This is a genomic window from Streptomyces sp. NPDC101237 (assembly GCF_044767465.1).
GTDB classification, from domain to species: Bacteria; Actinomycetota; Actinomycetes; order Streptomycetales; family Streptomycetaceae; genus Streptomyces; species Streptomyces gramineus.
In genome coordinates this window covers 1-57671 of record NZ_JBIWNY010000016.1, presented here as the reverse complement: position 1 = coordinate 57671, position 57671 = coordinate 1, and the positions used below count along the sequence as shown (strand labels likewise).

Genomic DNA, 57671 nt, shown 5'->3' with positions numbered 1-57671 from the left:
CGGACCGCGCTCACCGGTGACATCTCGGAGGCCGCCGTCTCACGCACCGTCCACCACGTCCCCAGCAGGCATCGCACCGGCCCGGCACACTGGCCCCGCGGCCTTCCGGGACCGTGCACCTTCCATGTCCTCGCCGAACTCCGTTACCCGGCCGGGGAGATGTCGCCCCGACGCGCCGCCGGACGCCGTCCCGTACCGGTGCCCGTCGTCCGGGCCTTCACGGCGTACACCTACCCACGAGCCCTGAACGCCCGGCCCCAGGGGTCGTACGAGTCGACGGCCAGGGCCGCGCTGCGGGCCTTTCGCACCGCGGCCCGCAAACGACTGCGGGCGACGCCGCCCGACGCCCTGCTCAGCGTCGCCGAAGAACTCGACCATCCGCCGACCCGCCACCGGCACCGCGATCTCCGGGAGTCGTGAGAACGCCCTCCAAGGGGTATTCGCTCCGGCGCGCGCACCACATTCTTTCACCGCTCGAAAATCCGTTGGAAAGGGCCGAGTCGGCGCTGCTACCTTCCTTCACGTGGCGAAACTCAATCAGATCATCGCGGTCGAGAAGGGCATCAAGTCCAAGGCACATCAGGACCTGACGGCGGCTCATCACGGACTGCAGAAGCCCGCGTTGCTGGCCGGTATCTCGCGGACCTATCAGCCGAAGGACGAAGAGGGCGAGCAGCTGCCGCCCGAGTCCACGCGGGTCCAGGTCAAGGCCGAGGACGTGCTCCGGGAGACCTCGGCCACGCTGACGCGGCTCTTCGACGTGACCGCCACCAAGGACTGGGCCAACTGCGCGGCCACGGCCGACGTGAGCCTGGACGGACGGGTGCTGGTCGCCGGCGTGCCCGTCTCCTACCTGCTGTTCCTGGAGAAGCAGCTCGTCGACCTCAACACCTTCGTACGGAAGCTGCCCGTGCTCGACGCCTCCGAGTCGTGGGTGCAGGACCCCTCCACCGACGCCTGGAAGACCGAGCCGGTGCGGACCCTGCGGACCAAGAAGGTCCCCCGCAACCACGTGAAGGCCGAGGCGACCGAGAAACACCCGGCGCAGGTCGAGGTCTACTACGAGGACATTCCGGTGGGGTATTGGACCACCGTGAAGTTCTCCGGTGCCCTGCCCGCCCGGCGTGTCAACGAACTCCTCGACCGGGTCGAGAAGTTGCAGCAGGCCGTCAAATTCGCCCGCGAAGAGGCGAACGGCGCCGACGTCGTCGACCAGCGGGTCGGTGACGCCGTCTTCGGCTATCTCTTCGGATAGCCGATTCCAGACTCCCGGCCCTGTGCGGCCGGGGTGCGCGAGGAGCGCAAAGCTGAAGCTGAGCCTTGTCGTGACGAGCGGTCGTACCCCACAGAACACGGGGCGGACCGCGTTGAATCTCAGACTCTCGCTCCAGACTCAGCATTCGCCGCCGATCGCCGGATCGACCGGGCTCGGGCCCCAGCACGTCGAAATGCAGGTTCAAGTCCTGCCCGCGCAGCTCGATGCGTGGTGGTCCAAAGGAAGGACGCGGCGACCTCACGACTGACCCGGGTTCTCCAGTGTGCCGGCGTGTGACGATGGGCGGCTCTCCAGGGCCCGGGGGCAGGCTACGCCCCCGGGCCCGCTCCCGTTCCGCTCCCGTTCCGTGCCCGTTCACGCTCCCGTTCCCCGTGACGTCGCGTTCATGAGGAACACGGCTCCCCGTCCCACTCGTCACACCTGCGACACACGAACGGACCTTTCCGTACGGGAACACCGCCTACCCTGGGAACACCGAACCCGACAGCCCGGCCACCGTCGTCCGAAGGCACACCCCGCCCTCGCCCGGACAGGAGCCCCGTGTCCCCTCGTGTCGCCCCGCCGCCCTGGCTCGCACACGCCCTGCGCGCACAGCGCGGGCCCGTGCCCTGGAGCGCCGTGACGAGAGGCGCGCTGGCCGCCGGGCCGCTCCTGCTGGTCTCCGTCGTCCTCCACCACACCTCCCTCGGCGTGATCGCCGCCATCGCCGCGATGCTCGCCGGGATCAACGACCGGCCCGGCAGCCGGCGGGCCGCCGTGCGCCGGCTCGGGGCGCCCGCGGCCGCCGGCGCCGCCGGACTGCTCGCCGGAACCTACGGCGGCGCACACCTCACCGCCCTGCCCCTGACCCTTCTGCTCACCGTGCTCGGCCTGGTCGCGGGCGCCACCAGCGCCGTCGGGCCGGTCGCCTCCGGGGCCGGGACGCAGTTCCTGGTCGCCGCCGCCGTCGGTGCCGGCATGCCGGTGCCCGAAGCGGGCTGGCAGCGCGCCCTCGCCTTCCTCGCCGGAGCCGGCTGGCTGCTGGTGCTGCGCGTGGCCCTGCCCACCCCGGGCGCCCTCGGCGGCGACTACCGCTTCGACGGCGAACGGGACGCCGTCGCCGCCGTGTACGACGCCGTCGCCGACCTGCTCGCCGCCGTCGGCACCGCGACCGCCCTGGAACGGCGAGGAGCGCTCACCGCCGCACTCGACCACGCCCAGGACGCGCTCACCGGACCCCGGCTGCGGCGCCACGCCAGTTCCGCCGCCGAGCGCCGGCTGCACGCGCAGTACGCCGCCGCACTGCCCCTCGCCGAGGCGGCCACCGCGCTGGCCTGGGCGGAGGAACGGATCTCCGGGCGGGCCGCCGAGGGCCCGCGCCGGCTGGCCGCCGCGGTCCGCGGCGGCCGCGGCGGCGGACCGCTGCCCGCGCCGTCCCGGTCGGCGCCCGCCCTGCGCGCCCTGGACGACGCCCTGCTGCGCGCCGCCGAGGCCTTCGACCGGGCCGGCGACGGCGGGCACCTGCCGCCCGTCCGGCGCCGCGGCCCCCAGGAGGTCCTGCGGGCCGCGCTCGGCAGCGGCGGCCGGGAGTACGGGCTGCGCGTCGCCCTGTGCTTCGGGGCCGCCGCCGGCCTCGCCCAGGCCCTGCACCACGCCCGCTGGTACGGCGAGCACCAGCACTGGTACTGGCTGCCCGCCACCGCCGTCTTCCTCGTCAAGCCCGACCTCGGACCGCTCGCCTCCCGGGTGCTGTGCCGGGCCGCCGGCACCGTCCTCGGCGCCCTCGTCTTCGCGGTCCTCGCCGCCGTACTGCCCCGGCCCGGAGGACTGGTCGCGCTGGTCGCCGTCTGCGGAGCGGTCCTGCCGGTGGCCACCCGGCACTTCGCCGCCCAGACCGCCGTCGCCACCGTCCTCGTGCTCGCCCTGGTCATGGCCGGCGGCGAACCGCAGGCCTCCGCCGGCCGCATCGGCGAGACCCTGCTCGCCTGCGCGATCGTGCTGGTCGTGGGACATCTGCCGATGGCCGGGAAGCGGGGCGGCGGGGTGCGGGCCCGGCTCGCGGCCGCCGGACGGGCCGCGCACGCCTACCTCGGCCACGTCCTGAGCGAGTCCGCCGACCGCGGCGAACGCTGGGCCCTGCGCCGCGAGGCCTACCGCACCCTCGCCGAGGCCCGCACCGCCATCGCCCTCGCCGCCGCCGAACTCCCCGCCCTCGCCCGGCACTCCGAGGGCACCGACGAGGTGGCCGCGGTACTCGAACGGCTCGTGGACACGACCACCGCGTGCGCCGTGCACCTCGACGAGACCGGACGCCTCACCACCCTGCACACCCGGCGACTGGAGGACCTGGCGGCCGAACTGGAACACGGCGGGCGGCGGCTCGGGCTCACGGTGCCGCGGATGCCGGCCGCGGCGTAGGCGGCGGCCGGGCCGGGCGTTCTCCGTCCCCGAAGCGCGCCCACACCGGAGCGTGGTCCGACCCCGGCGCCCCGCGGCGCACCGCCGGATCCTCGCCCACCGACGGCAGGTCCGGCGGACCGGCCGGGGTCGGGGTCCCGGCCGGTGTGCGACAGGGGCAGGACGGGACGCGCGGTCCGCCTCGCCCGGCCCGAGGACCGGGTGCTACGTCGAGGCGGTGAGCGTCTCTCGCCGACGGCCGCCGCCGAGCCCGCGGAACGGCACCGTCGGGCCGCGCGGAAAAATCTTCGGCGGCGGCGATGAGTTCTGCGTCCCGCGGCGGTCAGCACCCGGAACCGACCGTCGTACAGGAGGGCCCATGTCGCTTCCGGAGATCGTCTCGCGCGAGCGGTGGCGCGCCGCGCGCGAGGAGTTACTGCTCAAGGAAGAGGCGCTCACCCGCGCGCGGGACGCGCTCAACGCCGAACGGCGCCGGCTCCCGATGGTCGAGGTCGACCCCGAGTACGTCCTCGAAGGCGGCGACGGCAAGGCCACCCTGCTCGACCTCTTCGACGGACGCGCCCAACTGATCGTCCACCACTTCATGTTCGCCCCGGAGTGGGAGGCCGGCTGTCCCAACTGCGCCGCGTTCCTGGACCAGATCGGCCACCTCGCTCATCTGCGGGCGCGCGGCACCTCGTTCGCGGTGGTCTCCCGGGCCCCGTTCACCAGGATCCTGCCGTTCAAGGCCCGGATGGGCTGGACGCTGGCCTGGTACTCCTCGTGCCACAGCGACTTCAACCGTGACTTCGGGGCCACCCTGATGGTCGACGACGAGCCGGTCGAACGGCCCGGAATCAGCTGCTTCCTGCGCGAACACGACCGCGTCTTCCACACCTACTCGGCCCACGGCCGCGCTCTCGACGGACTCGGCTCGACCGACTCGCTGCTCGACCTCACGGCGCTCGGCCGGCTGCCGGCGGGCAGCGACCGGGTGCGCTATCACGACGAGTACGAAGACTGACACGAACGGTCACGAAGGTGGCCGAATGTCAACGGACTCTCACCCTCCGCGCCGGTGGCGTGTCGGTTGAGTCTCAGTACCGTCACCGGGCGAGCCGTCCGCGTTCTCCGCAGCGTTAACTCCAACAAGTACGACGCACTGGTTGGAGGTGCAGGATGGTGAACGGGCGAACCGTGCTCGAACGCTTTCCCGCAGGCGGGCCGCGGGGATCATGGCCGGCGGAGGAGTTCGCGCACGCGCGACGGCTCGAAGGCATGCCCGCGGAGGTCGTGATGGACCTGGCGACGGACACGTTCCTGGTCATCGTGCGCGGCGGCGGCGGAGCCCGGGGCTAACCCGCCTCGCGGGCGGGCACCTTGGCCGTGAACTGGTCCGCCTGGAGCGCGTACAGCTCCGCGTAGACACCGCCGCTCGCCAGGAGTTCGTCCGGGGTCCCGGACTCCACCACCCGGCCCTGGTCGAGGACGTGCACCAGATCGGCGTGGCGCACCGACGCCAGGCGGTGGGTGATCAGGACGACGGTCTGGCCGCCGCCCGCCAGCGCGCGGATCTTCTCGAAGACCTCCAGCTCGGCCCGGGCGTCCAGGGCGGCCGTCGGCTCGTCCACGATCAGGATGTGCCCGCGCCGGTAGGCGGCCCGCGCGATGCCGAGGCGCTGCCACTGCCCGCCGGACAGCTCGTGCCCGCCGCTGAAGTTGCGGGCCAGCAGGGTGTCCAGGCCGCGCGGCAGGTCCTCGACCACCTCCTGGGCGCCCGCCTCCGAGACCGACCGGGTCAGCCGCTCCTCGGTGAGCGGCGCCGACGAGCGGCCGACGGCCACGTTGACCTTGGCGGTGAAGGGCCAGCGCTTGAAGTCCTGGGCCACCATCGCGATGCGCTCGGCCAGCCGGTGCCGGTCGGCGCGGGCCGCGTCGACCCCGTCCCACAGGATCCGGCCCCGGTCCGGCTGGTACAGCCCGGCCAGCAGCTTGACCAGGGTGGTCTTGCCGGAGCCGTTCTCGCCGACCAGGGCGACGATCCGGCCGAGCGGGAGCGTGAGGGAGACGTCGTCCAGGGCGGGACGGGCGGCGTCACCGGGGTAGGTGAACGTGACCTTCTCGAAGCGGATCTCCCGCGGGTCGTCCGGGAGCGTGTCGCCGCCGGTCGGGATGGCCCGCTCGGCGGCCTCGACGTACAGCCGCTCCAGGTCGCCGACGAACAGCGCCTCCTCGTGCAGCGTGTTGACCTCCAGCACCAGCGTGTTCAGGCTCGCCGAGCCGGTCCGGATGGCGATCACCGCGGTACCGGCCACCGACAGGGCCATCGCCCCGCTCAGCAGCAGTCCGCCCAGCGTCGCGTACGTGGCGACCGTCGCCAGCCCCGTCCAGGCGGCCGCGATCAGGCCGGTGCGGGCCGCGAGCCGGGCCAGCCGGGCCTGCTCCGCCTCCGCCGTCTCCGACATCGCCCGGAAGTGCCGCAGCAGGAACGGACCGACCCCGTGCACCCGGATCTCCGGCGCCGCCTCCGGCTCGGTGAGCAGCGAGCTGATCAGATGTCCGGCGCGGGCGTGCTGCACCCAGGTGTGGAACGACTCGTAGCGGCGCCGTGCGTTGGTCAGCGCGCCCCACGCGCTCGGGATGGTCATCGTGATCAGCAGCGGCAGCAGCGCCGGGTGCAGCACGGTCAGCACGCCGGCCGCGGCGATCAGCGAGATCATCGCGTTCACCACGCGCGTGCCGTACATGATCATGCGGCGGGCGGAGGAGGCGCCGTACTGCGCGGTGTCCAGCAGCTTGTGGAAGGCGTGGTCCTCGATCGCGGCGAGCTCGACGGCCGCCGCGCGCTCCAGGTACATCTCGGTCGCCACCCGCTCGACCTTGGGTTCCAGGCGGCCGGTGGCGTAGGTGGACGCGGCGCGCAGCACGGCGGCCAGGAACAGCACGGCGGCCATGGTCACCAGGGCCGGGGCGGCGCCGTCCAGCCGTTCCTCGATGGTTCCGCCGCCGATCAGCCGGCCCAGCACGCTGTTGACGGCCAGCAGGCTGACCGCCTGGGTCACGCCGATGGCCACCTGCGCGGCCAGCACCACGCGCGCGGCGCCGGGGTCCGCCTGGCGGGCCAGCCGCAGGCTGGACGTGAGCATGCCCGGCAGGCGGGCCAGCATCGCCCGCAGGTCCAGCTCCAGGAAGGCGTCCCGGTGCTGGTTCCAGCCCATGTCGTAGCGGAGCGGCCCCCCGAACAGCAGCCGCTCCGACTCCGACACCTCGGACGCCGCCGTGTCCCGCCTCTTCGTCACCGCGTTCCTCCCCAGGGCCGTGGACGAACGGCCACTATCGCGGCCCCGGCGGGCGCCGGGCAGGGCGTACGGCGGGGCTCGCGGGGCACGGGGGAGTGCGGCGGGGGTGCGGAGGCGGGGACGGTGTCCGCGACGGCGGCCGGCTCCCGGACCGCCTCCCGAGACGGGCGGTCCCGGCGGCCGCGGTGCCCGCCCCGGCGGCGGTCGTGGCGCGCGGCGGCCGGTTCCTCTTGCGGCGTCCCGCGCGGCTGGTCCTACGGCGGCGCGGCCGACGGCCGCGGGCTTCGCGTCGCCGTCGGCCGTGACCGTGCGGTGGTCAGGCGCTCAGGGGGCGGGACCACTCCGGGGTCGTCCCCGTCACCCGGCACAGGGCGAGGTAGAGCGGTATCGGCGGGGTGTACGGCACGGTGCCCTCGGAGCGGTGGATCAGCCGGGCGGCGCCGGGAAGCGGGGCGCCCGGACTGTAGTGGGCCGGGGCGGGCCAGCTGAGCGCGTAGTCGGAGTCGGACGGGACGATCCACCACCAGCGCGTACCGTCGGCGTACACGCACCCCACCCGCGGCAGCCGGGGGATCACCAGCGGCCCGAGGCGGGCCGGTACGGCCACGGCGTCGCAGCCCAGCGGGGTCGTCATGCCCTCCGGCACCGGGTGCCGGCGGTCACCGTCCGGGGCGGCCGACGGCCGGCCGCGCTGCAGCCGGACCAGGGTGTCCAGGCCCAGCGACCGGCCGGAACCGGGGATGCCGTTCACGGCCGCCTCCGCCCGGGCACCGGGCGCAGCACCGCCTCCGACTGCCCCTCCTCCCCGGAACCGGGCGAGGGACGGTGGACCGGGCTGTGCGCGGGCCCGTGCGACGGTCCCCGGGACGGGCCGCGCGAGGGGCCCGGGTCGGGGCGGGCGCCCCATCCCAGATCGTCGCGGGGCTCGGCGGAGTCCGGGACGGCGGTCCGGTGCGGCAGTTCCGCCCAGACCAGCAGCCCGGAACCGTGCTCCTGAGCTCCCCAGGCCTTGCACAGCGCCTCGACGAGGAGCAACCCCCTCCCGTGCTCCTCCTCCGGACGCTGTGGGGACGGGTGGGGCTCGTCCGGTGCACAGCCCTCGTCCTGCACGGCGATGCGCACCGTGCCGTCCTGGTCCCGCACCTCGCACACGACGCGACTGGTCGCGGTGTGCACGATCGCGTTGGTGACCAGCTCGGAGATGACGAGCAGGGCGGTGTCACAGGTGTCCGCGCAGACCGACCAGCCGGTCAGCCGGGCACGCACCAGGCGTCTCGCCTGGGCGGGCGAACCCGGATGAGCGGCCAGCTCGAACCGGAACCGGCGCTCGGCACCGCCCCCACCAGGGGCGACAACCGCGGCAGCGCCGAGACCGGGACGGTCCGCGGCGGCGTCTGTTCCTAAGGGCGGGGACGGAATCACGCTTGCCACTATCGCCCCGCCGTGAACACTTGGCAAGGGTCACTCTGAAAAATGCAGAGTGCTGTGTGACGCGGTGGGACGCCGTGGCACACTGCTCGCAACAGCATGTCGAGCGGCGCCAGTTGGGATCAGTGAGGATCCGGCGGACCGATCCGGCCAATGTGATCGATGCGACTGAAGCGGGAAGTTTCCGGCCTTTGCCGTCAATTCGGTCATACCGTCCGGCCTGGTGACACCGTCGGACCCTCGGACGAGTCTTCGAACGGCGCCGCTGGGCTGTCAGCACGCCGCTGACACCTGGAACCGGGTGACACCTGTATGTGGCGTCGGCCATACCGCCGGCGGCACAAGTGACGGCCCGGCCGGGCAACTTCGTGGAGGTGGAGCGTGAGCGAGCCGCGGTCCGCGCCGACCGTGGGCCAGGTGGTCCTCGGGCGGCGCCTCCTTGACCTGCGTGAACGCGCCGGACTCAAGCGCGAGGAGGCCGCCCGCGTGCTCCGCGTGGCCCCCGCCACCGTCCGCCGCATGGAGATGGCCGAGGTCGCCCTCAAGATCCCGTACCTCCAACTGCTCCTGAAGGCCTACGGGGTCGGCGACGAGGAGGCCGACCTCTTCGTCCGGCTCGCCGAGGACGCCAACCGGCCCGGCTGGTGGCAGCGGTTCCACGACATCCTCCCCGGCTGGTTCTCCATGTACGTCAGCCTGGAGGGCGCGGCCAGCCTGATCCGCTCCTACGAACCGCACTTCGTGCCCGGCCTCCTGCAGACCGAGGCGTACGCGCGCGGGGTGCTGAAGTCGGGCGCGGTCGGCCAGACCCAGCCCGAGGAGATCGAGCGCCATGTCGCCCTGCGCATGCAGCGCCAGGGTCTGCTCACCCGTGACGACGCCCCCCGCTTCTGGGCGGTGATGGACGAGACCGTCCTGCGCCGCCCGGTCGGCGGTCCGGAGGTGATGCGCGCCCAGATCGACCGGCTGCTCGAGGTCACGAAGCTGCCCAACGTGACGCTCCAGGTCGCCCCGTTCGAGAGCGGGCCGCACCCGGGGACGTACGGGCCCTTCGTGCTGTTCCGATTCGCCATGCCCGAACTGCCGGACATGGTCTACAGCGAGTACATGACCGGCGCCGTCTACCTCGACGCGCGCGCCGAGGTGGCGAGCCACCTGGAGGTCATGGACCGCATGGCGGCGCATGCCGCTACGGCACAACGCACGAAGGAGATCCTCCGGGATCTCCGCAAGGAGCTGTGAATGGATCGCATCAAACCCCAGTCCGGGCCACGGAACCGCACCGAGCGGATCTACAACGGCATGCCCGCCCGGGACCTGGGCAGTGAGGGCTGGCACAAGCCGTGGAGCGGCGGCAACGGCGGCAACTGCCTGGAAGCGATGAAACTGGCCGACGGCCGGATCGCCGTCCGCCAGTCGACCGACCCCGACGGACCGGCGCTGATCTACACCACGGACGAGATGACGGCCTTCATCGAGGGCGCCAAGGCAGGGGAGGCCGACTTCCTGCTCTCCTGAAGCTGTTCCCTTTGTCTTGTTCAACTTCTCTGTAATGGTGCTGAATTGATCGTCCACCCTGTCCGACGCTTACGGAGAGCCTCGTGATCGACACCAGCAAGCCGCACCCGGCACGCATGTACGACTGGTATCTCGGCGGCAAGGACAACTACCCGGTCGACGAGGAGATGGGCCGGCAGATGCTGGCCCTCGACCCCCGTGTGCCGGTGATGGCCCGCGTCAACCGGGCCTTCATGCACCGCGCCACCCGGTGGCTCGCCGAGCGGGGCGTGCGGCAGTTCCTGGACATCGGCACGGGCATACCGACCGAGCCCAACCTGCACCAGGTCGCCCAGGGCGTCGCCCCCGACGCCCGGGTCGTGTACTGCGACAACGACCCGATCGTGCTGGCCCACGCGTCCGCCCTGCTGCGCAGCACGCCCGAGGGCGCGACCGAGTACCTCCAGGCCGACGTGCGCGACCCGGCGGCGATCGTCGCCGGTGCCCGCAAGATCCTGGACCTCGACCGCCCGGTCGCGCTGTCGCTGGTCGCCCTGCTCCACTTCGTCCCCGACGAGGACGGCGCGCACGAACTGGTCGGCAGGCTGCTCGCCGAACTGCCCTCGGGAAGCTACCTGACGATGACGCACGCCACCGCCGACTTCACTCCGCAGGAGTCGGCGGCGGCCACCGCGAAACTCAAGGCGGCCGGCGTCACCCTGGCACTGCGCTCCGAGGAGGAGTTCGGCCGCTTCTTCGACGGCCTGGAACTGGTCGACCCCGGCCTCGCCGTGGTCCACCACTGGCATCCTGAACTGGGCGAACCGGTGCCCGGCCAGGACGACGGGGTGATTCCCGGCTACGCGGCGGTGGCCCGCAAGCCGTGACCCCGCGCCCGTCCCGGCTCCGGCGAGCCGGGACGGCACCCCACCTCCGCAGGCGCCCCTACACGGTCATCGGCCGGTCGTACGGCGAGATCGGCGACGGCAGCCGCGAACTCCCCGTCAGGTAGCGGTCGACGGCCGCCGCCACCGCCCGGCCCTCCGCGATCGCCCAGACGATGAGCGACTGCCCGCGCGCCGCGTCCCCGGCCACGAACACGCCGGGCACGTTCGTCGTGAACTCCGCGTCCCGGGCGATCGTCCCGCGCGGCTCCATCACCACGCCCAACTGGTCGACGAGCCCGTCCTCCGCGGTGGGCCCCGAGAAACCGAGCGCGAGCAGCACCATGTCGGCGGGCAGCTCCCGGCCGGTGCCCTCCAGCGGCCGACGCGCCGCGTCCACCTCCGTCAGGTGCAGCGCCCGCACCCGCCCGTTCCCGTCGCCGGTGAAGCGCAGCGTCGACGCCGCGAACAGCCGGGCGTCCGCGTGCGCGTGGGGCGCCGTCTCCAGGTCCCGCGCCTCCTCGTGCGCCGCCGACAAGCGGTAGATCTTCGGATACGTCGGCCACGGCTCGATGTCCTCGTCCCGCTCCGCGCCCGGCTGCGCGTAGATGTCCAGCTGTGTCACCGACGCGGCCCGCTCCCGCACCGCCGTCCCCAGGCAGTCCGCCCCCGTGTCGCCCCCGCCCACGATCACCACATGCCGGCCGGCCGCCGACAGCGGCGACCGCTCCAGATCCCCCTCGCCCACCCGGTTGGACAGCGGCAGATACTCCATCGCCTGATGGATCCCCGCCAGCTCCCGCCCCGGCACCGGAAGTTCCCGCCACGCCGTCGCACCGGTCGCGATCACCACCGCGTCGTACCGCGTCCGCAGCTCCGCCGCCCCGATGTCCCGTCCCACCGTCACCGACGTGCGGAACTTCGTGCCCTCGGCCCGCATCTGCCCGAGCCGCCGTTCCAGATGGTGCTTCTCCATCTTGAACGCGGGGATGCCGTACCGCATCAGTCCGCCCAGCCGGTCGTCCTTCTCGTACACGGCGACGGTGTGACCCGCCCGGGTCAGCTGCTGCGCCGCCGCGAGACCGGCCGGACCGGACCCGATCACCGCTACCGTCCGGCCGGACAGCCGCTCCGGCGGCCGCGGCGAGGCGAGCCCGTCCACCCAGGCCCGGTCGGCGATGGCACACTCGACGTTCTTGATCGTGACGGCCGGCTGATTGATGGCGAGCACGCACCCCGCCTCGCACGGTGCCGGGCACAGCCGCCCGGTGAACTCGGGGAAGTTGTTCGTCGCGTGCAGCCGGTCGGCCGCCGCCCGCCAGTCCTCCCGGGACACCAGGTCGTTCCACTCGGGGATGAGGTTCCCCAGTGGACACGCGTCGTGGCAGAACGGCACCCCGCAGTCCATGCAGCGGTCCGCCTGCCTGGTGATGATCGGCAGCAGCGCGCCGGGGACGTACACCTCGTCCCAGTCCCGGACCCGCTCCTCAACCGGCCGCCGGGGCCACTCCTCCCGCGGCGTGGTCATGAAACCCTTGGGATCGGCCATGGTCGACTTCCTCGCGTGCGATGGCCCAGGCCATGCGTCATGGGGCGGCACCCTTGCGGCCACGATACGTCCGCTGGCGCGGACCCGCAGAGCGGCTGACAGCGCTCTCCGCGGACCCCTCCTCGGCCCGGGATCCGGAGCGGTCCCGGCGGCCGCTGGTTCTCCCCCTGACCGCTCCCGGACCCGGGCCGGTACCCACGCTCAGGGCAGGGCGAGTACGTATACGGGCGAGTAGGTATACGACAGCCGCCGCGGCCGACGCGAGCGTGCGCGCGTGGTTCCACCGCGTCCACTCGCGCACGTACAACGGCTAGTAGCAGGCGGCCTCCGGGGTGTCCGGCTCCGGCGCGGCCAGCGCCTCGTTCCGGGGCACGTTCGCCACCACGGTGCGGTCCCCAGGGCTCCTAGCAGGACCAGCACCTCGTACGGTCCGTCGATCACGACCACCACACTCACTCTCGCCACTCGCCTCGGACACCTTCCCCCCCCTCAACTCCGCGCCGACGCCCGCCCCGCTCCCGGCGTCAGCCGGTCAGGCGGATCTCCACCCCTGCCTCCCAGTCCCGCAGCACCCCCTCCACCGTCCGCGCGATCCGCCGCCGCGCCTCGTACCGGGGCACCCCGGCCATCAGCAGCTGGTCGTACGGAGTGTCCACATGGCGTACTGCCGCCACCACCGCCGAGACCACCGCCCCCTCCGTGAGCGCCCGTCCGTCCGCGGTCCGCCCCACCCGCCCGCTGCCCCGCACCGACGCGTGCGCCGCGATCGCCCGGGCCCGCTCCGCCGGACAGCCCGGGAACAGCCGCAGGATCTCCGCCGCGAAGGCCGCCGTGAACCGCACGTCCTCCCGGGCCCGCCGCTTCGCGTCCCGCGCCCGGCGCCGCCGCCGCGCCTCGCCGTCGGCCAGGCACCGAGCCTCCGCCCGGGCCAGGGCGTCCTCCTCGACGAGGACGCCCTGCCGCTCGTACCGGCTCCTGCGCCGGTGGAACCGAACCACCACCACCGACAGCGCGCTCTCCTCCCGGGAGCGCCGGGTCAGCGCGGTGTCCCCGCGCGGCAGGAACACCAGGTGCGCGAGATCGGCACACACCAGACACCGCGGCGCCCCGTCCTCCAGCACCAGCATCGACAGCGGCCCCCGCCGGCAGGCCGCGCAGCGCTTGTGCCGGAGAGGCTGCACCACCAGAAGTCCGCCGTGGTGAGGGGGAGTTGCCAGACGTGTCATACGCGGTTCATTCCCCCTCCGGGCGCGGGGTCCCACGTCCGTGCGGCGACGGGCGCCGGAGGTCCTGGCGAACCCCCGCGCCGTGCCCCGGCCCCGGCAGGTCCACCGCCCCGGCCACGCGGCATCATGATCGGGTGCGACTCGAAGCGATCACCTGGGACCGGCTCGCCGACCGCCTCGCCGAGCGGCTGGCCGGGCTGAAGCCCGCCGACGGAGGGGCCTGGCCGCGTGTCGCCCTCGACGGGGCCCCGGCCGCCCGGCCCGGGGACCTCGCGGAGCGCGTCGCGGAGGCGTTGCGCCTGCGGGGCCGGCCCTCGCTCGTCGTCGGCACGGAAGGCTTCCTGCGCCCCGCCTCACTGCGCCTGGAGCACGGCCGCCGCGACGCCGAGTCCTACTACGGCGGCTGGTTCGACACCAACGCCCTGTGGCGGGAGGTCTTCGGCCCCCTCGATCCCGGCGGCACCGGACGGGTCCTGCCCGACCTGTGGGACCCGGCGACCGACCGCGCCACCCGCAACCCGTACGTGCAACTCCCGCCCGGCGGGGTCCTGCTGCTGCACGGACCGCTGCTCCTGCGGCACTGGTTCCCCTTCGACCTGACCGTCCACCTCCTGCTCTCTTCCGGCGCCCTGCGCCGCCGCACCCCCGAGCCCGACCACTGGACCCTGCCCGCCTTCGAGCGCTACGAAGCCGAGAGCGATCCCGCCGGCACGGCCGACGTCCTGGTCCGCGCCGACGACGCGAGGCATCCGGCGTGGAACGGCTGAACAGCCGGCGAGCCGCGGTCCCTCAGAGCCAGCCGTTGCGCCGGAAGCCCCGGTAGAGCACCAGACAGGCCGCCGATATGACACCGATGACGAGCGGATAGCCGAACCGCCAGTGCAGCTCCGGCATGTGATCGAAGTTCATGCCGTACACCCCGCACACCATCGTCGGCACCGCGATCACCGCCGCCCAGGCCGTGATCTTCCGCATGTCCTCGTTCTGGGAGACCGTGACCTGCGCCAGATGCGCCTGCAGAATGGAGTTGAGCAGTTCGTCGAAGGACGCGATCTGCTCCTTGGCCCGCATCAGGTGGTCGAGCACGTCCCGGAAGTAGGCCTGTATCTCCGGTGCGATCAGCCGCACGGGCCGGGTGGTCAGCTCCTCCATGGGCCTGGCCAGCGGAACCACGGCCCGCTTCAGCTCCAGGAGTTCACGCTTCATCTGGTAGATCCGCCCGGGGTCGGCCCGCGCGCCGTTCTCCGCGAACACGTCGGCCTCGACCTGGTCGATGTCGGCCTGCACCGCGTCCGTGACGTTCAGATAGTCGTCGACCACGTGGTCCGCGATCGCGTGCAGCACCGCCGCCGGTCCCTTGGCGAGCTGGTGCGGCGTCGCCTCCAGCTCCTCGCGCAGCGGCCCGAGCGAGCCGTGCCGTCCGTGCCGCACCGTGATCACGAAGTCCGCGCCGACGAACAGCATGATCTCGCCGGTGTTCACCACCTCGCTGGTCGCCGTCAGCTTCTCGTGCTCGACGTAGCAGACCGTCTTGAACACGGCGAACAACGTCTCGCCGTAGCGCTCCACCTTGGGGCGCTGATGGGCCTCGACCGCGTCCTCCACGGCCAGCGGGTGCAGATCGAACAGCTCGGCGATGCCCACGAACTCGCTGTCCGTCGGCTCGTGCAGGCCCAGCCAGACGAATCCCTCGCCCTTCTTGCGCACCCGCTCCACCGCCGAGTAGAGATCACTGCACTCGGGGACCCGGACCCCGCCCTCGTACGTCACGCAGTTGACCACCGAGGAACCCAGCGGGGAGCGCGCGTGATGGTTCAGGTCGACGCGGGGCCGCCGCCGGGCAAGCCGCGCCACCCGGCGCAGGCCGCCGGCCCTGCCCAGGCCCGTGACCTTCCGCAGATTCCCTGCCATCGTCATCCGGATCTCCTTGCGTGGATCCCTTCGTGCAGCGCTTTCGCGCCCTGGCGGGCAAGTCTGCCAGCCTCGCGTGAAACACGGGTAAGGCTGGGGGAGCGTCCGGTTCCGGTTGGTTCCCGCCTGTGCACAACCCGCCTCCGAAGGCCTGTTCCCGCCCCTCGCCCACGAGTTCCCCGCGTCCGGCGGCCGTACGCCGCGGCACCGAGCGCCCGCCGCGCCACCGAGCGCCCGCCGCGGCACCGGGCGTCAGCCGCCGCGGCACCGGGCGTCAGCCGCCGCGGCGCCGGGCGTCGGCCCCCGCGCCCAATTCGGACAACGGGGATGATCGCTTCATGACACAGTCCGACGGATACCTCCTCGACAACCGCCAGAGCGAGGCCGCCCAGCGCTTCGGCGCCTTCGCCGCCCTTTTCGACCCCACCACCTTCCGGCACCTGGAGGCACTCGGTCTCGCACCGGGCTGGAGCTGCTGGGAGGTCGGGGCCGGCGGCACGTCGGTGGTGTCCTGGCTGGCCGAGAAGGTCGGACCGGCCGGCCGGGTCGTCGCCACCGACATCGACACCTCCCTGCTGGCCACGGCCGCCCACCCACCGGTCGAGGTCCGCACCCACGACGTCGGCACGGAGCAGCCGCCGGGGGAGGGCTTCGACCTCGTGCACGCCCGGCTCGTCCTGGTCCATGTCCCGGACCGGGAACACGCCCTGCGCTCCATGATCAAGGCTCTGCGCCCCGGCGGCCTGCTGCTGATCGAGGACGCCGACCCCGCTCTCCAGCCTCTGACCTGCCCCTACGAGTACGGCCCCGAGCAGCGGCTCGCCAACCGGCTGCGCCAGGGCTTCCGCGGGCTCCTCGCCGACCGCGGCGCCGACCTGTCGTACGGACGCAAGCTCCCGCAACTGCTCCGCGAGGCCGGGCTCCGGCAGGTGGAGGCCGACGCCTACTTCCCCGTCGCCTCGCCCGCCTGCACCGCCCTGGAGTCCGCGACCGTCCGGCAGATCCGGGACCGGCTCGTCGCCGCGGGCCTGGCCACCGACGAGGAGATCGACCAGCACCTCGCCAACGTGGCGGCGGGCACCATGGACCTCGTCACCGCCCCGATGATCTCGGCGTGGGGCCGCAAGGAATAGCCCCGGAACAGCGCGCGGGCCCACCCCTTTGTTCAGTGGTGCAGTGCAGGAGCCTTCTTCAGCGGTGCAGTGCGGGAGCTCTTCAGCGGTGCCGTGAAGGAGCGGACCCGCCCGGGAGGCCGTGAGCCTCCCGCTCCGTCAGCGGTCCGTGTCAGTGGTGACGGGCGGTCTGGCGCCCACGCGTTCCACCGCCCTCGCGCCCGCCCGGCAGCCCAGCGCCGCCGCCCGCCCGGGATCCGCGCCCGCGACCAGCGCGGCGAGGAACGCTCCCGTGAAGGCGTCACCGGCGCCCGTGGTGTCCCGGGGCGTCGCCGGTTCGGCCGGCACCCGCTCGGGCACACCGCCCGCCTCGGCAAGCAGCGCGCCGTCCGCCCCCGCCTTGACCACCACCAGCGGCACACGGCGGCTCAACGCGGCCGCCGCGTCGGCCGGATCGGCCAGTCCCGTCAGCAGACGGGCCTCGTCCCGGCTCGGCAGCAGCACGTCCACCCCCTCGACGAGCGTCAGGAAACGGTCCACCCCCAGCGTCGCGAGGAACCCGGCCGACGCCGGGTCCAGGCTCACCGGCACACCACGCGCGCGGGCCGACGCCAGGGCCACCGCCGCCAGCGCCCGGCTCCGCTCGGAGAACAGCAGATAGCCCGACAGGTGCAGCCGCGCGACCCCGTCCAGCAGCCCCTCCGACCAGTCGGCGGGCTCCAGCCGCAGCGACGCCCCGCTGTCCGTGAGGAAGGTGCGCTCAGCCGAGTCGCCGCCGTCCACCAGGCAGACGACCGTCCCCGTCGCGGCCTCGGGATCCACCACCAGCCGTGGCCGCACCCCGGCCGCGACCAGTTCCCGCCGGTGCCACTCGGCCGCGTCCGCACCGACCCGCCCCAGCAGCCGCACGTCCCCGCAGCCCGAACGGGCCGCCCAGCAGGCCACGTTCGCACCGGCCCCGCCGGGCACGGTCCGGATCACGGCAGCGGTGTCCGTGCCGGTGGCCAGCGGCCCCCGGTGCCGTGCGACGACGTCGGTGACGACATCCCCGACGACCAGCAGCGCGCCCTCCCCGGCAGGCGTCACCCCTCGGTCCACGCCGAGGCGATCCGCGCCGCGAGCCGTACGTTGCCGCGGACGGCCGCCAGGTTGGCCTCCAGTGAGGCGCCGTCCGTGTGCCGGACCAGATGGTCGAGCAGGAACGGCGTCACCCCCTGCCCGCTGATCCCCTCCTGGGCGCAGGCGCGCAGCGCGTCCGCGAGCACCCGCGCGTGCAGCTCCGGGGCGAGCTGCTCGGCCTCGGGGACCGGACGGGCGACGACCAGGGCCGTGTCCGCCGCGTCGAGCGCGTCCTGCGCCCGCATGACCGCGGCGACCTGCGCCGGAGTCTCCAGCGTCCATTCCACCGGATAACCGGAGTCGGACAGGTAGAAGCCCGGGAAGCGGTCCGTGCCGTACCCGGCCACCGCCACCCCCAGGGTCTCCAGACGCTGCAGGGTCGCCGGCACGTCCAGGATCGACTTCACGCCCGCGCACACCACCGTGATCCTGGTGCGCGCCAGCAGACCCAGGTCGGCGGACTCGTCCTGGGTCACCGTCCACTCCCGGTGCACCCCGCCGAGACCGCCGGTCGCGAACACCCGGATGCCGGCCAGCGCCGCCAGTTGCGCCGTCGCCGACACGGTGGTCGCGCCGCTCGCGCCCGTCGCCACGGCGAGCGGCAGATCGCGATGGCCCAGCTTGCGGATCCCGTCCCCGTTGGCGACCCGCTCCAACTGGTCCTTGACCAGGCCCACATGGGGGCGCCCGTCCAGCACCGCGATGGTCGCCGGCACGGCGCCCTCGTGCCGTACCGCCTCCTCCAGCTCCAGCGCCACCTGGAGATTGCGCGGGCGCGGCAACCCGTGCGCGATGATCGTGGACTCCAGCGCCACCACAGCCCGGCCCGCCCCGAGCGCCTCACGGACCTCTTCCGACATCACCAGCACCACGCGCCTGCCTCCTGTCCGTCGGTCTTCCCTCATCTCTGGCGGGCGGCACGCCCGGATAAACGCTTGCGACCCGTGCCGGACGCCACCAGCCTGAGCCGCATGACGCATCGCACGGCACGTCTGGACCATGTCGTCCTCTGGGTCGCCGATCCGGCCGCAGCGGCCGACTTCTACGAACGGACGCTCGGCCTGGAGCCGCTGCGGCTCGCCGAGTTCACCGCGGGAGAGGTGGCCTTCCCCTCCGTCCGTCTCAACGAGGAGACGATCCTCGACCTCGCACCGCACACCCTCGCCCCGCGCATGCCGGCGCTCCCCGGCTCGGCGGGCCACCCGGTCAACCACATCTGTCTGTCCCTGCCGTCGTCCGACGCGTTCGACACCCTGCGCGCCCGCCTCGCCGAACACGCCGTCCCCATGACCGACATCGGCCACGACTCCTTCGGCGCCCGCGGGAAGGCCCCGCGCACCTTCTACTTCAGCGACCCCGACGGCAACGTCGTCGAGGCCCGGCACTACGGCTGACCGCCAGGTGCGCCGGGGCGCCTCAGAACAGCGGCTCCGGCAGGACGCCCTCCAGGGCGAGCAGCTTCCGCTTGGTCTCCAGGCCGCCGCCGAACCCGCCGATGCCGCCGTCGCTCTCCACCACCCGGTGACACGGCACGACGACCGGCAGCGGATTGGCGCCCATCGCCGCGCCCACCGCCTGCGCCCCGCCGGGCTGGCCCACCCGCCCGGCCAGGTCGCCGTAGCCGACCACGGTGCCGTAGGGGACGCCGGCGGCCAGTTCGCGCAGCACCTGCCGGTTGAAGCCGGAGATCAGCGACCAGTCCAGCGGCAGCTCGAAGTCCTGCCGGTCGCCTTTGAAGTACGCCCGCAGCTGACGTATCGCCTCGGCCAGGACCGGCGCCGCCGCGTCCTCGACGGGCTCCGCACCCAGCCGGGCCGCCAGCCGCTCCAGGGCCCGCTCCCGCACCGCGTCCGTGGCGTGGAACACCACGGTGACCAGGCCCTCACGGGTCGCCGCCAGCAGCAGCGGGCCGATGTCGGTGCCCACGACGGCCCACACCACCCGCTGCGCGTCCTGCCGTTCGCTGTCCATGCGCCCCACCGTACGGGCCGCCACTGACAACGCGGCCCCCCTCGTGCTCAGCCCGCGCGCAGCGCGGCCCGGACCACGTCCGGCTTGTTGGTGATGATCCCGTCGACGCCGTAGCCGACGGCCTTCCAGGTGGTGGCCGCGTCGTTCACCGTCCACGTGAAGACGCGCAGCGGCTTGCCGTGCGGACCGTGCAGTGCGTGCACGGAGGAGACGTAGCCGGCGGAGATCGAGTCCACCGACGGGTTGACGAGGTCCGTGAAGCCCGCGTACCGGCGCAGGTCCGACACGGGCGGGGTGCCGAGGTATCCGGTGGTCACGGCGGGCCTGAGCCCGTGCACGACGCGCAGGCTGTCGGCGCTGAAGCTCTGCACCACGATCCGGGGCAGGTGCCCGCCGTCCAGCCAGCCCTCGTTCCCCAGCAGTGTGACGATCTGCCGTTCGATGCCCGGGTAGAGCTCGGGGTTCTTGATCTCCAGCAGCAGTTTCTCGTGGTTGTGCTCGATCCTGCGCATGTACTGCGTCAGCGTGGGCACGCGCGTCCCGGTGTACGAGGAGGAGAACCAGCTGCCCGCGTCCAGCCGGGCGATCTCGGCGGCGGTGAAGTCCTTCACCTTCCAGGGCGCCCGGCCGGGGAAGACCTGCTCGACGTCGGTGGTGCGCGCGAGGGTGTCGTCGTGGAGGACCACCAGCCGGCCGTCCCTGGTGCGCTGGACGTCGTTCTCGACCCAGGTGAATCCCAGTGCGGCCGCCTTGTCGACGGCGGCGAGCGTGTTCTCCGGCGCGTAGCCGGAGGCGCCCCGGTGCGCGATCACCGTGGGCTCGCGCGCGTCGCCCGCGCGGGCGGCGGGCACGGGGCTGAGCAGGGCGGCGGTGCCCAGCAGCGCGGTGGTCGTGGCGGCGACAGCACGCGCGTGCATGCGTACTCCTCAGGTCGGGCGGACACGGACAGCACAAGAGTGACAGCAAGGAGTAGCCGTTGGTCGGGTGCGGGACGGCCACGGATTGTGTGGAATTTCCCAAGTCCGCACACCGTTGGCGCACAACTGCGACAGGGCCGTGTTTCTTTGCCGGAATATCGTTCGACCATTCCGGTGCGGGCCATACTCTCTCCGTCAACCCTGACCGCGCGGGCGGTCCTGGGACGGGGGGCGCATTCCACATATTCCGGGACGCAGAGGGTGAAGGGCAGCCACGTATGCAGGGCACGGTCGACGGATTCAGCTACGGGGTGGTCACCCCGCTGGTGGCCTATCTCATGGCCTGCCTCGGCGGCGCCCTCGGGCTGCGCTGCACGACCCGCGCGATGCTGGTGGCACAGTCCTGGCGCCCCGCCTGGCTCGCTCTGGGCTCGGCCGCGATCGGCTCCGGCATATGGACCATGCACTTCGTCGCCATGATGGGCTTCAGCGTCAAGGAGACACCGGTCCACTACGACCGGGCGATCACGTTCGCCAGCCTCGGCCTTGCCGTCCTCATGGTGGGTGCCGGGATCTTCATCGTCGGCTACCGGGGCGCCACCGGGACCGCGCTCTTCACGGGCGGCACCATCACCGGCCTGGGCATCGCCTCGATGCACTACCTCGGCATGGCGGGCCTGCGCCTCAACGGGACCCTGCGGTACAACACGCTCACCGTGGGCGCCTCGGTCGCCATCGGGGTGGTGGCCGCCACCTCGGCCCTCTGGGCGGCCGGGCGGGTCCGCGGATTCCTCTGGAGCGTCGGCGCGAGCCTCGTGATGGGACTCGCCGTCAGCGGGATGCACTACACCGGCATGGCCGCCATGACCGTGCACCTTCACCGTACCGGCGGCACGCTTCCCGGCGACTCGCCCGCCTCCCTGCTCGCCCCCATGCTGGTGGGCCCGCTGGCCTTCCTCTGCCTCGCCGCCGCCGTCGTCGTCTTCGACCCCATGATGGTCCTCGGCAGGCCCGACCGGCTCCCCGCGGAGCACAAGCCCGGCGTCCCGGCCGACGAGGTCACCCACCACCCGAGCCGCCGCCCGCTGCCCCGCGCCGGCCGCAGGCCGAGCCACCAGCGCGCCCGCACCCCGCAGAACCACTGATCAGAGCCGGTTGTCAGTGCGGGGTCGTACGGTTGATGCCATGCGGCCCGTATCCCACATCGAACGCACGGTGGCGCCCTTCAAGGTCGTCAGCCCGTACCAGCCCAGCGGCGACCAGCCGGCGGCCATCGCCGACCTGGCCAGGCGCGTCGGGGCCGGTGAGAAGGACGTCGTCCTCCTCGGCGCGACCGGCACCGGCAAGTCCGCCACCACCGCGTGGATGATCGAGCAGCTCCAGCGCCCCACCCTGGTCATGGCGCCGAACAAGACGCTGGCCGCCCAGCTGGCCAACGAGTTCCGCGAGCTCCTCCCGAACAACGCCGTCGAGTACTTCGTCTCGTACTACGACTACTACCAGCCCGAGGCGTACGTCCCGCAGTCGGACACCTACATCGAGAAGGACTCCTCGATCAACGAGGAGGTCGAGCGGCTGCGGCACTCCGCCACCAACTCGCTGCTCACCCGCCGCGACGTGATCGTGGTCGCCTCCGTGTCCTGCATCTACGGTCTGGGCACACCGCAGGAGTACGTCGACCGGATGGTCCCGCTGCGCGTCGGCGACGAGATCGACCGCGACCTGCTGCTGCGCCGCTTCGTGGACATCCAGTACACGCGCAACGACCTGGCCTTCACCCGCGGCACCTTCCGGGTCCGCGGCGACACCATCGAGATCTTCCCGGTCTACGAGGAGCTCGCCGTCCGCATCGAGATGTTCGGCGACGAGATCGAGGCGCTGTCCACGCTGCACCCGCTGACCGGCGAGATCATCAGCGACGACCAGCAGCTGTACGTCTTCCCGGCCTCCCACTACATCGCCGGCCCCGAGCGGCTGGAGCGGGCGGTCAACGACATCGAGAAGGAGCTGACCGAGCGCCTGGCCGAGCTGGAGAAGCAGGGCAAGCTCCTGGAGGCCCAGCGGCTGCGCATGCGCACCACGTACGACATCGAGATGCTCCGCCAGATCGGCACCTGCTCCGGCGTGGAGAACTACTCGATGCACTTCGACGGCCGCTCGCCCGGCTCGCCGCCCAACACCCTGCTCGACTACTTCCCTGACGACTTCCTGCTCGTCATCGACGAGTCGCACGTCACCGTGCCCCAGATCGGCGCCATGTACGAGGGCGACGCCTCCCGCAAGCGCACCCTCGTCGACCACGGCTTCCGGCTCCCGTCCGCCCTGGACAACCGCCCGCTGAAGTGGGAGGAGTTCCAGGAGCGCATCGGCCAGGCCGTGTACCTGTCCGCGACGCCCGGCGCCTACGAGCTCTCCCGCGGGGACGGGGTCGTCGAGCAGATCATCCGTCCCACCGGTCTCGTCGACCCGGAGGTCGTCGTCAAGCCCACCGAGGGCCAGATCGACGACCTGGTGCACGAGATCCGCAAGCGCACCGAGAAGGACGAACGCGTCCTGGTCACCACCCTCACCAAGAAGATGGCCGAGGACCTCACCGACTACTTCCTCGAACTCGGCATCCAGGTGCGCTACCTGCACAGCGACGTCGACACGCTGCGCCGCGTCGAGCTGCTGCGCGAGCTGCGCGCCGGCGAGTACGACGTCCTGGTCGGCATCAACCTGCTGCGCGAGGGCCTCGACCTGCCCGAGGTGTCCCTGGTGGCCATCCTCGACGCCGACAAGGAGGGCTTCCTGCGCTCCGGAACCTCGCTGATCCAGACGATCGGCCGCGCGGCGCGCAATGTCTCCGGCCAGGTCCACATGTACGCCGACAAGATCACCCCGGCGATGGAGCGGGCCATCGACGAGACCAACCGCCGCCGGGAGAAGCAGGTCGCCTACAACACGGCCAACGGCGTCGACCCGCAGCCGCTGCGCAAGAAGATCAACGACATCGTCGCGCAGATCGCCCGCGAGGAGGTGGACACCGAGCAGCTGCTGGGCTCGGGCTACCGCAAGCAGAAGGACGGCAAGGCGGCCAAGGCCCCCGTTCCGGCCCTGGGCGACAAGGCGGCGAAGGGCGCGAAGGCGAAGGCGGCCAAGGGCAAGGCGAAGGAGACGGTCCCGACCGACCGTCCGGCGGCCGAACTCGCCGGGCAGATCGAGGAGATGACGGAGCGCATGCGTGCCGCCGCCGCGGATCTGCAGTTCGAGATCGCGGCCCGGCTGCGGGACGAGGTCTCCGAGATGAAGAAGGAACTGCGCCAGATGAGGGAGGCGGGCCTGGCCTGACCCCCGATCCGTTACCGGACCCCGGCCAGGGCGCGAAGTGTTGCAACACCGACACAAACCGCGGACCGGGGTTCGGCACTGTCAGTGGTGCTGCATAGGGTTTCGGGCAACCGCGCACTTCGCGGCCACCGGGGACATCCGACGAGGGGACAGCAGCCGTGACCGTCAACATGACCAAGGGCCAGGCCATCAGCCTGGAGAAGAACGACGGCGGCTCCCTGAGCGCGGTCCGCATGGGCCTCGGCTGGAAGGCGGCACCCCGGCGCGGACTGTTCGGCTCGCGCACCCGGGAGATCGACCTGGACGCCTCCGCGGTGCTGTTCGCCGACAAGCAGCCCGTCGACGTGGTGTTCTTCCGCCACTTGGTGAGTGACGACGGCTCCGTCCGGCACACGGGCGACAACCTCGTCGGCGGCGCCGGGCAGGGCGGCGACGACGAGGCCATCCTCGTCGACCTCGCGCGCGTCCCGGTCCACATCGACCAGATCGTCTTCACCGTCAACTCCTTCACCGGCCAGACCTTCCAGGAAGTGCAGAACGCCTTCTGCCGGCTGGTCGACGAGACCAACGGCCAGGAACTCGCCCGCTACACGCTCGACGGCGGCGGCGAGTACACCGCCCAGATCATGGCGAAGGTGCACCGGTCCGGCGCGGGCTGGACGCTGACGGCCCTGGGTGTGCCGGCCAAGGGCCGCACCTTCCAGGACCTGGTGCCCACGATCCTGCCGGTCCTCTAGGACCCGCGCGGCGACACGACACACAGGGGGACATGGGCGATGGCGGCCGAGCTGACGCGCGGGCAGAACCACCCGCTCCCGCGGAACCGGATCGAGATCCGGATCTCGGCCGAGGTGCCGGTGACGGCCGGGGCCACCCTCGCCGACGACGGCGGTCTGGTGCGGGACGCCGGCCGGGTGGTCCATCCCGGCGCACCCACCCTGCCCGGCATCGAGGTCTCCCGGCAGGCGGCCGCCGACCACCGGCTCGCCGTCGACCTCGACGCCCTGCCCGAGGCCGTGCACCGGGTCAGCGTCCTGATCGCCCTGCCCGCGGCGCCCGGCGGCCCGCCCCGCTTCGGCGCGGTCGCCGCGCCGCGCGCCGCGGTCACCGGCCTCGACGGCACCGAGGTCGCCGGGTACACCCTCGCCGGCCTGGACGCCGAGACGGCGGTCGTGGCCCTGGAGCTCTACCGTCGGCAGGGCGCCTGGAAGATCCGCGCGGTGGGCCAGGGCTACGCGGACGGTCTCAGCGCGCTCCTGACCGACCAGGGCCTGCCGCGGGCCGCCGAACTCGCCGGGGAGATCGAGGCGGCCGTGGCTCGCGGCGCGGCCCGGGCCGTCGCGGTACCCACCGACGGCGGCCGCGCCCGCCGTACGGCCGCGCCGGTCGGCGGCCCCGACCCCGCAGGCGCCGCCGTCCCCGGATCCCCGTACGGCGTCCAGGCCCCCGGCGACGGCACCGACCAGCCGGTCCGGTCTGCCGGACCCGAGGCGGCGCTCGACGACGTCCGTCCCGGGATCTCCGAGGACACCGCTGCCGCCGCCGCTCCCGGCGGTCCCGTCGACTACACGCACCCCGGGCGCCGCCGGTCGGCACCGCCCGCGTCCGCCCCGGCCGCCGGACCGGTACCGCCCGTCGCGGGTGACGCGGCCGGCTGGTCCATGGACGAGCGGCTGTACAACCAGGTCTGGGGCATGTTCGAGGACCTGGCGCGCTCCACCGCCGCGTACCGCAGCGCCGTCGACTTCGCCGAGTCCCGCATGGAGAAGGAACTCGACCAGGCCCTCGCCGATCCGCGCAGCCGCCTGGGCTCGGCCGGCGACGTCGCCCGCGAGGCGGCCCGCGCGCGCCGCGACCGGCTGGTCGACCAGGCCCAGGCGGTTCTCGACCGCGACCTCGCCCAGCTCACCGCCGAGTCCGAGGTCGTCGAACCCGCCCTGCCACCGGCGTACGCCCGCTGGGACAACCCCGTCTGGCACGCCTACCGGGAGCCGACGCACCCACCGATGGCCGTACGCCTGGGTGACCTGCACCTTCCGGAGAGCGATCCGCTGCGCGTCCCGCTGCTGGCCCGGCTGCCCCTGGAGCGGGGCCTGTGGATCGACAGCGGCCCCGTCCCGACCTCCGACGGCGGCCTTGGGGACACCGTGGAGCTGCGCCACCTCGCGCTGCACACGGCGGTGGTGCTCGCGGCCCGGCTGCTCGCCGCCCACCCGGCCGGTGAGTTCGGTGTGGAGGTCGTCGATCCGGCCGGTTCCGGAGGGCTGGCGCTGGCTCCGCTGACGGACGCCGGTGTCCTGGCCGGGCCGCCCGCGGTCGGAGCGGCCGGTGTGGCGGACGTGCTGGCCCGGCTGACCGAGCGCGTCGACCTGGTGCAGATGGCCGTGCGCGGTGGCGCGGCCGATGCCCTGCCGCCCGGCCTGGACCTCACGCGGCACCTGCTGATCGTCAACGAGTTCCCGCACGGTTTCGACGACCGGGCCGTCACCCGGCTGCGCTATCTCGCGGACGAGGGTCCGGCCGTCGGTGTCCACCTCCTGCTGGTCGCCGACCGTGAGGACGCCGCGGCCTACGGCCCGTTGCTCGACCCGCTGTGGCGTTCACTGATGCGACTCACTCCGGTGCCGGACGACCACCTAGCCGACCCGTGGGTGGGGCACGCCTGGACGTACGAGCCCTGCCTCGTGCCGCCCGGCAGCCTGGTGCTCCAGGAGGTGCTCCGTCAGGTGGCGACCGCTCGTACCAAGCGCTCGTAAAGTCTCCTTGAGCTGCCATCTTGGCTTTTTCCTTACCAAGCGCTTTACCTTTCCTTGGTGATTGGGGTACTGTTTTCCTCACGGAGGGGAGTACTCCCTGTCTGCTGCGGCGTACCCGTCAATACGGATCCGACCGGATCCCGGGGCGTCGGCCCGTCTCGGGTGGAAGAGACCTCCGGCAGCGACAACGCTGACCTTTGCCGTTCACAAACCGGAGGCACAGTGGATGTATCCGTGACCCTTTGGGTCCTCACCATCCTGGGTCTGGCCGCCCTGATCGCGGTCGACTTCTTCATCGGCCGCAAACCGCACGACGTATCCGTCAAGGAAGCCGGAATCTGGACCGTCGTCTGGATCGCCCTGGCCGGGCTCTTCGGCGCCGGCCTGCTCGTCTTCGGTGGCGGCCAGCCCGCCGGCGAGTTCTTCGCGGGCTTCATCACCGAGAAGTCCCTGAGCGTCGACAACCTCTTCGTCTTCGTCCTGATCATGGCGAAGTTCGCGGTGCCCTCGCAGTACCAGCAGCGGGTGCTGCTCGTCGGCGTCCTCATAGCGCTGGTCCTGCGAGCCGTCTTCATCGCCGCGGGCGCCGCGATCCTCGCCAGCTTCTCGTGGGTGTTCTTCCTCTTCGGCGCCTTCCTGATCTGGACCGCCTGGAAGCTGATCCAGGAGGCCCGATCCGGTCAGGAGGACGAGGAGTTCGAGGAGAACAAGCTGCTCAAGGCAGCGGAACGCCGGTTCGGCGTGGCCGACCGCTACCACGGCACCAAGCTGTGGATCCAGCAGAACGGCAAGCGGGTCATGACCCCGATGCTGGTCGTGATGCTGGCGATCGGGACGACCGACGTCCTGTTCGCGCTGGACTCCATCCCCGCGATCTTCGGCCTGACGCAGGACCCGTACATCGTCTTCACGGCCAACGCGTTCGCGCTGATGGGCCTGCGGCAGCTGTACTTCCTCATCGGCGGACTGCTGAGGAAGCTGGTCCACCTGTCCTACGGTCTGTCGATCATCCTCGGCTTCATCGGCGTCAAGCTCGTGCTGCACGCGCTGCACGAGTCAGGCGTCCATGTCCCGGAGATCAGCATCCCCGTCTCGCTCGGCGTCATCTGCGGTGTCCTGATCGTCACCACGATCACCAGCCTGCGGGCCTCCAGGAAGCAGGCGGCGGCCGAGGCGGCGCAGGGCCGGAGCGAAGGCCCCGCGAAGAACAACATCGACGTCTGACCACCCCGGACGGAGGGGCGACCACCCCGTGGAGCGGTGCGATTCGCAGGGCCGGACCACCGCTCCCGGCGCTCCGCCAAGTGGCGGTGCGCTCCCGGTCGGGGGCGCACCCACCGGCTTCGTGCAGACCCGACCCACGTAACCGACCGACCGCACCCGTACGACCCGGGGGCCTGCCGCGCCGGCGACGGACCCCCGGCATCCGAAAGGACCGGAATGCGAACCCCGTACGCCTCTGCCACCATCGCTGCATGATCACTCGGCTCAGGTCGCTCACCACCCAGTGGACGTTCCTCGTGCCGGTGCTCGCGGTCGTCCTGCTCCTGTTCACCTGGGGCCGGAGTCTGCCCGTCGCGGTCGTCGCCCTGGTGACCGTGATCCTCGCCGGATCCGTCCTCGCCGCCGTCCACCACGCGGAGGTCGTCGCCCACCGGGTCGGTGAGCCGTTCGGCTCCCTGGTCCTCGCCATCGCCGTCACGATCATCGAAGTGGCCCTGATCGTCACCCTCATGGTCGACGGCGGCGACAAGAGTTCCACGCTGGCCCGGGACACCGTGTTCGCCGCCGTGATGATCACGTGCAACGGCATTGTCGGGCTCTGCCTCCTGGTCGCCTCCCTGCGCCACGGCACCGCGGTCTTCAACCCCGAGGGCACCGGCGCCGCCCTCGCGACCGTGGCCACCCTGGCCACGCTCAGCCTGGTACTGCCGACCTTCACCACCAGCAAGCCGGGCCCGGAGTTCTCCGGTGTCCAACTCACCTTCGCGGCCCTGTCCTCACTGATCCTGTACGGCCTGTTCGTCGCCACCCAGACCGTGCGGCACCGCGACTACTTCCTGCCGATCTCCCGGCTGGGCGAGGTCATCGACGGCGACGACCACGCCGAGGCGCCCTCCGCGCGCACCGCCTGGATCAGCCTCGGGCTGCTGGGGCTCGCCCTGATCGGCGTCGTCGGACTGGCCAAGGGCGTCTCACCGACGATCGAGTCCGGCGTACAGGCGGCCGGCCTGCACCAGGCCGTCGTCGGTGTGATCATCGCCCTGCTGGTGCTGCTCCCCGAGACCATCGCGGCCCTGCGCTCGGCCCGCCGCGACCGTGTGCAGACCAGCCTCAATCTGGCCCTGGGCTCCGCCATGGCCAGCATCGGGCTGACCATACCGGCCGTCGCGCTGGCCTCCATCTGGCTCTCCGGGCCTCTGGTCCTGGGCCTCAGCTCGACCCACATGGTGCTGCTCGCGCTCACCGTGGTGGTCAGTTCCCTCACGGTCGTGCCGGGCCGGGCCACCCCCCTCCAGGGCGGCGTCCACCTGGTGCTGTTCGCGGCCTACCTGGAACTGGCGATCAACCCGTAGCGGCGGTCGGTTGTGGCCGAGCCGGTCACCCGGTGACCGGCTCGGCCACGGCCACCGGCACCGGACGCGTCTCCGGCAGCAGCGCGAAACAGCCGAGGCTCAGCAGCGCGACCACGGTCAGATAGGCCGCCACGGCCCACGGCACCCGCCCGCTGTGTTCCGCGAGCGCCGTGGCGACGATCGGCGTGAGCGCGCCCCCGAGCACCCCGCCGAGGTTGTAGCCGACGGCGGCACCGGTGCAGCGCACCCGGGGCTCGTACAGTTCCGGGAGGTAGGCGGCGACGACCGAGAACATGGCGATGAAGGCGATCAGCGCGCCGGTGAACCCGAGGAACATCAGCACGGGTTCGCCCGTCGCCAGCAGTGCGACCATCGGGAACATCCACAGCGCCGAGGCCGTGCACCCCGCCAGGCACAGCGGCCGCCGCCCGTAACGGTCGCTCAGCAGGGCCATCACGGGTGTGAGCGAGCCCTTCACGACCACCGCGGCCATGATGCAGACGAGCATGTCCGTCCGGCTCACCCCGAGCCGCTCCGTCCCGTACGCCAGCGACCAGGTGGTGACCGCGTAGAACACCGCGTACCCGACCGCGAGCGCCCCCGCCGTCAGCAGCACGAGCCGCCAGTGATGACGTACCACCTCGGCGATCGGCACGCGCGCGTGGTCGTCGAGTTCCAGGAACCGCGGGCTCTCGGCGAGCGACGAACGCAGCCACAGTCCGCTCAGTGCCAGCAGACCCGCCGCCCAGAACGGCACCCGCCACCCCCAGTGCGCGAACTGCGCCTCGGACAGGGACGCGGACAGCGCCAGCATCACCCCGTTGGCGAGCAGGAAGCCGACGGCCGGGCCGATCTGAGGAAAGCTCGACCACAGGGCGCGCCGCCCGGGAGGCGCGTGCTCCGCGGTCAGCAGCACCGCGCCGCCCCACTCCCCGCCGAGACCGAGGCCCTGCAGGAAGCGCAGCACGAGCAGCAGGACGGGCGCGGCGACGCCGATCGTGCGGTACGTCGGCAGACAGCCGACCGCGACCGTCGAGGCGCCGGTCAGCAGCAGCGACGCGACCAGGACCGGACGCCGGCCCCGCCGGTCCCCGAAGTGCCCGAACAGCACCGAGCCCAGCGGCCGGGCCACGAACCCCACACCGAACGTTCCGAACGCCGCCAGCGTGCCCGCCAGCGGCGAGAACGTCGGGAAGAACAGCGGCCCCAGGACGAGCGCCGCGGCCGTGCCGTAGACGAAGAAGTCGTAGAACTCGACGGCGGTCCCGGCGAGCGAGGCGGCCGCCAGCCGCAGCATTGAGGGAACCCTTACGGTGCGTACATCGTGCATGCCGCGTCAACTACCCAGGGTGACCATCCGTTACGGGGGCGCACGGTGCCCTTCGCGGGCGCCTCGGCGCACCGTGATAGACCGGTCTGACCCGCGGTCCGCCCAGGTCCGCCCACCGCAGAAACGGACCGGAGGAAGCGTGCCCCGCACCCTGGCCAACGCCCCGATCATGATCCTCAACGGGCCCAACCTGAACCTGCTCGGCCAGCGTCAGCCCGAGATCTACGGCTCCGACACGCTCGCCGACGTCGAGGCCCTGTGCGCCGGTGCGGCGGCGGCGCACGGCGGCACCGTGGACTTCCGGCAGTCCAACCACGAGGGCCAACTGGTCGACTGGATCCACGAGGCACGCCTCGGCCACTGCGGGATCGTCATCAACCCGGGCGCCTACTCGCACACCTCGGTCGCCATCCTGGACGCCCTGAACACCTGCGACGGGATGCCCGTTTTGGAGGTCCACATCTCCAACATCCACCAGCGCGAGTCGTTCCGTCACCACTCCTACGTCTCCCTGCGCGCCGACGGCGTGATCGCCGGCTGTGGCGTACAGGGCTACGTCTTCGGCGTGGAGCGGGTGGCGGCGCTGGCGGGCCCCGGCACCGCCGACGCCTGACGCCTCAGAGCCGTCCGGCTTCCACGATCCGCCGCAGGAAGCGCCGGGTGCGCTCCTGCCGCGGATCGCCGAACACCTGCTCCGCGGTGCCGCGTTCGAGCACGACGCCGCCGTCGAGGAAGCAGACCTGGTCGGCGACGTCCCGGGCGAAGCCCATCTCGTGCGTCGCCAGCACCATGGTCATGCCCTCGTCCTTCAGGTCACGGACCATGGCCAGCACCTCGCCCACCAGCTCCGGGTCGAGGGCGGCGGTGACCTCGTCGAGCAGCAGCAGCCGGGGGCGCACCGCGAGGGCGCGCACGATCGCCACCCGTTGCTGCTGACCACCGCTCAGCCGGTCCGGGTAGGCGCCCGTCCGGTCACCCAGCCCGAGGCGCTCCAGCAGTTCCCGGGCCCGTTCCTCGGCCTCCGCGCGCGGGACGCCGTGCACCCGGCGCGGCGCCAGGGTGATGTTGTCCAGCACGGTCATGTGCGGGAACAGGTTGTACGACTGGAAGACCACGCCGATACGCCGGCGGACCGCGTCCTGGTCGGCGCGCGGCGCGGTGATCTCCTCGCCGTCCAGCCAGATCGCGCCGTCGTCGATCGCCTCGAGCAGGTTGGCGCAGCGCAGCAGCGTCGACTTGCCGGAGCCGGACGCGCCGATCAGCGCGGTCACGGTGTGCGGGGCGACCTCCAGGTCCACGTCCCGCAGCACCACCGATTCGCCGAAGGTCTTGCGGACGGACTCCATGCGCAGGACAGGCTTCTCACTCATATCGATCCTCCCTGGGCCCGCTGCCGGTCCATCCGCGCCGTCACCCAGTCCGTGAACCGGGTCATCGGGATGGTCAGCGCCACGAAGACCAGCCCGGCGACGATGTACGGCGTGTAGTTGAGGCTGCGGCCCACGATGATGTCGGCCGCGCGCACGGCGTCGATGGCGCCGCCGATCGACACGAGACCGGTGTCCTTCTGGAGGGAGACCAGGTCGTTCAGGAGCGGCGGCACCTGACGGCGTACGGCCTGCGGCAGGATCACGTGCCGCAGGGCCTGCCGGTTGGTGAGACCCAGCGAGCGGGCCGCGGCGCGCTGCGAGGGATGGACCGACTCGATGCCGGCGCGGAACACCTCGGCCACGTACGCGGAGTACGTCAGCGTCAGCGCGGTACCGCCCAGCAGCACCGGATCGACCGTCACGCCCTGCAGCCGCAGCGCCGGGACACCCAGCACCACGATCATCAGATTGATGAGCAGCGGCAGCCCGCGGAAGAAGTCGGTGTACGCCGCCGCGAGCGCTCGCAGCGGGAAGAAGACCGGCCCACGCAGCGTACGCGCGATGGCGATGAGCATGCCGAGGACCAGGACGGCGACGCCGCACACGAGCAGCAGCCGGACGTTCAGCCACAGCCCTTCGAGGACCTTCGGCAACGCCTCGCGCGCGTACTGCCCGTTGAAGAACGTCTCCCTGGTGCGCGGCCAGCCGGGCGCGTTCACGACGATCAGGTAGAGCACGGCCGCCGTGACCAGCGTCGAGAGCGCGGCGATCGCGGTGGCACGGCGGGCGCGGACCCGACGGTGACGCTCCCGTTCCAGCCTGCGCGCGGACGGCGTGTAGTCGTCGTCCGCGCGCGTGGGTATGGCGTCCCGGCCGGGACCGTCCTCGACGACGGTCACTTGAGCACCGGCGCGTCGACGGCGTCGGACAGCCACTGCTGTTCGATCTTCGCCAGGGTGCCGTCCTTGCGCAGCGCGTCGACCGCGGTGGTGACGCACGAGGTGAGCGCGCTGCCCTTGTCGAGGACCAGGCCGAACTGCTCGGCCGCGCCGCCCTGGTTCTCGAACTGGCCGACGATCTTCGCGTCCGTCACCTCGGCCGAGGTGATGTAGAAGGCGGTCGGCAGGTCGACCACGATCGCGTCCACCTGGCCGTTCTTCAGCGCCGACTTGGCCTGGTCGTTCTTGGCGTACACGGCGGGCTGCTGCGCGGGCTTCACCACGTCGGTGATGTAGTCGAGGCTGGTGGTGCCGACCTGGGCGCCCAGCTTCAGCTTCTTCAGATCCGCGATGCCGGTCGCCTTGGCGGCCTTGCCGTCCTTGAGCGCGATGACCGCCTGACGGACGTCGTAGTAGCCCGAGGAGAAGTCGACGGCCTTCTTGCGCTCCGCGCTGATGGACACCTGGTTGATGTCGAAGTCGAAGGTCTTCGCGCCGGGCGCGAACGCCTTGTTGAACGGGACGCTCTGCCAGACGACCGCACTCCTGTCATACCCCAGTTGCTTCGCCACGGCGTACGCGACCGCCGACTCGAAGCCCTCGCCGTTGGCCGGCTTGTCGTCCTTGAACCACGGCTCGTACGCCGGTTCGTCCGTGGCGATCGTCAGCTTCCCGGACGTCCGGGTGGCGAGCTTGCCCTTGGCGCAGGTGGCCGTGGCCGACGAGGAGGATCCGCCCGACGCCGTGTCGTCCGGCTGCGGAGCACAGCCGACGGCGGTGGCGAGCAGGGCTATGGTGGCGGCGGCGACGGCGCGGCGCAGGGCGCGTGGGGCAGGATGCATGGCGGGAGAGTGGCAGCGAAAGCCGCGTATGTCCAGGTCAAGCCGCTATCTGTCCGCATGTTGGGAACCGGTGTTGCGGTCTTGTGAACGGTGCCCGCGGCGGAGGGCGGCGTGGGCACGCCGGGGCCGCCGGTCGAGGGCGGGGAATGATGACCGGCGGCCCGTACCGCGCAGGAGCCGTCATCCTGTGCGGGGCTGCCACCAGTTGACCGCGCGACGGCGCGCGGGGGGAGCGTGCGCTTGACCCCGGCGCGTGCGAACTGTTCACACGGGGCGCGCGATGACTCCGCGCGGGCGTGTGCAGTAGTGCGCGCGGGGTGCGGGTGAAGAGGCGTGCGCGGGGCGCGAGTTGGGAGGCGCGCGCCGGGCGGACGCCGAGCCGCGGCCGTCCGGCCCCGCGCGAGTGTCCGACTCCGTGCTCACCACCCGCGCGTGCGTGCCTGCGCGCTCACCACCCGCGCGCGTGCCACTCCGGCAGGTGCGGGCGCTCGGCGCCGAGCGAGGTGTCGTTGCCGTGTCCCGGATACACCCAGGTCTCGTCAGGGAGCGGGTCGAAGATCTTCGTCTCGACGTCGTGGATCAGGCGCGCGAAGGCCTCGGCGTCCTTGCGCGTGTTGCCGACACCGCCGGGGAAGAGGCAGTCCCCGGTGAAGACGTGCGGGTGGCCGTGCGGATCGTCGTAGATCAGGGCGATGGAGCCGGGGGTGTGGCCGACGAGGTGGCGGGCGCGCAGTTCCACCTGACCGACCCGGATGACGTCGCCGTCGTCGACGGGGACGTCGGTGGTGACCGGGATGCCGTCGGCGTCCTCGCGGCCCGCGTAGGTGCGCGCACCCGTGGCGGCCACGACCTCGGCCAGTGCCCCCCAGTGATCGCCGTGCCGGTGCGTGGTGACGACGGACGCGATGCCGTCGTCACCGATCATGCCGAGGAGCGTCTCCGCGTCGCTGGCCGCGTCGATCAGCAGTTGCTCGTCCGTGGCGCGGCAGCGCAGCAGATAGGCGTTGTTGTCCATGGGCCCGACCGCGATCTTGGTGATCATCAGGTCCTTGAGCTCGTGCACGTCCGCCGGTCCGCCGACCGTCACCTCTCCGCTGTACGTCATGGTGATCAGCCTATAGCGGGGAGTGGCGGGCGAGGTGCCGTGCGCTACAGCGGAGGAAGCGCGGGCAGGGTGCCGCCCCGCACCCTCAGGGCCGAGCCGTCCCGGCGGCCGGCGAGCCAGCCGAGCAGATCCGCGGCGCCGCCCCCGACGCCGACCGGTGCCCCCGGGGCGCCGCCGCCCGTGGACCAGACGCGCCCGTCGTCGCAGTGCAGCCCGGTCGAGGGGACGTCCGGATGGCCGCCGAAGCGTTCCGCCAGGAAGTCGATCTCCCGTTCCGTGAATTCCTTCGGAAGGTCCTCCAGGTCGTAACCGATCCCCAGGTCGACGTGGTGCAGCTCGACCTCGACCCAGCGCCGGAACGGCACCCGTGCCGCACTGTCGGTGACGCCGTTGCGCAGCTCCACCGTGCGCGTCCAGTCCGCGGGCTGCGCCCCGCGCCCCTGGAAGCGCGCGCCGCTCTCGCGCAGGTCGGCGAGCTGGGCGTCGAGCGGCCGCGGGGCGTCGCGCGCGATGTCGGCGTCCCGCGCCTCGCCGGAGACGTACATGGGACGTCCGTCGAGGACGTTCGTGAGCGCGTCCGCGTTGCGGGCGAGATGGGCCAGGACGTGACCGACCGTCCAACCGGGAAGCCGTGACGGTCGCGTCACGGACGCGTTGTCCAGTGCGGCGACTGCGGTGAGGAGCCGGTCCGTCGCCTCCTGTACAGACGCCAGGTCATGAGCGTGATCAATCATGGAGCTGACAGTAGCTCCGTCACACCTTCGGGTGAAGGTTTCGCACGTGGTCCGTAAATCGAATGCGCGTGCTATATCGTCGGTGGCGGCGTCGGGCATGCTGGATGGTCCGGGATTGTTTACACATCCAGGAATCCAACCGGCGTTGTCAGTGGCTCCCCCTAGTCTGAAGAAGCACGGGGCCCTGCCCCTGTCACTGCTCTCAAGAAAGGTGCGGACCGGCTGTGGCCGACCGTCTCATCGTCCGTGGCGCGCGCGAGCACAATCTGAAGAACGTCTCGCTCGACCTGCCTCGTGACTCGCTCATCGTCTTCACGGGGCTGTCCGGGTCGGGCAAGTCCTCCCTGGCCTTCGACACGATCTTCGCCGAAGGCCAACGCCGCTACGTGGAGTCGCTCTCCTCGTACGCGCGCCAGTTCCTCGGCCAGATGGACAAGCCGGACGTGGACTTCATCGAGGGCCTGTCCCCGGCGGTGTCCATCGACCAGAAGTCGACCTCGCGCAACCCGCGCTCGACGGTGGGCACCATCACCGAGGTCTACGACTACCTGCGGCTGCTCTTCGCGCGCATCGGCAAGCCGCACTGCCCGGAGTGCGGCCGCCCGATCTCGCGCCAGTCGCCGCAGGCCATCGTGGACAAGGTGCTGGAGCTGCCGGAGGGGAGCCGCTTCCAGGTGCTCTCGCCGCTGGTGCGCGAGCGCAAGGGCGAGTTCGTCGACCTGTTCGCCGACCTCCAGACCAAGGGCTACTCCCGCGCGCGCGTGGACGGCCAGACCGTCCAGCTCTCCGAACCGCCGACGCTGAAGAAGCAGGAGAAGCACACCATCGAGGTGGTCGTCGACCGCCTCACGGTGAAGGACACCGCCAAGCGCCGCCTCACCGACTCGGTGGAGACCGCGCTCGGCCTGTCCGGCGGCATGGTCGTGCTCGACTTCGTCGACCTCCCCGAGGACGACCCCGAGCGCGAGCGCATGTACTCGGAGCACCTCTACTGCCCGTACGACGACCTGTCCTTCGAGGAGCTGGAGCCCCGCTCCTTCTCCTTCAACTCGCCCTTCGGCGCCTGCCCCGAATGCACCGGCATCGGCACGCGCATGGAGGTCGACCCGGAGCTGATCGTCCCGGACGAGGACAAGTCCCTCGACGAGGGCGCCATCCACCCCTGGTCGCACGGGCACACCAAGGACTACTTCGGCCGCCTGATCGGTGCCCTCGCGGACGCTCTGGGATTCCGCACCGACATCCCCTTCGCCGGTCTGCCGCAGCGCGCCCGCAAGGCCCTGCTCTACGGTCACAAGACACAGATCGAGGTCCGCTACCGCAACCGGTACGGGCGCGAGCGCGTCTACACCACGCCCTTCGAGGGCGCGGTGCCCTTCGTCAAGCGCCGGCACAGCGAGTCCGAGAGCGACGCCAGCCGCGAGCGCTTCGAGGGCTACATGCGCGAGGTGCCCTGCCCCACCTGCCAGGGCACGCGCCTGAAGCCGATCGTCCTGGCCGTCACGGTCATGGACAAGTCGATCGCCGAGGTCTCGGCGATGTCCATCAGCGACTGCGCCGAGTTCCTGGGCGAACTCAAGCTCAACACGCGCGACAAGAAGATCGCCGAGCGCGTCCTGAAGGAGGTCAACGAGCGGCTGCGGTTCCTGGTCGACGTGGGCCTGGACTATCTCTCGCTGAACCGCGCGGCCGGCACGCTCTCCGGCGGCGAGGCCCAGCGCATCCGCCTGGCCACCCAGATCGGCTCCGGTCTCGTCGGCGTCCTGTACGTGCTGGACGAGCCGTCGATCGGCCTGCACCAGCGCGACAACCACCGGCTGATCGAGACCCTGGTCCGGCTCCGTGACATGGGCAACACGCTCATCGTCGTCGAGCACGACGAGGACACGATCAAGGTCGCCGACTGGGTCGTCGACATCGGCCCCGGCGCGGGCGAGCACGGCGGCAAGGTCGTGCACAGCGGCTCCCTCAAGGAACTGCTGGTCAACGAGGAGTCGCAGACCGGCCAGTACCTGTCGGGCAAGAAGGCCATCCCGCTGCCCGACGTCCGCCGCCCGCAGGACCCGTCCCGTCAGCTCACGGTGCACGGGGCCCGCGAGAACAACCTCCAGGACATCGACGTCTCCTTCCCCCTGGGCGTGTTCACGGCCGTCACGGGCGTGTCGGGATCCGGCAAGTCGACGCTGGTCAACGACATCCTGTACACGCACCTGGCGCGCGAGCTGAACGGCGCGCGGAACGTCCCGGGCAGGCACACGCGGGTGGAGGGCGACGACCAGGTCGACAAGGTCGTGCACGTCGACCAGTCGCCCATCGGCCGCACCCCGCGGTCGAACCCGGCGACGTACACCGGCGTCTTCGACCACGTCCGCAAGCTGTTCGCCGAGACCACCGAGGCGAAGGTCCGCGGCTACCTTCCCGGACGCTTCTCCTTCAACGTCAAGGGCGGCCGCTGCGAGAACTGCGCGGGCGACGGCACCATCAAGATCGAGATGAACTTCCTCCCGGACGTCTACGTCCCGTGCGAGGTCTGCCACGGCGCCCGGTACAACCGGGAGACCCTGGAGGTCCACTACAAGGGCAAGTCCATCGCCGAGGTCCTGAACATGCCCATCGAAGAGGCCATGAACTTCTTCGAGGCCGTCCCGGCGATCAACCGCCACCTCACGACACTCAACGACGTCGGGCTCGGCTACGTCCGTCTCGGCCAGTCCGCCACCACTCTGTCCGGCGGTGAGGCACAGCGGGTGAAGCTCGCCAGCGAGCTGCAGAAGCGCTCCACCGGACGCACGGTCTACGTCCTGGACGAGCCGACCACCGGCCTGCACTTCGAGGACATCAGCAAGCTGCTGAAGGTCCTCGCCGGGCTCGTGGACAAGGGCAACACGGTCATCGTCATCGAGCACAACCTCGACGTGATCAAGACGGCCGACTGGGTCATCGACATGGGTCCCGAAGGCGGTGCCGGCGGCGGACTCGTCGTCGCTGAGGGAACGCCCGAGGAGATCGCCGCCGTCCCGGCCAGCCACACCGGCAAGTTCCTGCGCGAGATCCTCGGTGCCGACCGCATCAGCGACGCCAGCTCGGTGAAGGCCCCGCGCAGGCCGGCGGCGAAGAAGACCGCGGCCAAGAAGACGGTCGCGGCCAAGCCGGCGGCCAAGAAGGCGGCGCCCGCGAAGAAGGCGACCCGGGCCCGCAAGGCCTGAGGCCGCCGGGCGGCCCGCCCGGACAAATCCAGAAAAGTGGGGGGGGGGCCCCGGGCCCGACCCCCCGGCCCGCCCCCGCGCCCAACCCCCCCCCCCGGACCCGCGCGGGGGCGGCGAACGACGGCTCCAAAACAGCCCCCCGCCCCCCCGGCCCCCCCCGGCCGCGGCCCGGGGGGCCCCCCCCCCCCAACAACCCACCCCCCGGGGCCCCCCCGGGGGACCGCGCCGGGGCCCCCCCCCACGTTCCCTCATCAGCCGCCCGATCTCCGCGGCGGCGTAGAACCTTGACTCATCAACAGCGGACCCGGCACAACCATCGGAATCAGTGAGATCCGGGGAAATCAACGGTACGAGCGGACCGTCACGTCGGCGCGGTAAGCCGAACGGCCGCTACATCGAGCCGAGTTCAGCGGCGTACGGCGGCTCCGCACCCGCCCTGGAGCAGGTGATCGCGGCGGCGCGCGCCGCGAAGCGCAGCAGCCCGGTCCAGCCGTCGGCGTCCAGTCCCGCGAGCGCCTCGGCGGACAGCGCGTCCTGGGCGGCGAGCCCGTGCAGCAGAGCCGCGTTCACCGTGTCGCCGGCGCCGATCGTGTCCACGACGTCGACCCCCTCACCGGGCACGGCGTACACGGTGCCGTCCGGAGTGAAGGCGCTGAGACCCTCACCGCCATGAGTGATCACCACCGCCGAGGGCCCCGCCGCCAGCCATTCGCGCGGGGTGCCGCCCAGCCACAGCGCGTCCTCCTCCGAGAGCTTGAGCAGGGTCACCGAGGGCAGCCAGCTTTTGAACCGCGCCCGGTAGGCATCGGGATCGGTGATCAGACCTGCCCGGATGTTCGGGTCGAGGGCGGTGAACAGCCCCTGCCCGGCCGCACGGCGCAACAACTCCTCGTACGCGCTCGCGCCCGGTTCCAGGACCAGCGAGAGCGTGCCGAAGGACAGGGCACGGGTGGTGGCGGGAAGAGCGGCGGGCGCGGTGAACAGACGGTCGGCGGTGCCGTCGACATAGAAGGAGTAGGAGGCGGACCCCTTGGCGTCGATCGTGGCGGCCGCCAGCGTCGTCGGCTCCGGGCCGCGTTCCACCAGGGAGACGTCGACTCCCGCGCCCCTCAATCCGTCCAGCAGCGCCTCGCCGAAGGCGTCCCGCGAGGCACGGGAGCAGAACGTGGTGGGGGAGCCGAGGCGGCCGAGGGCCACGGCCGTGTTGTAGGGGCCGCCGCCGGGCGCCGGCTGCAGGGGCGCGAGGGCGCCCGCGCCCTGCGGTACCAGGTCGATCAGTGCCTCACCGGCGACGACGATCACGAGAGGGTCCCTTCCTCTGGATGTGCGGAGTGGTCGGAGTAACCGGCATGCCGTGCCCCCGCGGCGGCCCGCGCGGCCGCCGCGGCCTCGCCGTCCGCCTCCGGGCAGCCGCACGACGTCCGGTGCACGAAGGCGCACGGCAGCCGGACGGTCCGCGCGGACCGTCCGGGCGCGGCCAGCCGTTCGAGGAGCACGCGGACCGCCTCGGCGCCGATCTCCCGGCTGGGCTGGGCGACGGCCGTGAGGCGAGGCGAGAACAGATCGGCCCAGGCGAAGTCGTCGAAGCAGCACAGCGCGATGTCGTCCGGCACGCGGAGACCGTGTGCGCGCAGGGCGCGCAGGGCACCGATGGTCATCGCGTTGTTCGCCGTCACGAGCGCCGTGGGCGGCGCGGCGAGTGACATCAGGGCGGCGGTGGCCCGCTCGGCTCCGGCGGACTCGGAGTTCCCGGGGACCACCAGCCCGTCGTCGGCGGGAAGCCCGGCGGCGGCGAGCCCCTGCCGGTAGCCGGTGATCCGTTCATCGGTGGTGCTGAGCCCGGACAGCCCCGCCACCAGGCCGATCCGGCGGTGCCCGAGACCGGCCAGATGGGTGACGAGCCGGGCCGTCGGCTCGGTGTTCTCGGCGCAGACCTGGTCGAAGCGCGGAGCGCCGTCCACACGGTCGTCGACCACCCGGTCCAGGAGGACGGTCGGTACGGCGTGCCGGCCGAGGTAGGCGAGCAGCGCCCCCGGGTCGGCGGAGGGAGCGACGATCATGCCGTCGACGCGGCGCTCGTGCAGGAGCCGGACGACCTTGCGTTCGTGCTCGGGATCGTCGTGCGGATCGGCGATGAGCAGGCCGTAGCCGTGCTCCAGGGCAGCGGCCTCGACGCCCTGGAGGATCTCCGTGAAGTAGGGGTTGCTGATCGCCGACACGGCGAGCCCGATGGAGCGGGTGCGGGAGGTCACCAGGGAGCGGGCGAGGGTGTTGGGCGTGTAGCCCAGCTCCTCGACGGCGTCGAGCACCGCCTGACGGGTGTGGGGCAGCACCGGACGCGTCTCGTTCAGCACATGGGAGACGGTCGCCACGGAGACCCCGGCGCTACGGGCGACGTCGGCCATGGTCGGCATGGGTCCTCCTTCTCGCCGCTTGCCGTCGGTGTGAGCAGGGCCCTTCGGTTCCCTTGCGGGCGGCCACGGGCCCCGGCCGGGAAGCTACTCCATCGAGGCCGCCGCGTAAACGCTTGCGCAAGCGTTTACGCGCGAAGATCCTTCGCCGCCCCGACATGTCCACCGCATCTGCGGCGCCGTATCCGGACCCGCCCCGAAGCGGGACGATCCGCCCGGGTATCGTCGCTCTGCCCTGATCTCGCCGCTCTGCCCTGATCTCGCCGCACCACCTCCGCACCACCTCCGCCCCACCGCACCCGGCAGTCCCACCACCCCTGGAGCCTCCGATGCCAGCCGCCCGCCCCTCCGCCAGCCGCCGTACCGTCCTGAGGGGAGCGGCGGTCACCCCGGTCGCCGGGCTCGGGCTGGCCGCCTGCTCGGCTCCCGGAGGCGGATCCTCGGCGGACGCCACGCCGACCGCCCCCGTGGACCTCGGAGCCGAGACCGAGGTCGCCAAGGGCGGCGCGAAGCTCTACCGGGACCACAACGTCGTCGTGAGCCGGTCCGCCGACGGCGCCCTGAAGGCGTACAGCACGATCTGCACGCACGCGGGATGCGCCATCAACAAACTGCAGGGCACGACACTGGTCTGCCCCTGTCACGGCAGCCAGTTCGACGCGCTCACCGGAAAGGTCGTGCAGTCGCCGGCCACCGAGCCGCTGAACGAAATGCCGGTCAAGGCCGCGAACGGCCGGATCGTGGCGGGGCCGGACGCCTGAACCGGGGACCGGCCCGCCACCGGATCAGTCCCAGTCCCAGCCGATCCCGAGCAGCCCCGGCCGCACCCGGGGCTCGACCAGGTGGACCGAGCGGTGCAGCCCGCTCAGCGGAAGGGCCTGCCGGCCGCTGCGCGGTGCCGCGGCGGAGTGCTGCGCGAACCGGTGGCAGTGCGCCGGAAGCACCTCGGCGGTGAACCGCACCTGAAGGGTGTACTGGCCGCCGGGAAAGCCGAAGTCCCGGGTGTACTCGCGGGAGACACCCGCCGTGCCGTCCTCCACGGCGTAGCGGAAGAGGAAGGTGTCACCGGGCCGCAGGCGGGTGCCGAAGAGGAGTTCGGCGACGAGCAGCCCGGTCTCCGGATCCGAACGGACCCGTCCGGTACGGCAGTTCTCCAGGGCACGCACGGTCATGTGCTGCGGTGCGCAGCCGGGGTCGCCGTGGTGCACGGCCACGAAGCGGTCGACGCCGTCCCGGTGGGCCCGCACGATGTGCTGGGACTCGCGGGACGCCAGCTCGCGGTGGGCACCGATCCGCACCCGCTCGTGGTGTCCCAGGGTGTGCAGACCGCCGTCGAGGGACCAGCCGAGCTCGGCCTGCAGCCGGTCCAGGACGTCGGAGGCCTCGATCAGGGAGCGGTAGGAACGGGCGGCCGGGCGGCGCTCGGCGGCGCCCTGGTCGGCGTCGGCGAGCAGCCGGATCAGGGACTCGTCCGGCAGCTGGAGTATCTCCTCCAGCGCGCGGACGGCCCGCAGCGATTCCGGGCGCTGCGGGCGGCGGGCTCCCTGCTGCCAGTAGCTCAGGCTGGTGACACCCACTTTGACCCCGTAGCGCGAGAGGTGGTGCTGCACCCGCTGGAGCGGCAGCCCACGGGCGGCGATCGCGGCGCGCAGGGCCACATGGAAGGGGCCGCCGCGCAGGGCCGAGTCCAGTTCCGCGGTGGCGACGTCCGCGTGCTGTGTGCCGTGCCGCATGCAGGAGGGCCTTTCTCTTGGGGGTCACCACGGCTGGTCAGGCCGGTGGCGCGGGTCCGGGGCCACCCCGTCGACGTCGGGGCGGCCACACGTGAGTACGCCGCGCCGCAGGCCGCTGCTCACGGCCCCGAGTTCCCCCGCATTGAAGCGTGTTGACCAATCCCCGACAACACCTTCGCGCCCCCGAGGGCGCCCACCTGGCCGAGGCATGACCCCGGCGCCGGACGGATCATGCGGGGGAGAGGTTGCCGCGGCTGCCCGGGGGAGCGGGGGCGTGAGCGCACGCGGGGTGCCGATTTGCGGAGGAAGCCGCGCAAGGTCCGTCGCGATCGATGCCGCGGTTCCGCGGAGGCACCGGGCTGCCGCGGGCGGCGCCGGGGCCAGGGGAGTGCCGGGACGGGGCCCGGCGCCACCGAGGTGGCCGATTCCGCGATCCGCTCGCTCCCGTCAGGCCGAACCGTCCCCTCTGGTCCCGGCGAGTCTCCCGTTCCGGCCGAACCGTCCCCTCCGGTCCCGGCGAGCCTCCCGTCCCGGCCAAACGGTCCCCTCCGGTCCCCGCCGAGCCTTCCGTCCCGCCGAACCGTCCCCCCCTCCCTTCTCTCCCGTCCCGCTCCGGAACGCGCCCCCAGGTCACCAGCGCCGAGCCGGCGGATCCAGCGGCCCCGCCGGCCCTCCGGGCTTGTCCACAGGCTCGTCGCGGTGTCGGCTTGCGCCAGTAGGGTGTGAGACATGGCCGACCCCTCCAGCTACCGCCCCAAGCCGGGACAGATCCCGGACTCTCCCGGGGTGTACAGGTTCCGCGACGAGCACCGCCGGGTGATCTACGTCGGGAAGGCGAAGAGCCTGCGCCAGCGCCTGGCGAACTACTTCCAGGACCTCGCCGGCCTGCACCCCCGCACCCGGACGATGGTCACCACCGCGGCGTCCGTGGAGTGGACCGTGGTGTCCACGGAGGTCGAGGCGCTCCAGCTGGAGTACACCTGGATCAAGGAGTACGACCCCCGGTTCAACGTCAAGTACCGCGACGACAAGAGCTACCCCTACCTCGCGGTGACGATGAACGAGGAGTTCCCGCGGGTCCAGGTGATGCGCGGTCACAAGAAGAAGGGCGTCCGCTACTTCGGGCCGTACGGTCACGCCTGGGCCATCCGGGACACCGTCGACCTGCTGCTGCGCGTCTTCCCGGTGCGCACCTGCTCCGCCGGGGTGTTCAAGAACGCCGCCCGCACCGGCCGCCCCTGTCTGCTCGGCTACATCGGCAAGTGCTCCGCCCCCTGCGTGGGCCGGATCTCCCCCGAGGACCACCGCGACCTGGCCGAGGACTTCTGCGACTTCATGGCCGGCCGCACCGGCACCTACCTCCGCCGTCTGGAGCGGCAGATGACGGAGGCCGCCGAGGAGATGGAGTACGAGCGGGCCGCCCGGCTCCGCGACGACATCGGGGCCCTGAGGAAGGCCATGGAGAAGAGCGCGGTCGTGCTCGCGGACGCGACCGACGCCGACCTGATCGCGGTCGCCGAGGACGAGCTGGAAGCGGCCCTGCAGATCTTCCACGTGCGCGGCGGACGGGTGCGCGGCCAGCGCGGCTGGGTGACGGACAAGGTCGAGGACGTGACGACCGCGGCGCTCGTCGAGCACGCCCTCCAGCAGCTCTACGGCGAGGAGAGCGGCGACGCCGTGCCCAAGGAGGTGCTGGTCCCGGCCCTGCCCGAGCCGGTCGAGCCGGTCCAGGAGTGGCTCGCCGGCCGCCGCGGGTCCAATGTCTCGCTGCGCATCCCGCAGCGCGGTGACAAGAAGGCGCTGATGGAGACCGTGCAGCGCAACGCCCAGCAGGCGCTCGCCCTGCACAAGACGAAGCGCGCCTCCGACCTGACCACCCGCTCCCGGGCCCTGGAGGAGATCGCCGACGCCCTGGACCTGGACAGCGCCCCGCTGCGCATCGAGTGCTACGACATCTCGCATCTCCAGGGCGACGACGTCGTGGCCTCCATGGTCGTCTTCGAGGACGGCCTGGTGCGCAAGAGCGAGTACCGCCGCTTCCAGATCAAGGGCTTCGCCGGCCAGGACGACGTGCGCTCCATGCACGAGGTGATCACCCGCCGCTTCCGCCGCTACCTCGCCGAGAAGGAGAAGACCGGCGAATGGCCGGAGGAGGACGGCACCGCGAGCCCGCTCACGGACCCCGGCACGGCCGCCCCCGACGCCGCCCCTGTCATCGCCCCCGACGATGACGCCGACGACGGCCAGGACAACGGGTTCAAGGACGACGACGGCCGTCCCCGGAAGTTCGCCTACCCGCCCCAGCTCGTGGTCGTCGACGGCGGTCAGCCCCAGGTCGCGGCCGCCAAGCGGGCGCTCGACGAACTGGGGATCGACGACATCGCCGTCTGCGGCCTCGCCAAGCGCCTCGAAGAGGTCTGGCTGCCCGAGGACGACGACCCCGTGGTCCTGCCCCGCAGCAGCGAGGGCCTCTACCTGCTCCAGCGCGTCCGTGACGAGGCGCACCGCTTCGCGATCACCTACCAGCGTGCCAAGCGCGCCAAGCGGTTCCGTTCCGGACCGCTGGACGACGTACCGGGCCTCGGTGAGACGCGCAAACAGGCGTTGATCAAGCATTTCGGCTCGGTGAAGAAGCTGCGGTCCGCCACAATCGAGCAGATCCAGGAGGTGCCCGGGATAGGCCGCAAGACGGCCGAGACCATTGCCGCGGCCCTCGCCCAGGCGGCCCCGGCCGCACCCGCGGTGAACACGGCCACCGGAGAGATCATGGATGACAGCGAGGACGAGGCGCCCGGGACGACGGCGGACGCCTCGGGGGAGCCCGTAGCCGCGGGCGCCCCGGACGATCGGGGGCAGGAGAGATGACCGAGCACGACGCAGACCACACGGCCCGGCGAGATCCGGCGTCCGGCGAGACGCGGGGCCCCGGCGGGGCAGCGCACAATGAAGCGGGTCAGGACCAGCCGCAGCAGGCGGAGGCGGTCCAGGAAAACGGAGCAGACGTGAGTACGGATGCCACACCGGGCGGGGTGCCCGAGGCGGCCATCCCCGAGCTGGTGATCATCTCGGGCATGTCGGGGGCGGGCCGGTCGACGGCGGCCAAATGTCTGGAGGACCTCGGCTGGTTCGTCGTGGACAACCTCCCGCCGGCCCTCATCCCCACCATGGTCGAGCTGGGCGCCCGTTCCCAGGGCAACGTGGCCCGGATCGCGGTCGTCGTCGACGTGCGCGGCCGACGCTTCTTCGACAACCTGCGCGAGTCCCTCGCCGACCTCGACAGCCGGGGCGTCACCCGCCGGATCGTCTTCCTGGAGTCCTCGGACGACGCGCTGGTCCGCCGCTTCGAGTCGGTGCGCCGCCCGCACCCCCTCCAGGGCGACGGCCGGATCGTGGACGGCATCGCCGCCGAACGCGAACTGCTGCGCGAGCTGCGCGGCGACGCCGACCTGGTGATCGACACCTCCAGCCTGAACGTGCACGAGCTGCGCGCCAAGATGGACGCCCAGTTCGCCGGCGAGGAGGAGCCCGAGCTGCGGGCCACCGTGATGTCGTTCGGCTTCAAGTACGGCCTGCCCGTCGATGCCGACCTGGTCGCCGACATGCGGTTCCTGCCCAACCCGCACTGGGTGCCGGAGCTGCGCCCGTACACCGGCCTCAACGAGGAGGTGTCGGCGTACGTCTTCAACCAGCCGGGCGCCAAGGAGTTCCTCGACCGGTACGCGGAGCTGCTGCGGCTGATCGCGACCGGCTACCGGCGCGAGGGCAAGCGGTACGTGACCATCGCCATCGGCTGCACGGGCGGCAAGCACCGCTCGGTCGCCGTCTCCGAGAAACTCGCCGCCCGTCTGGCCGCCGAGGGAGTGGAGACCGTAGTCGTGCACCGGGACATGGGGCGCGAGTGACCGGACGTTCTCCTCGGCTGACGCGGCTGCGCCGGGTCGTGCCCGAGTCCCGCTCGGGCCGCCCCGTCGAGGCCCGCGGTGCCCGGCCGCGCCGCCGGGGCGCCCAGCCCAAGGTGGTCGCGCTGGGCGGCGGCATGGGCCTGTCGGCCTCGCTCGCCGCGCTGCGCCGGATCACCGGCGATCTCACCGCCGTCGTCACCGTGGCCGACGACGGCGGTTCCAGCGGGCGTCTGCGGGACGAACTCGGTGTGCTTCCTCCGGGTGATCTGCGCAAGGCCCTCGCCGCGCTGTGCGGTGACGACGACTGGGGCCAGACCTGGGCCCGCGTCATCCAGCACCGCTTCCAGTCCAAGGGCGACCTGCACGAGCACGCCGTCGGCAATCTGCTGATCGTCGCCCTGTGGGAACAGCTCGGCGACCACGTCCAGGCGCTGGACCTGGTCGGCAGGCTGCTCGGCGCGCACGGGCGGGTGCTGCCCATGTCCGCCGTGCCGCTGGAGCTGCAGGCCCTGGTCAAGGGGCATGATCCGGCGCGGCCGGAGGAGGTGGACATCGTCCGGGGACAGGCCACGGTGGCGCTGACCCCCGGCGAGGTGCAGTCCGTGCACCTGGTGCCGCACGGCCCGCCGGCCGTGCCGGAGGCCGTCGCGGCGGTGCTGGACGCGGACTGGGTGGTGCTGGGCCCGGGGTCCTGGTTCTCCTCGGTGATCCCGCACCTGCTGGTGCCCGATCTCCTCGACGCGCTCACCGAGACGAAGGCCCGCAAGGTCCTGTCGCTGAACCTCGCGCCGCAGCCGGGTGAAACCGAAGGCTTCTCCCCGCAGCGTCATTTGGAGGTTTTGGGCCGACACGCCCCTAAACTCGCCCTGGACGTGGTGCTGGCCGACGAGGCCGCCGTGCCCGACCGCGACTCGCTCACCGAAGCCGCCAAGCGGCTGGGAGCCGCGGTCGAGCTGGGCCCCGTGGCCCGGACCGACGGATCACCCCGGCATGATCCGGAGCTGTTGGCCGCCGCGTACGACCGTATTTTTCGGATGCATGGAAGGATCGGCCCATGGCGATGACGGCAGCGGTGAAGGACGAGATCTCCCGGCTACCCGTCACCCGGACCTGCTGCCGGAAGGCCGAGGTCTCCGCCATTCTGCGGTTCGCGGGCGGCCTCCACCTGGTGAGCGGGCGCATCGTGATCGAGGCGGAGCTGGACACCGCGATGGCGGCCCGGCGCCTCAAGCGGGACATCCTGGAGATCTTCGGACACAGTTCCGAGCTGATCGTGATGGCTCCCGGCGGGCTGCGCCGCGGCTCGCGGTACGTGGTGCGCGTGGTGGCGGGCGGTGACCAGCTGGCCCGCCAGACCGGTCTGGTGGACGGGCGGGGGCGCCCGATCCGGGGCCTGCCCCCGCAGGTGGTCTCCGGGGCGACCTGTGACGCGGAGGCGGCCTGGCGCGGCGCCTTCCTGGCGCACGGCTCGCTGACCGAGCCCGGTCGGTCCTCCTCCCTTGAGGTGACCTGCCCCGGACCGGAGGCCGCGCTCGCGCTGGTCGGCGCGGCCCGCAGGCTCTCCATCGCCGCGAAGGCCCGCGAGGTGCGCGGGGTGGACCGGGTGGTCGTCCGGGACGGTGACGCGATCGGCGCCCTGCTGACCCGCCTCGGCGCGCACGAGTCGGTGCTGGCCTGGGAGGAGCGCCGGATGCGCCGCGAGGTGCGGGCCACCGCGAACCGCCTCGCCAACTTCGACGACGCCAACCTGCGCCGCTCCGCGCGCGCGGCCGTCGCCGCCGGCGCCCGGGTCCAGCGGGCCCTGGAGATCCTCGCCGACGAGGTGCCCGAGCACCTGGCCGCCGCCGGCCGGCTGCGGATGGAGCACAAGCAGGCCTCTCTGGAGGAGCTGGGCGCGCTCGCCGATCCGCCGCTCACCAAGGACGCCGTCGCGGGCCGGATCCGCCGCCTGCTGGCGATGGCCGACAAGCGCGCGTCCGATCTGGGCATCCCGGGCACCGAGGCCAACCTCAGCGACGAGATGGCCGACAACCTCGCAGGCTGAATCACCGTCAGCAGCGCGGTGCCGACGGCCCTCTGGTCGTCGGCACCGCGGTTTGCATCTCTTTTAGGCCACCATGAACTGTCTGTGAGGCGCCCTTGACTCGATCATGGAGTGTCATGAGCCTGGCAGATGGCCGCCGCCGTGGCGGACCAGTGCTAGGGGGGTTCATGAGACACAGAGCGAGATCGATCCTCGCTGTCGGCGCGCTCCTGATCGGCGGAGCCGCGCTCGCACCCGTGGCCCAGGCGCAGACCGGGAGTTCGGCCAAGCCCGACCCCGACGAGGTCAAGGTCTTCCGCGCCGACGTCACCAAAAAGCAGATTCCCCTGCTGCTCAAGGCCGGCCAGGACGGCCACGAGCTCGGCGACCAGGTCACCGGATCCGGCAGGACCCAGGTCGAGCTCTACCTCACCGACGGGCAGGCCCGGACGCTGGAGAAGCAGGGCGTCGGCCTCACCGAGCACACGTTGTCGGCCAAGGCCGCGAACCGGGTCGCCGACGCCTCCCAGGGCGTGTTCCGCCCGTACGGCGGCAGCGGCGGGCTCAAGGAGGAGATCCTGCGGACCGCGCAGGCCAACCCCGGCCTCACCAAGGTCGAGTCCATCGGCAGGACGATCGACGGCCAGGACATCCTCGCCCTCAAACTGACCAAGGGCGCGAAGAGCTCCAAGGACGGGTCGAAGCCGTCCGTGCTGTACGTGTCCAACCAGCACGCCCGCGAGTGGATCACGCCGGAGATGACCCGCCGGCTGATGCACTACTACCTGGACCACTACCGCACCGACAAGCGCGTCAAGAAGATCGTCGACTCGACCGAGCTGTGGTTCGTGCCGTCCGCCAACCCCGACGGCTACGACTACACCTTCCAGAACCCCGACACCCGGCTGTGGCGCAAGAACCTGCGGGACGTCAACGGCGACGGTGTCATCAGCACGGGTGACGGCGTCGACCTCAACCGCAACTTCGGCTACAAGTGGGGCTACGACGACGAGGGTTCCTCGCCCAACCCCACCAGCGAGACCTACCGCGGCGCGCGCCCCGAGTCCGAGCCCGAGACCAAGGCGCTGGACCGCTTCGAGAAGCGCGTCGGGTTCACGTACGGCATCAACTACCACTCCGCCGCCGAACTCCTGCTCTACGGGGTCGGCTGGCAGGTGGCCACGCCCACCCCGGACGACGTCCTCTACAAGGCGCTGGCCGGCACCCCGGACAACCCGGCGATCCCCGGCTACCACTCGCAGGTCTCCTCGGAGCTGTACACCACCAACGGCGAGGCGGACGGCCACGCGTCGAACGTCAACGGCATGGCGATGTTCACCCCCGAGATGTCGACCTGCCAGACCGCCTCGGACATCGACCCGAACGACGCCTGGAACGCGGCCGACTGCCAGTCGGTCTTCAACTTCCCCGACGACGAGAAGCTGATCCAGGACGAGTTCGCGAAGAACGTCCCCTTCGCGCTCTCCGTCGCCGAGACCGCCGCCCACCCGGACCGGCCGGTCTCCGCGGTCGGCCTGAGCGCCGCCGACTTCACCCCGGCCACGTTCTCCACGTCGTACGCGCGCGGCGCCGACCAGGAGGTCTCCGTCGTCGTCCGCAAGGCGGTCCGTGACAAGGAGCTGAGGTACCGCGTCGGCGGCGGCCGCACGCACGTCACGTCGCTCCGGCACTGGAAGGGCGGCGACACCTACGGCGGCGAGGACGACCTCTACTTCGACGAGTACCGGGCCAAGGTGAGGGGCGGCGACCCGGGCGACAAGGTCGAGGTCTGGTTCACCGGCGAGGCGAAGGGCGGCAGGAAGGTCTCCAGCTCGCACTTCACCTACACCGTGGCCCGGCTGTCCGGCGCGGACACCCTGGTGGTCGCCGAGGAGGGCGCCAGGGCCGCGCAGGCGCAGACCTACGTCGACGCGCTGAGGGCCGCCGGCCGCAAGGCGGTCGTCTGGGACGTCGCCACCCAGGGTGTGCCCGACGCGCTCGGCGTGCTGAAGCACTTCAGGACGGTCGTGCACTACTCGGGCACGAGCGGCCCGGGCAACGACACCCAGCTCCAGTTGCGGGCCTACCTCAACGAGGGCGGCAAGCTGATCGAGGCGGGCGAACTGGCCGGCGGCAGCGTCGACCTCGGCGACGGCACCCCGTCCAACGACTTCAGCCAGTACTACCTGGGCGCCTACTCCCGCTCCTCGACCCCCGGCGCCACCGGCTTCACCGGCTCCGGCGCGCTGGCCGGCTCCGGCGGCGCCCTCAGCGGCACCTCCGCCAACCCGCTGGACAAGGCCGGGACCTACGCGGTCACCTCCGACGAGCTCCCCGCCGCCACCTACCCGCAGTTCGCCAGCGCGGGCGCGGGCCGGTTCGCGGGCACCGTCAACCCGTACGGGCCGTACACGGGGTCGTACATGGCCGCCGCGGTCCACACCGACGACTCCTACAAGCGCCTCACCCGCACCATCGACCTCACCGGTGTCACCGCGGCCGACCAGCCGGCCCTGAGCGCCCGGCTGCTGTGGGACACCGAGCCCGGCTACGACCACGCGATCCTCGAGGCGCACACCGTGGGCGCCGACGACTGGACGACGCTGCCCGAGGCGGGCGGCGCCACCCGCGACACCGTGCCGAGCGAGTGCGGCGCCGGGTTCCTGATCGCCGAGCACCCCTGGCTCAAGCACTACCTGACCATCGGCGACAACCGGTGCACCGCGAGCGGCACCACCGGTTCCTGGCACAGCTTCACCGGCAGTTCCCCGGGCTGGCAGCCGGTGAAGTTCGACCTGAGCGCCTACGCCGGGCGGACCGTCGAGGTCTCCCTCGCCTACGTCACCGACCCGAGCAGCGGCGGACATGGCGTCCTCCTCGACGACACCGCGCTGCTGACCGGCTCCACGGCCACCCAGACCGAGGGGTTCGAGACCTCCTTCGGCCCCTGGACCGTCAGCGGGCCGCCGCCGGGCAGCCCGGCCGTCCTCAAGGACTGGGAGCGCACCGGCGCTCTGTTCCAGACGTACGGAGCCGTCTCCACCGACCGTACGGTGCTGCTCGGTTTCGGCCTGGAACAGGTCACCTCGGCCGCCGATCGCGCCGCCTTGGTGAAGAAGGCGTTGACAGCACTCGACAACTGACCCCGTCCGCACTCGACATGTGAGCCGACCCGCTCACGAACGAGTGACAACGGCCTGAAAAGCGGTCAGCATTCCGTGGCAAAACGGCATCATACGGCCCCCGATCCGAGACGGTCCGTACCCCTACTGGCGGGTACGGACCGCCTCGCCGCGTATGAGGCATCTGGATGTCACCACGGGCGCCTCAGGGAGGTAGGGTCGTGGGTGGTCGGGGACATCCCAAATACAGCTCGCCGGCACCGCATGGCCGGCGTACCAACGAGGAGATCGGTTCGTGACGATCCGCGTAGGCATCAACGGCTTCGGCCGTATTGGTCGCAACTACTTCCGCGCTCTGCTGGAGCAGGGTGCTGACATCGAGATCGTGGCTGTCAACGACCTGGGTGACACCGCGACCACCGCCCACCTGCTCAAGTACGACACGATCCTTGGGCGTCTGAAGGCCGAGGTGTCGCACACCGCCGACACCATCACGGTCGACGGCCACACCATCAAGGTCCTGTCCGAGCGCAACCCCTCCGACATCCCGTGGGGCGAGCTGGGCGTCGACATCGTCATCGAGTCGACCGGCATCTTCACCAAGAAGGAGGACGCCGCCAAGCACATCGCCGGCGGCGCCAAGAAGGTCCTCATCTCGGCTCCGGCCAAGGACGAGGACATCACCATCGTGATGGGCGTCAACCAGGACAAGTACGACCCGGCGCAGCACCACGTCATCTCCAACGCCTCCTGCACCACCAACTGCGTGGCGCCGATGGCGAAGGTCCTCGACGAGAACTTCGGCATCGTCAAGGGTCTGATGACCACGGTGCACGCGTACACGAACGACCAGCGGATCCTGGACTTCCCGCACAAGGACCTGCGCCGCGCGCGTGCCGCCGCCGAGAACATCATCCCGACCACCACCGGTGCCGCCAAGGCCACCGCGCTGGTCCTGCCGCAGCTCAAGGGCAAGCTCGACGGCATCGCGATGCGCGTCCCGGTCCCGACCGGCTCGGCCACCGACCTGGTCGTGACGCTGCAGCGCGAGGTCACCAAGGACGAGGTCAACGCCGCGTTCAAGAAGGCCTCCGAGGACGGCGACCTGGCGGGCTACCTGGCGTACACCGAGGACGAGATCGTCTCCTCGGACATCGTCGGCGACCCGGCCTCCTGCACCTTCGACTCCTCCCTGACCATGGTCCAGGAGGGCAACACGGTGAAGATCCTCGGCTGGTACGACAACGAGTGGGGCTACTCCAACCGCCTCGTCGACCTCACGGTCTTCGTCGGCAACCAGCTCTGATCGGCCGAGCAGGCACCTCGATGCGGTAGCAGGGCTCGGGCAGCGCACGGTCGCGCCGCCCGAGCCCTGACGCGCGTAAGGATCGACCCGGCGGCTACGGTTCGATCAGCCCTCGTCCGATCACGAGCCCTCCTGTAGGAGTCCCCATCACCATGAAGACGATCGACGAACTCCTCGGCGAAGGGGTCGACGGCAAGCGGGTCTTCGTCCGCGCCGACCTCAACGTGCCGATGTCCGAAGGACTCATCACCGACGACGGCCGTATCCGCGCCGTCCTGCCCACCGTCAAGGCGCTGGCCGACGCGGGCGCCAAGGTGGTCGTCGCCTCCCACCTGGGCCGCCCCAAGGGTGCCCCGGACCCCAAGTTCTCCCTGCTCCAGGCCGCCGAGCGGCTCGCCGAACTCCTCGGCGCCCCGGTCGCCTTCGCCCAGGACACCGTCGGCCCCGCCGCCCACGACGCGGTGAACGGCCTGCAGCCCGGCCAGGTCGCCGTCATCGAGAACCTGCGCTTCAACGCGGGCGAGACCTCGAAGGACGACACCGAGCGCGGCGAGTTCGCCGACCAGCTGGCCGCCCTCGCCGACGTCTACGTCGGCGACGGCTTCGGCGCGGTGCACCGCAAGCACGCCTCCGTCTACGACCTCCCGGCCCGGCTGCCGCACTACGCCGGCTACCTGATCGCCACCGAGGTCGGCGTCCTGAAGAAGCTCACCGAGGACGTCAAGCGTCCCTACGTGGTGGTCCTCGGCGGCGCCAAGGTCTCCGACAAGCTCGCCGTCATCGACCAGCTGCTCGGCAAGGCCGACCGGATCCTGGTCGGCGGCGGGATGGTCTACACCTTCCTGAAGGCCAAGGGGTACGAGGTCGGCAGCTCCCTCCTCCAGGAGGACCAGCTCGCCACCGTCACCGAGTACCTGGAGCGCGCGGAGAAGACCGGCGTGGAGATCGTCCTGCCCGTCGACACCCTGGTCGCTCCCGAGTTCCCGGACCTGTCGGGCAAGACCCCGTCCCAGCCGAGCACGGTCGCCGCGGACGCCATGCCGGCCGGCCAGATGGGCCTGGACATCGGCCCGGAGACCAGCAAGCTGTACGCCTCGAAGCTCGCCGACGCCGCCACCGTCTTCTGGAACGGCCCCATGGGCGTCTTCGAGCACCCCGACTACGCCGGGGGCACCCGGGCCGTCGCCCAGGCTCTCGTCGAGTCCAAGGGTTTCACCGTCGTCGGCGGCGGTGACTCCGCAGCCGCCGTGCGCATCCTCGGCTTCGACGAGAACGCGTTCGGACACATCTCGACCGGTGGCGGCGCCTCCCTCGAATACCTCGAGGGCAAGACGCTCCCCGGCCTCGCCGCACTGGAGGACTGACCCCGCATGACCACTCGCACGCCGATCATGGCGGGCAACTGGAAGATGAACCTCAACCACCTCGAGGCCATCGCGCACGTCCAGAAGCTCGCCTTCGCCCTGGCCGACAAGGACTACGAGGCCGTCGAGGTCGCCGTCCTGCCGCCCTTCACCGACCTGCGTTCCGTGCAGACCCTGGTCGACGGCGACAAGCTCAAGATCAAGTACGGTGCCCAGGACCTGTCGGCGCACGACTCCGGCGCCTACACCGGCGAGATCTCCGGCCCCATGCTGGCCAAGCTGAAGTGCACGTACGTGGTCGTCGGCCACTCCGAGCGCCGGCAGTACCACGCCGAGACCGACGAGCTCGTGAACGCCAAGGTCAAGGCCGCCTACAAGCACGGCCTCACCCCGATCCTGTGCGTCGGCGAGGAGCTGGAGGTCCGCGAGGCGGGCAACCATGTCGACCACACCCTCGCCCAGGTCGAGGGCGGTCTCAAGGACGTCCCGGCCGAGCAGGCCGAGTCCGTCGTGATCGCCTACGAGCCCGTCTGGGCCATCGGCACCGGCAAGGTCTGCGGCGCCGCGGACGCCCAGGAGGTCTGCGCCGCGATCCGCGCCAAGCTCGCCGAGCTGTACGGCCAGGAGCTGGCCGACCAGGTCCGCGTCCAGTACGGCGGCTCCGTCAAGGCCGGCAACGTGGCCGAGATCATGGCGCAGGCCGACATCGACGGCGCGCTGGTGGGCGGCGCCTCGCTGGACGCCGACGAATTCGTCAAGATCGTGCGCTTCCGCGACCAGTGAGCAGACCCGCGAGTAGGCGGTAGCGGCGATCCGTCGTACCCTTGCGGGGCCGAAACTGTTACCAGGAGCGCGTTCGGGGCTCCGGTCCCGGTTCCGGTCCCGCAGTCCATCCGTATCCGAGGAAGTTGGTCCAGCCGTGGTTCTGGGGTTCTCGATCGCCCTGATCGTCTTCAGCCTGCTGATGATGCTGCTGGTGCTGATGCACAAGGGCAAGGGCGGCGGCCTGTCCGACATGTTCGGTGGCGGCATGCAGTCCTCCGTCGGCGGCTCCTCGGTCGCCGAGCGGAACCTGGACCGGATCACCGTGGTGATCGGTCTGCTGTGGTTCGCGTGCATCATCGTCCTCGGCATGCTGATGAAGGCGAACAGCTGAGCCGCGACACGCACACACGCACAATCCGCACGTAAGGCCCCATGTTCGGTACGCGCACCTGAGCGCGGCCTATCATGGGGCTTGCGTCTAGGTGCGGGGGCGGTAACTCCCAACACTGGACGCGCGTTGGGCCTTACGTAGACTGAGGCGCTCGCAACGAGGCGACACGCCGACTCGCTTCGCGGCACCATCACGCAGGGAGTTACGACCGTGGCAAGTGGCAACGCGATCCGAGGTAGCCGGGTCGGGGCGGGGCCGATGGGCGAGGCCGAGCGCGGCGAGTCCGCGCCGCGTCTGCGCATCTCCTTCTGGTGCTCCAACGGGCACGAGACGCAGCCGAGCTTCGCCAGCGACGCGCAGGTGCCCGAGACCTGGGACTGCCCGCGCTGTGGCTTCCCGGCCGGTCAGGACCGGGAGAACCCGCCGGACCCGCCGCGCACCGAGCCGTACAAGACGCACCTCGCGTACGTGCGGGAGCGGCGCAGCGACGCGGACGGCGAGGCGATCCTCGCCGAGGCGCTCGCCAAACTGCGCGGCGAGATCTAGGAGTTGAGAACCGGCCGGGTGCCCGAGGGCGCCTGGCCGGAGCTGTTCCGGCGGCCGGACCCCGGCCGCCGCTCCGGCCTGCGCGCACCGGTCACCGCCGCCGCGCCACGCCGGTACGACGACGCGCGTCCGAGCCGGAGCCCGGCCGGACCGCCGCCGCCTTCCCGGCCCCTTCCGCGCCGGACCCGCCCCACACCGCGAGCCGCCGTCCCGCCGGATCCTGCCGTCATCTCGTTGACACCCGTGCGCCGGCCGGACGTACCTGTTGTTGCGCCGCGGGACGGCGCGACGTCAGGCCGCCTCCCCTGCTGATCAACTAGGTTGGAACAGCAGTGGCGCAGGTGCTCCAGGACAGGTGCAAGGAAGAAGGCTGAAGTCGTACATGAACGCAGACGGCCGTACCAGGCTCAACCAGACGCCCGAGTGGACCGCGCTCGCCCGGCACCGGGAGGAGCTCGCCGGCACCCACCTGCGGGACCTGTTCGCCGCCGACCCGGCGCGCGGCACGGGCTACACCCTCCAGGTCGGTGACCTCCACATCGACTACTCGAAGCACCTGGTCACCGACGAGACGCTGCGGCTGCTGCGCGAGCTGGCCGCCGCCACCGACGTGTCCGGGCTGCGGGACGCGATGTTCCGCGGCGAGAAGATCAACGTCACCGAGGGGCGGGCGGTGCTGCACACCGCGCTGCGTGCGCCGCGGGACGCGGTCGTCGAGGTCGACGGCGAGAACGTCGTACCGCAGGTGCACGCGGTCCTGGACAAGATGAGCGGCTTCGCCGACCGGGTCCGCTCGGGCGAGTGGACCGGCCACACCGGCAAGCGCATCAGGAACGTCGTCAACATCGGCATCGGCGGCTCCGACCTCGGCCCCGCCATGGCCTACGAGGCCCTGCGCAGCTTCACCGACCGCGATCTCACGGTCCGGTTCGTGTCCAACGTGGACGGCGCCGACCTGCATGAGGCGACCCACGACCTGGACGCGGCCGAGACGCTGTTCATCGTCGCCTCGAAGACCTTCACCACGATCGAGACGATCACCAACGCCACCTCGGCCCGCAACTGGCTGCTCGGCGAGCTGAAGGCCGGTCAGGACGCCGTCGCCCGGCACTTCGTGGCCCTGTCCACGAACGCCGAGAAGGTCACGGACTTCGGCATCGACCCGGAGAACATGTTCGAGTTCTGGGACTGGGTCGGCGGCCGCTACTCCTACGACTCCGCCATCGGCCTCTCGCTGATGATCGCGATCGGCCCGGACCGCTTCCGGGAGATGCTCGACGGCTTCCACCTGATGGACGAGCACTTCCGCACCGCGCCCGCCGAGGCCAACGCGCCGCTGCTGCTGGGCCTGCTGGG

The 57671-nt window shown here is 71.8% G+C and carries 49 protein-coding genes and 1 pseudogene; 31 read left to right on the top strand and 19 right to left on the bottom strand.

From position 1 onward, the window contains the following. Nucleotides 1-159: 159 nt before the first annotated feature. From ACIRQ9_RS24205 to ACIRQ9_RS24185, 5 genes are all read left to right on the top strand, one after another. Nucleotides 160-420 carry a hypothetical protein gene (locus tag ACIRQ9_RS24205; RefSeq protein WP_404177083.1) on the top strand — a complete coding sequence of 87 codons (261 nt, stop codon included), beginning with the start codon at nt 160-162 and terminating at the stop codon, nt 418-420. Between the two features lie 103 nt (nt 421-523). Then, nucleotides 524-1255 (top strand): hypothetical protein, encoded by a 732-nt coding sequence (locus ACIRQ9_RS24200; RefSeq protein WP_404177080.1) that lies wholly within the window; start codon nt 524-526, stop codon nt 1253-1255. A 561-nt stretch (nt 1256-1816) separates the two neighbouring features. Continuing rightward, nucleotides 1817-3673: an FUSC family protein gene (locus ACIRQ9_RS24195; RefSeq protein WP_404177077.1), complete on the top strand. Its 1857-nt coding sequence runs from the start codon at nt 1817-1819 to the stop codon at nt 3671-3673. 358 nt (nt 3674-4031) lie between these two features. Further along, nucleotides 4032-4676, top strand: a complete 645-nt coding sequence (locus tag ACIRQ9_RS24190; RefSeq protein ID WP_404177074.1) for a DUF899 domain-containing protein — start codon at nt 4032-4034, stop codon at nt 4674-4676. Nucleotides 4677-4831: 155 nt separating this feature from the next. Continuing rightward, nucleotides 4832-5011, top strand: a complete 180-nt coding sequence (locus ACIRQ9_RS24185) for a hypothetical protein (RefSeq protein WP_404177071.1) — start codon at nt 4832-4834, stop codon at nt 5009-5011. Here the strand turns inward: ACIRQ9_RS24185 and ACIRQ9_RS24180 are convergent. From ACIRQ9_RS24180 to ACIRQ9_RS24170, 3 genes are all read right to left on the bottom strand, one after another. Then, a complete protein-coding gene (locus ACIRQ9_RS24180) occupies nt 5008-6870 on the bottom strand; it encodes an ABC transporter ATP-binding protein (RefSeq protein ID WP_404177457.1) in 1863 nt (620 codons plus the stop codon). The genes ACIRQ9_RS24185 and ACIRQ9_RS24180 overlap by 4 nt on opposite strands. A gap of 397 nt (nt 6871-7267) precedes the next feature. After that, nucleotides 7268-7702: a hypothetical protein gene (locus ACIRQ9_RS24175; RefSeq protein WP_404177068.1), complete on the bottom strand. Its 435-nt coding sequence runs from the start codon at nt 7700-7702 to the stop codon at nt 7268-7270. Continuing rightward, a complete protein-coding gene (locus tag ACIRQ9_RS24170; RefSeq protein WP_404177065.1) occupies nt 7699-8382 on the bottom strand; it encodes an ATP-binding protein in 684 nt (227 codons plus the stop codon). Before ACIRQ9_RS24170 ends, ACIRQ9_RS24175 begins: the two co-directional genes overlap by 4 nt. Nucleotides 8383-8760: 378 nt before the next feature. Between ACIRQ9_RS24170 and ACIRQ9_RS24165 the strand changes: the two genes are divergently transcribed. The 3 genes from ACIRQ9_RS24165 to ACIRQ9_RS24155 all read left to right on the top strand — a co-directional run bounded on the left by ACIRQ9_RS24165 (nt 8761) and on the right by ACIRQ9_RS24155 (nt 10763). Continuing rightward, a complete protein-coding gene (locus ACIRQ9_RS24165) occupies nt 8761-9621 on the top strand; it encodes a helix-turn-helix domain-containing protein (protein WP_404177061.1) in 861 nt (286 codons plus the stop codon). Further along, the gene (locus tag ACIRQ9_RS24160) at nt 9622-9897 is read left to right on the top strand and encodes a DUF397 domain-containing protein (RefSeq protein WP_123978005.1); all 276 of its coding nucleotides are present in this window, start codon (nt 9622-9624) and stop codon (nt 9895-9897) included. Nucleotides 9898-9980: 83 nt separating this feature from the next. After that, nucleotides 9981-10763 carry an SAM-dependent methyltransferase gene (locus tag ACIRQ9_RS24155; RefSeq protein WP_404177058.1) on the top strand — a complete coding sequence of 261 codons (783 nt, stop codon included), beginning with the start codon at nt 9981-9983 and terminating at the stop codon, nt 10761-10763. A gap of 58 nt (nt 10764-10821) precedes the next feature. Here the strand turns inward: ACIRQ9_RS24155 and ACIRQ9_RS24150 are convergent, their stop codons facing one another. Then, complete coding sequence (locus ACIRQ9_RS24150) at nt 10822-12309, bottom strand: glutamate synthase subunit beta (protein ID WP_404177055.1); 1488 nt, start codon at nt 12307-12309, stop codon at nt 10822-10824. Between the two features lie 524 nt (nt 12310-12833). Beyond that, nucleotides 12834-13535 (bottom strand): DUF2293 domain-containing protein, encoded by a 702-nt coding sequence (locus ACIRQ9_RS24145; protein ID WP_404177052.1) that lies wholly within the window; start codon nt 13533-13535, stop codon nt 12834-12836. Between the two features lie 134 nt (nt 13536-13669). Here ACIRQ9_RS24145 and ACIRQ9_RS24140 point away from each other — a divergent pair, with 134 nt between their 5' ends. Beyond that, on the top strand, nt 13670-14302 hold the full coding sequence (locus ACIRQ9_RS24140) for a uridine kinase (RefSeq protein WP_404177050.1): 633 nt from the start codon (nt 13670-13672) through the stop codon (nt 14300-14302). 22 nt (nt 14303-14324) lie between these two features. Here the strand turns inward: ACIRQ9_RS24140 and ACIRQ9_RS24135 are convergent, their stop codons facing one another. Continuing rightward, the gene (locus ACIRQ9_RS24135) at nt 14325-15452 is read right to left on the bottom strand and encodes a magnesium and cobalt transport protein CorA (RefSeq protein ID WP_404177047.1); all 1128 of its coding nucleotides are present in this window, start codon (nt 15450-15452) and stop codon (nt 14325-14327) included. A gap of 332 nt (nt 15453-15784) precedes the next feature. Between ACIRQ9_RS24135 and ACIRQ9_RS24130 the strand changes: the two genes are divergently transcribed. Beyond that, complete coding sequence (locus ACIRQ9_RS24130; RefSeq protein WP_404177044.1) at nt 15785-16579, top strand: methyltransferase; 795 nt, start codon at nt 15785-15787, stop codon at nt 16577-16579. Between the two features lie 138 nt (nt 16580-16717). On the opposite strand, the gene ACIRQ9_RS24125 is transcribed toward ACIRQ9_RS24130, so the two are convergent. Both ACIRQ9_RS24125 and ACIRQ9_RS24120 read right to left on the bottom strand, forming a co-directional pair. Continuing rightward, complete coding sequence (locus tag ACIRQ9_RS24125) at nt 16718-17644, bottom strand: carbohydrate kinase family protein (protein ID WP_404177041.1); 927 nt, start codon at nt 17642-17644, stop codon at nt 16718-16720. Beyond that, nucleotides 17641-18549, bottom strand: coding sequence for a pseudouridine-5'-phosphate glycosidase (locus ACIRQ9_RS24120; protein ID WP_404177038.1), 909 nt, complete (start codon nt 18547-18549; stop codon nt 17641-17643). Before ACIRQ9_RS24120 ends, ACIRQ9_RS24125 begins: the two co-directional genes overlap by 4 nt. A 99-nt stretch (nt 18550-18648) precedes the next feature. Between ACIRQ9_RS24120 and ACIRQ9_RS24115 the strand changes: the two genes are divergently transcribed. Then, a complete protein-coding gene (locus tag ACIRQ9_RS24115) occupies nt 18649-19071 on the top strand; it encodes a VOC family protein (protein WP_404177035.1) in 423 nt (140 codons plus the stop codon). Nucleotides 19072-19093: 22 nt separating this feature from the next. Here ACIRQ9_RS24115 and ACIRQ9_RS24110 read toward each other — a convergent pair whose 3' ends face one another. Continuing rightward, nucleotides 19094-19648 carry a methylated-DNA--[protein]-cysteine S-methyltransferase gene (locus ACIRQ9_RS24110; RefSeq protein WP_404177032.1) on the bottom strand — a complete coding sequence of 185 codons (555 nt, stop codon included), beginning with the start codon at nt 19646-19648 and terminating at the stop codon, nt 19094-19096. A 47-nt stretch (nt 19649-19695) separates the two neighbouring features. Further along, a complete protein-coding gene (locus tag ACIRQ9_RS24105; RefSeq protein ID WP_404177029.1) occupies nt 19696-20565 on the bottom strand; it encodes a glycerophosphodiester phosphodiesterase in 870 nt (289 codons plus the stop codon). A gap of 278 nt (nt 20566-20843) precedes the next feature. Between ACIRQ9_RS24105 and ACIRQ9_RS24100 the strand changes: the two genes are divergently transcribed. The 6 genes from ACIRQ9_RS24100 to ACIRQ9_RS24075 all read left to right on the top strand — a co-directional run bounded on the left by ACIRQ9_RS24100 (nt 20844) and on the right by ACIRQ9_RS24075 (nt 29227). Further along, on the top strand, nt 20844-21710 hold the full coding sequence (locus tag ACIRQ9_RS24100) for an MHYT domain-containing protein (protein ID WP_404177026.1): 867 nt from the start codon (nt 20844-20846) through the stop codon (nt 21708-21710). 40 nt (nt 21711-21750) lie between these two features. Next, the gene (uvrB, locus tag ACIRQ9_RS24095) at nt 21751-23895 is read left to right on the top strand and encodes an excinuclease ABC subunit UvrB (protein ID WP_404177023.1); all 2145 of its coding nucleotides are present in this window, start codon (nt 21751-21753) and stop codon (nt 23893-23895) included. 158 nt (nt 23896-24053) lie between these two features. Beyond that, complete coding sequence (locus tag ACIRQ9_RS24090) at nt 24054-24632, top strand: TerD family protein (protein ID WP_351326329.1); 579 nt, start codon at nt 24054-24056, stop codon at nt 24630-24632. A gap of 39 nt (nt 24633-24671) precedes the next feature. Continuing rightward, on the top strand, nt 24672-26651 hold the full coding sequence (locus ACIRQ9_RS24085; protein ID WP_404177020.1) for a TerD family protein: 1980 nt from the start codon (nt 24672-24674) through the stop codon (nt 26649-26651). Between the two features lie 222 nt (nt 26652-26873). Further along, nucleotides 26874-27875: a TerC family protein gene (locus tag ACIRQ9_RS24080; RefSeq protein WP_404177017.1), complete on the top strand. Its 1002-nt coding sequence runs from the start codon at nt 26874-26876 to the stop codon at nt 27873-27875. 251 nt (nt 27876-28126) lie between these two features. Further along, nucleotides 28127-29227, top strand: a complete 1101-nt coding sequence (locus ACIRQ9_RS24075; RefSeq protein WP_404177014.1) for a calcium:proton antiporter — start codon at nt 28127-28129, stop codon at nt 29225-29227. Nucleotides 29228-29252: 25 nt separating this feature from the next. On the opposite strand, the gene ACIRQ9_RS24070 is transcribed toward ACIRQ9_RS24075, so the two are convergent. After that, on the bottom strand, nt 29253-30524 hold the full coding sequence (locus ACIRQ9_RS24070) for an MFS transporter (protein ID WP_404177011.1): 1272 nt from the start codon (nt 30522-30524) through the stop codon (nt 29253-29255). A 172-nt stretch (nt 30525-30696) separates the two neighbouring features. Between ACIRQ9_RS24070 and aroQ the strand changes: the two genes are divergently transcribed. Further along, nucleotides 30697-31170 carry a type II 3-dehydroquinate dehydratase gene (gene aroQ, locus ACIRQ9_RS24065; protein ID WP_404177008.1) on the top strand — a complete coding sequence of 158 codons (474 nt, stop codon included), beginning with the start codon at nt 30697-30699 and terminating at the stop codon, nt 31168-31170. 4 nt (nt 31171-31174) lie between these two features. Here aroQ and ACIRQ9_RS24060 read toward each other — a convergent pair whose 3' ends face one another. The 5 genes from ACIRQ9_RS24060 to ACIRQ9_RS24040 all read right to left on the bottom strand — a co-directional run bounded on the left by ACIRQ9_RS24060 (nt 31175) and on the right by ACIRQ9_RS24040 (nt 35546). Further along, nucleotides 31175-31927 carry an amino acid ABC transporter ATP-binding protein gene (locus ACIRQ9_RS24060; RefSeq protein WP_404177005.1) on the bottom strand — a complete coding sequence of 251 codons (753 nt, stop codon included), beginning with the start codon at nt 31925-31927 and terminating at the stop codon, nt 31175-31177. Further along, on the bottom strand, nt 31924-32826 hold the full coding sequence (locus ACIRQ9_RS24055; protein ID WP_404177002.1) for an amino acid ABC transporter permease: 903 nt from the start codon (nt 32824-32826) through the stop codon (nt 31924-31926). The genes ACIRQ9_RS24060 and ACIRQ9_RS24055 overlap by 4 nt, the downstream gene beginning before the upstream one ends. Beyond that, a complete protein-coding gene (locus tag ACIRQ9_RS24050; protein ID WP_404176999.1) occupies nt 32823-33707 on the bottom strand; it encodes an ABC transporter substrate-binding protein in 885 nt (294 codons plus the stop codon). Before ACIRQ9_RS24050 ends, ACIRQ9_RS24055 begins: the two co-directional genes overlap by 4 nt. A 448-nt stretch (nt 33708-34155) precedes the next feature. Further along, complete coding sequence (locus ACIRQ9_RS24045) at nt 34156-34812, bottom strand: MBL fold metallo-hydrolase (protein WP_404176996.1); 657 nt, start codon at nt 34810-34812, stop codon at nt 34156-34158. 44 nt (nt 34813-34856) lie between these two features. Next, entirely contained in the window at nt 34857-35546 is a 690-nt protein-coding gene (locus ACIRQ9_RS24040) for a maleylpyruvate isomerase family mycothiol-dependent enzyme (protein ID WP_404176993.1), read from the bottom strand. 224 nt (nt 35547-35770) lie between these two features. Between ACIRQ9_RS24040 and uvrA the strand changes: the two genes are divergently transcribed. Further along, a complete protein-coding gene (uvrA, locus tag ACIRQ9_RS24035) occupies nt 35771-38752 on the top strand; it encodes an excinuclease ABC subunit UvrA (RefSeq protein ID WP_404176990.1) in 2982 nt (993 codons plus the stop codon). Between the two features lie 390 nt (nt 38753-39142). On the opposite strand, the gene ACIRQ9_RS24030 is transcribed toward uvrA, so the two are convergent. Continuing rightward, the gene (locus ACIRQ9_RS24030; RefSeq protein ID WP_404176987.1) at nt 39143-40054 is read right to left on the bottom strand and encodes a carbohydrate kinase; all 912 of its coding nucleotides are present in this window, start codon (nt 40052-40054) and stop codon (nt 39143-39145) included. Then, on the bottom strand, nt 40051-41166 hold the full coding sequence (locus ACIRQ9_RS24025) for a LacI family DNA-binding transcriptional regulator (protein WP_404176984.1): 1116 nt from the start codon (nt 41164-41166) through the stop codon (nt 40051-40053). Before ACIRQ9_RS24025 ends, ACIRQ9_RS24030 begins: the two co-directional genes overlap by 4 nt. A gap of 326 nt (nt 41167-41492) precedes the next feature. On the opposite strand from ACIRQ9_RS24025, the gene ACIRQ9_RS24020 reads away from it, so the two are divergent. After that, on the top strand, nt 41493-41924 hold the full coding sequence (locus tag ACIRQ9_RS24020) for a Rieske 2Fe-2S domain-containing protein (protein ID WP_404176981.1): 432 nt from the start codon (nt 41493-41495) through the stop codon (nt 41922-41924). A 24-nt stretch (nt 41925-41948) separates the two neighbouring features. On the opposite strand, the gene ACIRQ9_RS24015 is transcribed toward ACIRQ9_RS24020, so the two are convergent. Next, complete coding sequence (locus ACIRQ9_RS24015) at nt 41949-42896, bottom strand: hypothetical protein (RefSeq protein ID WP_404176978.1); 948 nt, start codon at nt 42894-42896, stop codon at nt 41949-41951. 729 nt (nt 42897-43625) lie between these two features. Between ACIRQ9_RS24015 and uvrC the strand changes: the two genes are divergently transcribed. From uvrC to ACIRQ9_RS23960, 11 genes and pseudogenes are all read left to right on the top strand, one after another. Next, entirely contained in the window at nt 43626-45761 is a 2136-nt protein-coding gene (gene uvrC / locus ACIRQ9_RS24010) for an excinuclease ABC subunit UvrC (RefSeq protein WP_404176975.1), read from the top strand. Beyond that, complete coding sequence (gene rapZ, locus ACIRQ9_RS24005) at nt 45758-46798, top strand: RNase adapter RapZ (RefSeq protein ID WP_404176973.1); 1041 nt, start codon at nt 45758-45760, stop codon at nt 46796-46798. Before uvrC ends, rapZ begins: the two co-directional genes overlap by 4 nt. Beyond that, on the top strand, nt 46795-47862 hold the full coding sequence (gene yvcK / locus ACIRQ9_RS24000) for a uridine diphosphate-N-acetylglucosamine-binding protein YvcK (protein WP_404176970.1): 1068 nt from the start codon (nt 46795-46797) through the stop codon (nt 47860-47862). The genes rapZ and yvcK overlap by 4 nt, the downstream gene beginning before the upstream one ends. Continuing rightward, nucleotides 47853-48842, top strand: a complete 990-nt coding sequence (gene whiA / locus ACIRQ9_RS23995; protein WP_404176967.1) for a DNA-binding protein WhiA — start codon at nt 47853-47855, stop codon at nt 48840-48842. Before yvcK ends, whiA begins: the two co-directional genes overlap by 10 nt. A 167-nt stretch (nt 48843-49009) precedes the next feature. After that, on the top strand, nt 49010-51964 hold the full coding sequence (locus ACIRQ9_RS23990) for a M14 family zinc carboxypeptidase (RefSeq protein ID WP_404176964.1): 2955 nt from the start codon (nt 49010-49012) through the stop codon (nt 51962-51964). Between the two features lie 274 nt (nt 51965-52238). Beyond that, nucleotides 52239-53249, top strand: a complete 1011-nt coding sequence (gene gap, locus ACIRQ9_RS23985; protein ID WP_404176962.1) for a type I glyceraldehyde-3-phosphate dehydrogenase — start codon at nt 52239-52241, stop codon at nt 53247-53249. A gap of 152 nt (nt 53250-53401) precedes the next feature. Then, nucleotides 53402-54613, top strand: coding sequence for a phosphoglycerate kinase (locus tag ACIRQ9_RS23980; protein ID WP_404176959.1), 1212 nt, complete (start codon nt 53402-53404; stop codon nt 54611-54613). 6 nt (nt 54614-54619) lie between these two features. Continuing rightward, a complete protein-coding gene (gene tpiA / locus ACIRQ9_RS23975; protein WP_404176956.1) occupies nt 54620-55396 on the top strand; it encodes a triose-phosphate isomerase in 777 nt (258 codons plus the stop codon). Between the two features lie 136 nt (nt 55397-55532). Next, on the top strand, nt 55533-55769 hold the full coding sequence (secG, locus tag ACIRQ9_RS23970; RefSeq protein ID WP_404176953.1) for a preprotein translocase subunit SecG: 237 nt from the start codon (nt 55533-55535) through the stop codon (nt 55767-55769). Between the two features lie 210 nt (nt 55770-55979). Continuing rightward, nucleotides 55980-56315: an RNA polymerase-binding protein RbpA gene (locus tag ACIRQ9_RS23965; RefSeq protein ID WP_078856302.1), complete on the top strand. Its 336-nt coding sequence runs from the start codon at nt 55980-55982 to the stop codon at nt 56313-56315. Nucleotides 56316-56697: 382 nt separating this feature from the next. Then, nucleotides 56698-57671 (top strand): annotated as a pseudogene (locus tag ACIRQ9_RS23960) (glucose-6-phosphate isomerase); the annotation flags it as partial.

Bases quoted from the DNA above. Each gene is read 5' to 3' on its own strand.
- ACIRQ9_RS24205 (WP_404177083.1), top strand. From the start codon at position 160: ATGTCGCCCCGACGCGCCGCCGGACGCCGTCCCGTACCGGTGCCCGTC.
- ACIRQ9_RS24190 (WP_404177074.1), top strand. From the start codon at position 4,032: ATGTCGCTTCCGGAGATCGTCTCGCGCGAGCGGTGGCGCGCCGCGCGC.
- ACIRQ9_RS24185 (WP_404177071.1), top strand. From the start codon at position 4,832: ATGGTGAACGGGCGAACCGTGCTCGAACGCTTTCCCGCAGGCGGGCCG.
- ACIRQ9_RS24180 (WP_404177457.1), bottom strand. From the start codon at position 6,870: ATGGGCTGGAACCAGCACCGGGACGCCTTCCTGGAGCTGGACCTGCGG.
- ACIRQ9_RS24160 (WP_123978005.1), top strand. From the start codon at position 9,622: ATGGATCGCATCAAACCCCAGTCCGGGCCACGGAACCGCACCGAGCGG.
- ACIRQ9_RS24150 (WP_404177055.1), bottom strand. From the start codon at position 12,309: ATGGCCGATCCCAAGGGTTTCATGACCACGCCGCGGGAGGAGTGGCCC.
- ACIRQ9_RS24145 (WP_404177052.1), bottom strand. From the start codon at position 13,535: ATGACACGTCTGGCAACTCCCCCTCACCACGGCGGACTTCTGGTGGTG.
- ACIRQ9_RS24135 (WP_404177047.1), bottom strand. From the start codon at position 15,452: ATGACGATGGCAGGGAATCTGCGGAAGGTCACGGGCCTGGGCAGGGCC.
- ACIRQ9_RS24130 (WP_404177044.1), top strand. From the start codon at position 15,785: ATGACACAGTCCGACGGATACCTCCTCGACAACCGCCAGAGCGAGGCC.
- ACIRQ9_RS24115 (WP_404177035.1), top strand. From the start codon at position 18,649: ATGACGCATCGCACGGCACGTCTGGACCATGTCGTCCTCTGGGTCGCC.
- ACIRQ9_RS24110 (WP_404177032.1), bottom strand. From the start codon at position 19,648: ATGGACAGCGAACGGCAGGACGCGCAGCGGGTGGTGTGGGCCGTCGTG.
- ACIRQ9_RS24105 (WP_404177029.1), bottom strand. From the start codon at position 20,565: ATGCACGCGCGTGCTGTCGCCGCCACGACCACCGCGCTGCTGGGCACC.
- ACIRQ9_RS24100 (WP_404177026.1), top strand. From the start codon at position 20,844: ATGCAGGGCACGGTCGACGGATTCAGCTACGGGGTGGTCACCCCGCTG.
- uvrB (WP_404177023.1), top strand. From the start codon at position 21,751: ATGCGGCCCGTATCCCACATCGAACGCACGGTGGCGCCCTTCAAGGTC.
- ACIRQ9_RS24085 (WP_404177020.1), top strand. From the start codon at position 24,672: ATGGCGGCCGAGCTGACGCGCGGGCAGAACCACCCGCTCCCGCGGAAC.
- ACIRQ9_RS24075 (WP_404177014.1), top strand. From the start codon at position 28,127: ATGATCACTCGGCTCAGGTCGCTCACCACCCAGTGGACGTTCCTCGTG.
- ACIRQ9_RS24070 (WP_404177011.1), bottom strand. From the start codon at position 30,524: ATGCTGCGGCTGGCGGCCGCCTCGCTCGCCGGGACCGCCGTCGAGTTC.
- ACIRQ9_RS24060 (WP_404177005.1), bottom strand. From the start codon at position 31,927: ATGAGTGAGAAGCCTGTCCTGCGCATGGAGTCCGTCCGCAAGACCTTC.
- ACIRQ9_RS24050 (WP_404176999.1), bottom strand. From the start codon at position 33,707: ATGCATCCTGCCCCACGCGCCCTGCGCCGCGCCGTCGCCGCCGCCACC.
- ACIRQ9_RS24045 (WP_404176996.1), bottom strand. From the start codon at position 34,812: ATGACGTACAGCGGAGAGGTGACGGTCGGCGGACCGGCGGACGTGCAC.
- ACIRQ9_RS24040 (WP_404176993.1), bottom strand. From the start codon at position 35,546: ATGATTGATCACGCTCATGACCTGGCGTCTGTACAGGAGGCGACGGAC.
- ACIRQ9_RS24025 (WP_404176984.1), bottom strand. From the start codon at position 41,166: ATGCCGACCATGGCCGACGTCGCCCGTAGCGCCGGGGTCTCCGTGGCG.
- ACIRQ9_RS24020 (WP_404176981.1), top strand. From the start codon at position 41,493: ATGCCAGCCGCCCGCCCCTCCGCCAGCCGCCGTACCGTCCTGAGGGGA.
- ACIRQ9_RS24015 (WP_404176978.1), bottom strand. From the start codon at position 42,896: ATGCGGCACGGCACACAGCACGCGGACGTCGCCACCGCGGAACTGGAC.
- uvrC (WP_404176975.1), top strand. From the start codon at position 43,626: ATGGCCGACCCCTCCAGCTACCGCCCCAAGCCGGGACAGATCCCGGAC.
- rapZ (WP_404176973.1), top strand. From the start codon at position 45,758: ATGACCGAGCACGACGCAGACCACACGGCCCGGCGAGATCCGGCGTCC.
- whiA (WP_404176967.1), top strand. From the start codon at position 47,853: ATGGCGATGACGGCAGCGGTGAAGGACGAGATCTCCCGGCTACCCGTC.
- ACIRQ9_RS23990 (WP_404176964.1), top strand. From the start codon at position 49,010: ATGAGACACAGAGCGAGATCGATCCTCGCTGTCGGCGCGCTCCTGATC.
- ACIRQ9_RS23980 (WP_404176959.1), top strand. From the start codon at position 53,402: ATGAAGACGATCGACGAACTCCTCGGCGAAGGGGTCGACGGCAAGCGG.
- tpiA (WP_404176956.1), top strand. From the start codon at position 54,620: ATGACCACTCGCACGCCGATCATGGCGGGCAACTGGAAGATGAACCTC.